Source organism: Plantibacter cousiniae (nom. nud.) (assembly GCF_977070315.1).
In genome coordinates, this window is record NZ_CDRVEU010000017.1 from 1 (window position 1) to 57,505 (window position 57,505).

At 59.0% G+C, this 57,505-nt stretch carries 54 protein-coding genes and 1 tRNA gene (1 of these 55 cut by a window edge); 21 read left to right on the plus strand and 34 right to left on the minus strand.

All coding sequences use genetic code 11. The features are described 5' to 3' along the window. Positions 1-2 precede the first annotated feature (2 nt). Positions 3-75: transfer RNA gene (locus ACW55A_RS25585), tRNA-Glu, on the minus strand. 304 nt (positions 76-379) lie between these two features. On the opposite strand from ACW55A_RS25585, the gene ACW55A_RS25590 reads away from it, so the two are divergent. Beyond that, entirely contained in the window at positions 380-1,138 is a 759-nt protein-coding gene (locus tag ACW55A_RS25590) for a hypothetical protein (RefSeq protein ID WP_054081671.1), read from the plus strand. A 53-nt stretch (positions 1,139-1,191) separates the two neighbouring features. Here ACW55A_RS25590 and ACW55A_RS25595 read toward each other — a convergent pair whose 3' ends face one another. Then, a complete protein-coding gene (locus ACW55A_RS25595; RefSeq protein WP_003369796.1) occupies positions 1,192-1,674 on the minus strand; it encodes a free L-methionine (R)-S-oxide reductase MsrC in 483 nt (160 codons plus the stop codon). Continuing rightward, entirely contained in the window at positions 1,671-2,561 is an 891-nt protein-coding gene (locus ACW55A_RS25600; protein ID WP_003418057.1) for an ATP-binding protein, read from the minus strand. Before ACW55A_RS25600 ends, ACW55A_RS25595 begins: the two co-directional genes overlap by 4 nt. Before the next feature lie 85 nt (positions 2,562-2,646). Between ACW55A_RS25600 and ACW55A_RS25605 the strand changes: the two genes are divergently transcribed. Next, positions 2,647-4,998: a hybrid sensor histidine kinase/response regulator gene (locus ACW55A_RS25605; RefSeq protein ID WP_003369790.1), complete on the plus strand. Its 2,352-nt coding sequence runs from the start codon at positions 2,647-2,649 to the stop codon at positions 4,996-4,998. 4 nt (positions 4,999-5,002) lie between these two features. Here ACW55A_RS25605 and ACW55A_RS25610 read toward each other — a convergent pair whose 3' ends face one another. Both ACW55A_RS25610 and msrB read right to left on the minus strand, forming a co-directional pair. Beyond that, entirely contained in the window at positions 5,003-5,488 is a 486-nt protein-coding gene (locus ACW55A_RS25610; RefSeq protein WP_003369788.1) for a glutathione peroxidase, read from the minus strand. A 57-nt stretch (positions 5,489-5,545) separates the two neighbouring features. Beyond that, on the minus strand, positions 5,546-5,941 hold the full coding sequence (gene msrB / locus ACW55A_RS25615; protein WP_003434456.1) for a peptide-methionine (R)-S-oxide reductase MsrB: 396 nt from the start codon (positions 5,939-5,941) through the stop codon (positions 5,546-5,548). A gap of 188 nt (positions 5,942-6,129) precedes the next feature. Between msrB and ACW55A_RS25620 the strand changes: the two genes are divergently transcribed. Together ACW55A_RS25620 and htpX are read left to right on the plus strand one after the other, a co-directional pair. Beyond that, entirely contained in the window at positions 6,130-7,341 is a 1,212-nt protein-coding gene (locus ACW55A_RS25620; protein WP_003314686.1) for a pyridoxal phosphate-dependent aminotransferase, read from the plus strand. A gap of 265 nt (positions 7,342-7,606) precedes the next feature. After that, positions 7,607-8,494, plus strand: a complete 888-nt coding sequence (gene htpX, locus ACW55A_RS25625) for a protease HtpX (RefSeq protein WP_003369784.1) — start codon at positions 7,607-7,609, stop codon at positions 8,492-8,494. Positions 8,495-8,924: 430 nt separating this feature from the next. On the opposite strand, the gene ACW55A_RS25630 is transcribed toward htpX, so the two are convergent. Next, positions 8,925-9,581 (minus strand): thiopurine S-methyltransferase, encoded by a 657-nt coding sequence (locus tag ACW55A_RS25630; RefSeq protein WP_455809441.1) that lies wholly within the window; start codon positions 9,579-9,581, stop codon positions 8,925-8,927. A 101-nt stretch (positions 9,582-9,682) separates the two neighbouring features. Between ACW55A_RS25630 and ACW55A_RS25635 the strand changes: the two genes are divergently transcribed. Then, positions 9,683-10,450: a DODA-type extradiol aromatic ring-opening family dioxygenase gene (locus ACW55A_RS25635; RefSeq protein ID WP_455809443.1), complete on the plus strand. Its 768-nt coding sequence runs from the start codon at positions 9,683-9,685 to the stop codon at positions 10,448-10,450. 90 nt (positions 10,451-10,540) lie between these two features. Here ACW55A_RS25635 and ACW55A_RS25640 read toward each other — a convergent pair whose 3' ends face one another. Both ACW55A_RS25640 and ACW55A_RS25645 read right to left on the minus strand, forming a co-directional pair. Further along, the gene (locus ACW55A_RS25640; protein ID WP_003434450.1) at positions 10,541-12,214 is read right to left on the minus strand and encodes a DEAD/DEAH box helicase; all 1,674 of its coding nucleotides are present in this window, start codon (positions 12,212-12,214) and stop codon (positions 10,541-10,543) included. Between the two features lie 452 nt (positions 12,215-12,666). Continuing rightward, positions 12,667-13,428: a spermidine synthase gene (locus ACW55A_RS25645; protein ID WP_003369776.1), complete on the minus strand. Its 762-nt coding sequence runs from the start codon at positions 13,426-13,428 to the stop codon at positions 12,667-12,669. A gap of 169 nt (positions 13,429-13,597) precedes the next feature. On the opposite strand from ACW55A_RS25645, the gene ACW55A_RS25650 reads away from it, so the two are divergent. Then, positions 13,598-14,944 (plus strand): class II 3-deoxy-7-phosphoheptulonate synthase, encoded by a 1,347-nt coding sequence (locus tag ACW55A_RS25650; RefSeq protein WP_003434448.1) that lies wholly within the window; start codon positions 13,598-13,600, stop codon positions 14,942-14,944. 27 nt (positions 14,945-14,971) lie between these two features. Here the strand turns inward: ACW55A_RS25650 and ACW55A_RS25655 are convergent, their stop codons facing one another. Then, positions 14,972-15,130, minus strand: coding sequence for a DUF1127 domain-containing protein (locus tag ACW55A_RS25655; protein ID WP_498811797.1), 159 nt, complete (start codon positions 15,128-15,130; stop codon positions 14,972-14,974). A gap of 142 nt (positions 15,131-15,272) precedes the next feature. Here ACW55A_RS25655 and ACW55A_RS25660 point away from each other — a divergent pair, with 142 nt between their 5' ends. After that, complete coding sequence (locus ACW55A_RS25660) at positions 15,273-16,154, plus strand: LysR substrate-binding domain-containing protein (protein WP_498811795.1); 882 nt, start codon at positions 15,273-15,275, stop codon at positions 16,152-16,154. On the opposite strand, the gene ACW55A_RS25665 is transcribed toward ACW55A_RS25660, so the two are convergent. Further along, positions 16,144-16,875, minus strand: coding sequence for a sulfite exporter TauE/SafE family protein (locus ACW55A_RS25665; protein ID WP_003418077.1), 732 nt, complete (start codon positions 16,873-16,875; stop codon positions 16,144-16,146). The genes ACW55A_RS25660 and ACW55A_RS25665 overlap by 11 nt on opposite strands. A 202-nt stretch (positions 16,876-17,077) precedes the next feature. On the opposite strand from ACW55A_RS25665, the gene ACW55A_RS25670 reads away from it, so the two are divergent. Together ACW55A_RS25670 and ACW55A_RS25675 are read left to right on the plus strand one after the other, a co-directional pair. Beyond that, a complete protein-coding gene (locus ACW55A_RS25670; RefSeq protein WP_455809445.1) occupies positions 17,078-17,551 on the plus strand; it encodes a MarR family winged helix-turn-helix transcriptional regulator in 474 nt (157 codons plus the stop codon). A 214-nt stretch (positions 17,552-17,765) separates the two neighbouring features. Further along, a complete protein-coding gene (locus ACW55A_RS25675; RefSeq protein WP_003434440.1) occupies positions 17,766-18,185 on the plus strand; it encodes an organic hydroperoxide resistance protein in 420 nt (139 codons plus the stop codon). Between the two features lie 102 nt (positions 18,186-18,287). Here ACW55A_RS25675 and ACW55A_RS25680 read toward each other — a convergent pair whose 3' ends face one another. Both ACW55A_RS25680 and earP read right to left on the minus strand, forming a co-directional pair. Further along, entirely contained in the window at positions 18,288-18,857 is a 570-nt protein-coding gene (locus ACW55A_RS25680; RefSeq protein WP_002554550.1) for an elongation factor P, read from the minus strand. Between the two features lie 99 nt (positions 18,858-18,956). Further along, positions 18,957-20,093: an elongation factor P maturation arginine rhamnosyltransferase EarP gene (earP, locus tag ACW55A_RS25685; protein WP_455809446.1), complete on the minus strand. Its 1,137-nt coding sequence runs from the start codon at positions 20,091-20,093 to the stop codon at positions 18,957-18,959. Positions 20,094-20,252: 159 nt separating this feature from the next. Between earP and ACW55A_RS25690 the strand changes: the two genes are divergently transcribed. From ACW55A_RS25690 to ACW55A_RS25700, 3 genes are all read left to right on the plus strand, one after another. After that, positions 20,253-20,651 (plus strand): hypothetical protein, encoded by a 399-nt coding sequence (locus tag ACW55A_RS25690; RefSeq protein ID WP_455809447.1) that lies wholly within the window; start codon positions 20,253-20,255, stop codon positions 20,649-20,651. Between the two features lie 3 nt (positions 20,652-20,654). Further along, a complete protein-coding gene (locus tag ACW55A_RS25695; protein ID WP_455809449.1) occupies positions 20,655-21,137 on the plus strand; it encodes a GreA/GreB family elongation factor in 483 nt (160 codons plus the stop codon). A gap of 123 nt (positions 21,138-21,260) precedes the next feature. Then, on the plus strand, positions 21,261-21,467 hold the full coding sequence (locus tag ACW55A_RS25700; protein ID WP_002554553.1) for a hypothetical protein: 207 nt from the start codon (positions 21,261-21,263) through the stop codon (positions 21,465-21,467). A gap of 72 nt (positions 21,468-21,539) precedes the next feature. Here ACW55A_RS25700 and ACW55A_RS25705 read toward each other — a convergent pair whose 3' ends face one another. Further along, positions 21,540-22,817, minus strand: coding sequence for an aromatic amino acid transport family protein (locus ACW55A_RS25705; protein WP_455809451.1), 1,278 nt, complete (start codon positions 22,815-22,817; stop codon positions 21,540-21,542). A 415-nt stretch (positions 22,818-23,232) separates the two neighbouring features. On the opposite strand from ACW55A_RS25705, the gene ACW55A_RS25710 reads away from it, so the two are divergent. Then, a complete protein-coding gene (locus tag ACW55A_RS25710) occupies positions 23,233-24,024 on the plus strand; it encodes a prolipoprotein diacylglyceryl transferase family protein (RefSeq protein WP_498811789.1) in 792 nt (263 codons plus the stop codon). A gap of 120 nt (positions 24,025-24,144) precedes the next feature. After that, positions 24,145-24,714 (plus strand): TetR/AcrR family transcriptional regulator, encoded by a 570-nt coding sequence (locus ACW55A_RS25715; RefSeq protein ID WP_003369744.1) that lies wholly within the window; start codon positions 24,145-24,147, stop codon positions 24,712-24,714. Between the two features lie 102 nt (positions 24,715-24,816). Here ACW55A_RS25715 and ACW55A_RS25720 read toward each other — a convergent pair whose 3' ends face one another. The 14 genes from ACW55A_RS25720 to mtnA all read right to left on the minus strand — a co-directional run bounded on the left by ACW55A_RS25720 (position 24,817) and on the right by mtnA (position 43,063). Continuing rightward, a complete protein-coding gene (locus tag ACW55A_RS25720; protein WP_044309744.1) occupies positions 24,817-25,179 on the minus strand; it encodes a ComEA family DNA-binding protein in 363 nt (120 codons plus the stop codon). 158 nt (positions 25,180-25,337) lie between these two features. Continuing rightward, positions 25,338-27,272, minus strand: coding sequence for a polysaccharide biosynthesis protein (locus ACW55A_RS25725; RefSeq protein WP_498811786.1), 1,935 nt, complete (start codon positions 27,270-27,272; stop codon positions 25,338-25,340). A 164-nt stretch (positions 27,273-27,436) separates the two neighbouring features. Beyond that, positions 27,437-28,447 (minus strand): MraY family glycosyltransferase, encoded by a 1,011-nt coding sequence (locus ACW55A_RS25730; protein ID WP_003369738.1) that lies wholly within the window; start codon positions 28,445-28,447, stop codon positions 27,437-27,439. Then, the gene (locus tag ACW55A_RS25735; protein WP_455809457.1) at positions 28,440-29,420 is read right to left on the minus strand and encodes a UDP-glucose 4-epimerase family protein; all 981 of its coding nucleotides are present in this window, start codon (positions 29,418-29,420) and stop codon (positions 28,440-28,442) included. Before ACW55A_RS25735 ends, ACW55A_RS25730 begins: the two co-directional genes overlap by 8 nt. Before the next feature lie 198 nt (positions 29,421-29,618). After that, positions 29,619-31,052, minus strand: coding sequence for an MBL fold metallo-hydrolase RNA specificity domain-containing protein (locus tag ACW55A_RS25740; protein WP_455809459.1), 1,434 nt, complete (start codon positions 31,050-31,052; stop codon positions 29,619-29,621). A gap of 413 nt (positions 31,053-31,465) precedes the next feature. Then, the gene (locus ACW55A_RS25745) at positions 31,466-31,708 is read right to left on the minus strand and encodes a lipopolysaccharide assembly protein LapA domain-containing protein (protein WP_003369732.1); all 243 of its coding nucleotides are present in this window, start codon (positions 31,706-31,708) and stop codon (positions 31,466-31,468) included. Between the two features lie 24 nt (positions 31,709-31,732). Further along, complete coding sequence (ihfB, locus tag ACW55A_RS25750; RefSeq protein WP_003369729.1) at positions 31,733-32,029, minus strand: integration host factor subunit beta; 297 nt, start codon at positions 32,027-32,029, stop codon at positions 31,733-31,735. Positions 32,030-32,350: 321 nt separating this feature from the next. Next, complete coding sequence (rpsA, locus tag ACW55A_RS25755; RefSeq protein ID WP_002554562.1) at positions 32,351-34,042, minus strand: 30S ribosomal protein S1; 1,692 nt, start codon at positions 34,040-34,042, stop codon at positions 32,351-32,353. A gap of 121 nt (positions 34,043-34,163) precedes the next feature. Beyond that, a complete protein-coding gene (cmk, locus tag ACW55A_RS25760) occupies positions 34,164-34,853 on the minus strand; it encodes a (d)CMP kinase (protein WP_002554563.1) in 690 nt (229 codons plus the stop codon). Further along, on the minus strand, positions 34,850-36,454 hold the full coding sequence (locus tag ACW55A_RS25765; protein ID WP_498811780.1) for a prephenate dehydrogenase/arogenate dehydrogenase family protein: 1,605 nt from the start codon (positions 36,452-36,454) through the stop codon (positions 34,850-34,852). The genes cmk and ACW55A_RS25765 overlap by 4 nt, the downstream gene beginning before the upstream one ends. 57 nt (positions 36,455-36,511) lie before the next feature. Next, positions 36,512-37,606 carry a prephenate dehydratase gene (gene pheA / locus ACW55A_RS25770; protein WP_003369723.1) on the minus strand — a complete coding sequence of 365 codons (1,095 nt, stop codon included), beginning with the start codon at positions 37,604-37,606 and terminating at the stop codon, positions 36,512-36,514. After that, a complete protein-coding gene (gene serC / locus ACW55A_RS25775) occupies positions 37,606-38,691 on the minus strand; it encodes a 3-phosphoserine/phosphohydroxythreonine transaminase (protein ID WP_003369720.1) in 1,086 nt (361 codons plus the stop codon). The genes pheA and serC overlap by 1 nt, the downstream gene beginning before the upstream one ends. Before the next feature lie 204 nt (positions 38,692-38,895). After that, a complete protein-coding gene (gyrA, locus tag ACW55A_RS25780; RefSeq protein ID WP_003434401.1) occupies positions 38,896-41,682 on the minus strand; it encodes a DNA gyrase subunit A in 2,787 nt (928 codons plus the stop codon). A 304-nt stretch (positions 41,683-41,986) separates the two neighbouring features. Then, a complete protein-coding gene (gene mtnA / locus ACW55A_RS25785) occupies positions 41,987-43,063 on the minus strand; it encodes an S-methyl-5-thioribose-1-phosphate isomerase (RefSeq protein ID WP_003434400.1) in 1,077 nt (358 codons plus the stop codon). 120 nt (positions 43,064-43,183) lie between these two features. Here mtnA and ACW55A_RS25790 point away from each other — a divergent pair, with 120 nt between their 5' ends. The 5 genes from ACW55A_RS25790 to ACW55A_RS25810 all read left to right on the plus strand — a co-directional run bounded on the left by ACW55A_RS25790 (position 43,184) and on the right by ACW55A_RS25810 (position 47,861). Then, positions 43,184-44,515, plus strand: a complete 1,332-nt coding sequence (locus ACW55A_RS25790; protein WP_455809461.1) for a TRZ/ATZ family hydrolase — start codon at positions 43,184-43,186, stop codon at positions 44,513-44,515. An 85-nt stretch (positions 44,516-44,600) separates the two neighbouring features. Further along, on the plus strand, positions 44,601-45,299 hold the full coding sequence (ubiG, locus tag ACW55A_RS25795; RefSeq protein ID WP_003434397.1) for a bifunctional 2-polyprenyl-6-hydroxyphenol methylase/3-demethylubiquinol 3-O-methyltransferase UbiG: 699 nt from the start codon (positions 44,601-44,603) through the stop codon (positions 45,297-45,299). A 3-nt stretch (positions 45,300-45,302) separates the two neighbouring features. Next, positions 45,303-45,974, plus strand: coding sequence for an N-acetylmuramic acid 6-phosphate phosphatase MupP (gene mupP, locus ACW55A_RS25800; RefSeq protein ID WP_455809462.1), 672 nt, complete (start codon positions 45,303-45,305; stop codon positions 45,972-45,974). A gap of 12 nt (positions 45,975-45,986) precedes the next feature. Then, the gene (locus ACW55A_RS25805) at positions 45,987-46,727 is read left to right on the plus strand and encodes a YciK family oxidoreductase (RefSeq protein ID WP_003434395.1); all 741 of its coding nucleotides are present in this window, start codon (positions 45,987-45,989) and stop codon (positions 46,725-46,727) included. A 207-nt stretch (positions 46,728-46,934) separates the two neighbouring features. Further along, positions 46,935-47,861: a GGDEF domain-containing protein gene (locus tag ACW55A_RS25810; protein WP_003369702.1), complete on the plus strand. Its 927-nt coding sequence runs from the start codon at positions 46,935-46,937 to the stop codon at positions 47,859-47,861. A 26-nt stretch (positions 47,862-47,887) separates the two neighbouring features. Here ACW55A_RS25810 and ACW55A_RS25815 read toward each other — a convergent pair whose 3' ends face one another. The 7 genes from ACW55A_RS25815 to ACW55A_RS25845 all read right to left on the minus strand — a co-directional run bounded on the left by ACW55A_RS25815 (position 47,888) and on the right by ACW55A_RS25845 (position 55,705). Then, complete coding sequence (locus ACW55A_RS25815; RefSeq protein WP_003369700.1) at positions 47,888-48,670, minus strand: iron-containing redox enzyme family protein; 783 nt, start codon at positions 48,668-48,670, stop codon at positions 47,888-47,890. 30 nt (positions 48,671-48,700) lie between these two features. After that, a complete protein-coding gene (locus ACW55A_RS25820) occupies positions 48,701-51,163 on the minus strand; it encodes an EAL domain-containing protein (protein WP_003369698.1) in 2,463 nt (820 codons plus the stop codon). A gap of 123 nt (positions 51,164-51,286) precedes the next feature. Continuing rightward, positions 51,287-53,113, minus strand: a complete 1,827-nt coding sequence (locus tag ACW55A_RS25825) for an ABC transporter ATP-binding protein (RefSeq protein WP_128774996.1) — start codon at positions 53,111-53,113, stop codon at positions 51,287-51,289. Next, complete coding sequence (locus ACW55A_RS25830) at positions 53,106-53,738, minus strand: DsbA family protein (protein WP_003434392.1); 633 nt, start codon at positions 53,736-53,738, stop codon at positions 53,106-53,108. Before ACW55A_RS25830 ends, ACW55A_RS25825 begins: the two co-directional genes overlap by 8 nt. Positions 53,739-53,741: 3 nt before the next feature. After that, entirely contained in the window at positions 53,742-54,695 is a 954-nt protein-coding gene (gene trhO / locus ACW55A_RS25835; RefSeq protein WP_498811776.1) for an oxygen-dependent tRNA uridine(34) hydroxylase TrhO, read from the minus strand. Between the two features lie 173 nt (positions 54,696-54,868). After that, positions 54,869-55,162: a BolA family protein gene (locus tag ACW55A_RS25840; protein ID WP_003369688.1), complete on the minus strand. Its 294-nt coding sequence runs from the start codon at positions 55,160-55,162 to the stop codon at positions 54,869-54,871. Positions 55,163-55,177: 15 nt separating this feature from the next. Beyond that, complete coding sequence (locus tag ACW55A_RS25845; RefSeq protein WP_498811774.1) at positions 55,178-55,705, minus strand: DUF2059 domain-containing protein; 528 nt, start codon at positions 55,703-55,705, stop codon at positions 55,178-55,180. Between the two features lie 169 nt (positions 55,706-55,874). Between ACW55A_RS25845 and ACW55A_RS25850 the strand changes: the two genes are divergently transcribed. Together ACW55A_RS25850 and ACW55A_RS25855 are read left to right on the plus strand one after the other, a co-directional pair. Continuing rightward, positions 55,875-57,269, plus strand: coding sequence for a class II fumarate hydratase (locus ACW55A_RS25850; RefSeq protein ID WP_003434389.1), 1,395 nt, complete (start codon positions 55,875-55,877; stop codon positions 57,267-57,269). Further along, a protein-coding gene (locus ACW55A_RS25855) for an NAD(P)H-dependent oxidoreductase (RefSeq protein ID WP_455809467.1) crosses the window boundary here: on the plus strand, positions 57,262-57,505 show its start. The gene runs 371 nt beyond the window's last position; only the first 244 of its 615 coding nucleotides appear in the window; the start codon lies at positions 57,262-57,264; its stop codon lies beyond the right edge, outside the window. Before ACW55A_RS25850 ends, ACW55A_RS25855 begins: the two co-directional genes overlap by 8 nt.

Sequence of the window (57,505 nt, forward strand, 5' to 3'; positions counted from 1 at the left end):
GGCGTCCCCTAGGGGACTCGAACCCCTGTTACCGCCGTGAAAGGGCGGTGTCCTAGGCCACTAGACGAAGGGGACACACGTACAACATTCACTACTTATTTGCGCTACGCTGTGTGCTTTACGCTGTAAGTGGCGCGCATTCTATGGATGGATTGAGGGGTCGTCAACCCCCATGTGAAAATTTATTGAAATCAATAACTTCGATGCCGTTCTGACGCTGACCGGCTGTCGCCAGGCGCCCGGCTGATCAATCTCCCCTAATCTATATAGAAGAGATGCCGACAAACTCCGAGAGGGACATCTATGCGCAGTAGTGCTTAGCCACTACACTCGCACTAAAACTAATTGAACGAATGAGGTTTGCACAGTGACTCCACTCATGATCACGCTGATGGTAGTAGCAGGTATCGCACTGCTCATCGCGATCGGCTACCTGAATCACGTCGCTGAAAACGGCAAACTGGAGAAGGCTCGCACCAAGGTCGAACTCGGGGATCGCCTGCGTCGCTGCAGCGAGATCACCGAAGTGTTCCCGGGTCAGCTGATGTCACCCGCCTTGAAGCTGTTGCTGACGCGGCTGGAGCTGAACGTTGTACAGCGCATGCTGAACATGGAGAAAGGCAACGCTCAGCTCAAGCACCGCATCGGCGAACTGGAACAGCAGATTGCCAAGGGCGAAGGCATCGACATACCCAACCCGGTCACACCGATCCAGACCGAAGCCAAGGCCAAGGACGTGCGTTTTCTGCTGGAAGCCCTGCATGGTCAGGTGACGCGCGCTGCACATGACGGTTTCCTGCAGACCAGCGAAGCGAAACACTGGATCCGTGAAATCCGCACGATTCTGGTCAATCTGCACATCGAGTTCTTCAACAACCTTGGCCAGACCGCACTTTCTCAGGATCAGCCAGGCCAGGCACGTCTGGCGTTCGAGCGCGGCGTACAGTATTTGCGCAACCAGCCGGACCCGGTTACTTATCAACAGCAGCTGCTGGCGATGGAAAAACAACTGGCCCGTGCCAACTCGGTAGTGCTGACCAACACCGCACCGACCGAAGACGACGACAACGCACTGACCGAAGGCCTGAAGCAGGACGACACCGAGTCGGAATGGAAGAAGAAAGTCATCTACGATTGATGACTGACCCGCCGCTGCCGGAACTGTGCTCCGGCAGCGGCAGGCCGACTGGCTCAGCAGTCGGTCGATGCCAGAAAGATAGCCGCGAGACGCTCGATCCCTGCCTGATCCCCCTCCTTGAAACGCCCCACGCTTGGACTGTCCAGGTCCAGAACGCCGATCAGACGCCCGTCCTTGATCAATGGCACCACCAACTCGCTGTTCGATGCGCTGTCGCAGGCAATGTGTCCGGGAAACTCGTGAACGTCCTCAACGCGCTGGGTTTGCCGACTCTGCGCGGCCGCCCCGCAAACGCCGCGACCGAAAGGAATGCGCACGCAGGCGATCTGCCCCTGAAACGGCCCCAGTACCAGTTCTTCATTGCGATTGAGGTAAAAGCCCGCCCAGTTCAGATCGTCGAGCTGGGTATAGAGAAACGCCGAGAACTGCGCCGCATTGGCGATGAAATCGCGCTCGTCGGCCAGCAGGGCTTCGAGCTGGGCGGCCAACAGACCGTAGCCGTCCAGGCCCGCACCGGTGTTTTGCAAATCAATCATGTGTGTTGCTCCAACAATTCAAGTCCTACCCAGTAACGTGCAAATTGATAGGCGCAGCGGCCGTTGCGATTGCCGCGCGCGGTTGCCCAGCGAATCGCGGCTTTTTCCAGGTTTTCGTCACGCTGCCACTGCAATCCGGCTTTTTGCGCCAATTGCGTGATCCAGTGTTCGACCACGTTCAGATAATGTTCCTGAGTGAACGGATAAAACGACAGCCACAGCCCGAACCGGTCAGACAAGGCGATCTTGTCTTCGACGGCCTCACTGGGGTGCAGTTCGCCGTCAACGTGCTTCCAGTCAACGTTGTCACTTTCCTTCTCGGGCACCAGGTGACGACGGTTGGAGGTCGCGTACAGCAGCACGTTGTCCGGTGCCTGCTCCAGCGAGCCGTCGAGCACACTTTTCAGTACGCGATAATCGCCCTCGCCCGACTCGAACGACAGGTCATCGCAGAACAGTACAAAGCGCTGCGGCAGCTTGTGCAGTTGTTCGACCACACGCGGCAAGTCGCCCAGATGATCACGCTCGATCTCGATCAGACGCAGGCCGGCCGGGGCGTACTCGGCCAGCAGCGCGCGGATCAAGGACGACTTGCCGGTACCGCGCGAACCCCACAGCAAGGCATGGTTGGCAGGCAGCCCATCGATAAACTGACGGGTATTGCGCCCCAACTGATCACGTTGCAGGTCGACGCCGATCAGATCGGTCAGGCGTGTATCCAGGCTCACCTGCAAAGGCATCAGGTAACCGCTGCGGCCTTCTCGCACCCAGCGCGCGGCCAGTGCCTGCGACCAGTCGACCGGCTCGCGCAGCGCTGGCAGCAAGGGTTCCAGTCGGGCCAGCACGGCGTCGGCGCGCTGCAGAAAAGCATCCAACCGAGAATCCACGGGATCTCCTTATATTTAACTGATTAGTCAGCGGTGCCGATCAGCTATGCTTGGCCGGCACCGGGCACCAGAAGTGGCAGTACTCATGGATATATCGCTCAAAAACAGGCTGTCGTTCAAGCAGGCGCGCCTGGCTGTATCGATCGGCTTCGTGCTGGGGACCTTGCTGAGCCTGTTTCAGATTGCAATCGATTATGCCAGCGAAGACGCTTCCATCAATCGTGAAATCAAGTCACTGCTGGAAATCATCCAGAACCCGGCGTCGCGCATCGCCTACAACATCGACTCCGAGCTGGCCCAGGAACTCACACTCGGCCTGCTGCGCTCCCCTGCCGTGGTCAGCGCCAGGCTTACCGATAACAACGACGCCGTGCTCTCCAGCGTCGAGCGTCCGATGGCCACCGGGCGTTATCGGGTGTTCAGCGACTGGCTGTTCGGCGAAAGCCGGCAGTTTCAGGAAAAGCTGCACCTCAATCACCTGCCCAATGAAACCATCGGCACACTGTACCTGACCGTGGACACCTTCGCGTTCGGCAGCCATTTTCTGCAACGCGCTGAAATCACCCTGCTCAACGGCTTTGTCCGCAGCCTGGCGCTGGCCGGGATTCTGACCATTCTGTTTTACGCGACCCTGACCAAGCCACTGGTGAGGGTGATCCGCGAATTGAGCAGTCGCGATCCGCGCAACCCTGACCAGGGGAAAATAACCTGCCCGCCCTACCATGCCCAGGATGAAATCGGCGTGCTGGTCGAGACGTTCAACCGTCAGTTTGAAACCATGAGCAGCGAGTTTTCCAGGCGACGCGCGGCCGAGGACCGGCTGACCGACCACCTCAACGAACTGGAAAACATCGTCTCGGCGCGCACCAACGAGCTCAAGGCCAGCAACCTGCGCCTGCGCGAGTCCAATGAAGAACTGCAGATAGCGCGCAGTACCGCACTGGACATGGCTCACGCGCGCTCTGCGTTTCTGGCGCACATGAGCCATGAGATTCGCACCCCGCTCAACGGCCTGCTGGGCATGCTGGCACTGTCGCTGGACAGTCCGCTGAGTGCCGAACAGCGCCAGCAACTGATGATCGCCCACGACTCCGGCAAGGTACTGGTCGAGCTGCTCAACGATATTCTCGACATGTCCAAGTTCGATGCCGGTCATCTGGAGATCGAACGCATTCCTTTCGACCTGGGGATGTTGATCGAGGACACCGCCAACCTGCTGTCGCAGAACGCAGCGCCCAGCGTGGAACTGACCTGTCTGATCGCGCCGGACTTCCCGGCCATGGTCACCGGCGATCCGACCAGGGTGCGACAAATCGTCAGCAACCTGCTGTCCAATGCCCTCAAATTCACCCGTTTCGGGCGTGTGGATGTGCGTCTGACTCACCATCGGGACGCCAGCTCCGGTGAAAACCGGGTGCGCATCGAAGTCCGCGACACCGGCATTGGCATTGCGCAAGACGCGCAGACCCGAATCTTCCAGCCGTTCACCCAGGCTGAAACCGCCATCACCCGCCAGTACGGCGGCACCGGACTCGGCCTGGCGCTGACCAATAACCTCTGCGAGGCCATGAATGGCACGCTGAGCATCCAGTCACAGTCCGGCTTCGGCAGCCAGTTCTGCGCCGAACTGCCGCTGCCGGTGCACGTGGCCGCGGTCACTCAGACCCCGCTCAAAGGCCGGGTGACCGTGGTCAGTTCGGCAGGCAGCGGCCTGGTGGAGCTGCTTGGCAGTCTGCTGCCGTTCTGGGGCGTCGACCTCAAGCGACGCAGCATCGACGATCGCCCGGAAGCCGTGGATCTCGACAGCAGCCCGGACCTGGTGATTACCGACTGCCCCGAGTGCCTGTTCGCGATTCGCCCCACCACGCCCGTGCCGATCCTGCTGGTAACCGCCTATGGCAACTTCATGCCTGGCGAACAGGTCGCCGCCCTGGCCCCGCTGCAACAGCAGGCCCGGCCATTGGCGCGCAACGCGCTTTACCACACACTGCGGCGCATACTGGGTCAGGAAGAAACGGGCCTCAAGGACACACAGGCGCTCGAACACACTGCGCCACGTCTGGCGCGGGTGTTACTGGTGGAGGACAACCCGGTCAATCAACTGGTCGCCAAGGGCATCCTCGGCAAGCTGGGTTGCGAAGTGATCATCAGCAGCCATGGCGGCGAAGCCCTGGAACAGCTGGAGCAGGGCCATTTCGATCTGGTATTGATGGACTGCAACATGCCGGTCATGGACGGCTATGAAGCCAGCCGCCAGATCCGCAGCAGTGGCCGCTGGCCGAACCTGCCGATCGTCGCCCTTACCGCCAATGCCATGCCCGATGAACGCGAGCGCTGCAAGGCGGCGGGCATGAATGACTATCTGGCCAAGCCGTTCCGGCGTGCCGAACTGGTCAGCATTCTGGATCAGTGGATACCCATTACCGGCATCGACTGAAGGCTCAACGCAACAGCGCCTCGATGTCTCCCGTCAGTTCCTCGGGCTTGGTCAGTGGCGCAAAACGTTTGACCAGCCGGCCATCCTGGCCAATCAGGAACTTGGTGAAATTCCACTTGATGCGCTCCGTACCCAGCAAACCGGGAGCCTGCTGCTTGAGCTGCACGAACAATGGATGGGCCTGCTCGCCGTTCACATCAATCTTCTTGAACAGCGGGAAGCTGACGCCGTAGTTCAGCTCGCAAAAGCCGGAAATTGCTCCCTCGTCGCCTGGCTCCTGCTTGCCGAACTGGTTGCAGGGAAAGCCCAGCACCACCAGCCCCTGATCCCGATAGTCCTGCCAGAGCTTCTCCAGCCCCTTGTATTGAGGGGTAAAGCCACATTTGCTGGCGGTATTGACCACCAGCAACGCCTTGCCGGAAAAATCAGCGAGGGTTTTCTGTTCGCCCTTGATCGTCGTGACCGGGATGCTCAGCAGGTTTTCACTCATCAAAGGAGGCCTCGATACTGAAATTGGAACAGGGCGGTGACTGAATCTAAAAGGCGTCTAGGTGCGTGGCACCAGATCCAGGCATACCGAATTGATGCAATAACGCAGGCCGGTGGGTGGCGGTCCATCCGGAAACACGTGGCCCAGGTGCGCATCACATTTGGCGCAGACCACTTCGGTACGAATCATGCCGTGGCTCATATCGCGAACCTCGACCACCGCACTGCCCTCGAGCGGCGCATAGAAGCTGGGCCAGCCGCAGCCTGAATCGAACTTGGTGGTGGAATCAAACAGCGGCTCATTGCAGCAAATGCAGTGATAGATGCCGTCGGTCTTTGTCTCGTTGTACTTGCCGGAGAACGGCCGCTCGGTGCCTTTCAGACGGCAGACGTTGTACTGCTCCGGGTCGAGCATCTGTTTCCACTCTTCCAGCGTTTTCTGCAACTTTTCCACAGGTACACCTCCGAATTCGAAAAACCCTGATCTGTACCTTTTCCGCAGATCAGGTGGCACGTATCATTGCGCCAGGTCAGACGTCAGTCTGGCACCCGCGTTTGTCGTACACAAACCCATTTTCATGGCGAATGTAGCGACCTTCATTGCAAGCCGGCGACAGCTCGTCCATTTTCGGGATCATCACCATGCAGTTCAACAAATCGAACAAGCTCGCAAACGTCTGCTATGACATTCGCGGGCCAGTGCTCAAGCACGCCAAACGCCTGGAAGAGGAAGGCCATCGCATCCTCAAGCTGAACATCGGCAACCCGGCACCGTTTGGTTTCGAGGCGCCGGACGAAATCCTGCAGGACGTGATCCGCAACTTGCCGACTGCGCAGGGCTACAGCGACTCCAAGGGCCTGTTCAGCGCCCGCAAGGCGGTGATGCAGTATTACCAGCAGAAGCAGGTCGAAGGCGTCGGCATCGAAGACATCTACCTGGGCAACGGCGTGTCCGAGCTGATCGTGATGTCGATGCAGGCGCTGCTCAACAATGGCGACGAAGTGCTGGTTCCGGCCCCCGACTATCCGCTGTGGACCGCTGCTGTCGCCTTGTCCGGTGGCAGCCCGGTGCATTATCTGTGCGACGAGCAGGCCAACTGGTGGCCGGATCTTGAAGACATCAAGGCCAAGATCACCCCGAACACCAAGGCGATGGTCATCATCAACCCGAACAACCCGACAGGTGCGGTGTACTCGCGCGAAGTACTGCTGGGCATGCTGGAGCTGGCTCGTCAGCATAATCTGGTGGTGTTCTCCGACGAAATCTACGACAAGATCCTCTATGACGACGCAGTGCACATCTGCACCGCCTCGCTGGCACCGGACCTGCTGTGTCTGACCTTCAACGGTCTGTCCAAGTCGTATCGGGTTGCGGGCTTCCGTTCCGGCTGGATCGCCATTTCCGGGCCGAAACACAACGCGCAGAGCTACATCGAAGGCATCGACATTCTGGCCAACATGCGCCTGTGTGCCAACGTACCGAGCCAGCACGCCATTCAGACTGCACTGGGCGGCTATCAGAGTATCAACGACCTGATTCTTCCTCCTGGCCGCCTGCTGGAACAGCGCAACCGCACCTGGGAACTGCTCAACGACATTCCCGGTGTCAGCTGCGTGAAGCCGATGGGCGCGCTGTATGCGTTCCCGCGCATTGACCCGAAGGTCTGCCCGATCCTCAACGACGAGAAATTCGTCCTCGACCTGCTGCTTTCCGAGAAGCTGCTGGTGGTTCAGGGTACTGCGTTCAATTGGCCGTACCCTGACCACTTCCGCGTCGTGACCCTGCCCCGCGTCGATGAGCTGGAGCAGGCCATTGGTCGCATCGGCAATTTCCTGAAGGGTTATCGGCAGTAAACAGCCAGAGCCCTCTCGCCTGACCTCTCTGCCCCGACCCGCTCGGGGCAGTTTATTTCTGTCTGCCCGAAACAGCATGAACCTCCTGCCGTAAACGCTTCAGGCATCGACCACTCTGGCTCAGGCGCCGTTCAGCCTTGCGGGATTAGCATTGATTGCGACCAGAGGACACAGTTTGAAATAGTCCCTCTGTTGAATAGCAGCAAGCATCACCTTATATACCCGGCATCGAGTTACATATTTACCTGAGGAGAACGTTTCGACCATGATGCGCATTTTGCTGTTTTTGGCCACTAACCTTGCGGTCGTGCTGATTGCCAGCATCACCCTGAGCCTTTTTGGCTTCAATGGGTTCATGGCGGCCAACGGGGTTGATCTGAACCTCAATCAGCTGCTGGTTTTCTGCGCTGTGTTCGGTTTCGCCGGCTCGCTGTTCTCGCTGTTCATCTCCAAGTGGATGGCGAAGATGAGCACCGGTACTCAGATCATCAGCCAGCCTCGCACCCGCCATGAGCAATGGTTGCTGCAGACCGTGGAACAACTGTCCCGCGACGCGGGCATCAAGATGCCGGAAGTCGGTATTTTCCCGGCGTACGAAGCCAATGCGTTCGCCACGGGCTGGAACAAGAACGATGCACTGGTCGCGGTCAGCCAGGGCCTGCTCGAGCGCTTTTCGCCGGATGAGGTGAAAGCCGTACTGGCGCACGAAATCGGCCATGTCGCCAACGGCGACATGGTGACGCTGGCGCTGGTGCAGGGTGTGGTGAACACCTTCGTGATGTTCTTCGCCCGCATCATCGGTAATTTCGTCGACAAGGTGATCTTCAAGACTGAAAACGGTCAGGGCATCGCTTACTACATCACGACGATCTTTGCCGAGCTGGTACTGGGCTTTCTGGCCAGCGCCATCGTCATGTGGTTCTCGCGCAAACGCGAATTCCGCGCTGACGATGCCGGTGCGCGACTGGCGGGTACGGGTGCCATGATCGGTGCGCTGCAACGCCTGCGCTCCGAACAGGGCGTACCGGTGAACATGCCCGACAGCCTGACTGCCTTCGGTATCAACGCCGGCCTCAAGAAAGGCCTCGCCGGCCTGTTCATGAGCCACCCGCCGCTGGAGCAACGCATCGAGGCCCTGCGCCGCCGCGGTTGAATCAGATGGTCGCACCCACGCTCCGCGTGAGACGCTGGTTTTTCTTTGTCAGGGGAAATGAGGTTCGACTCAGGTCACCTTTTCGCCCCTCGGCGACCTACTTTGATGGGGCCAAAGTAGGCAAATCCCCTCGCTCCTGTTTCCGGCCCGACTTCGTCGGGTTCCTTCGCCCTGTCACTGATCCGGGGGTCGCCGCAACGGGCCATCCATGGCCCGGTGCGGCTAACTCGGCGTCCTGCCGAGTTACCCCCGGATCAGCGCCAGGACTCAGCCGTCACTAACGTCGCAATTTGCGTCGTCAGTGCGATCGCGATAAAAAAGCGCTTTTGTGTGCAGTGACTATGGACAAGGCATGACGTTGTGCTGCCTCCAAGAATTGACTCAACGCACAGCAACGGAAGTGAGAGTCGGGAGGCCTGCGCTCTCAGGGTTACAGACGCTCCAACACATAAACATGCTCATCCATACGCTCCAATCCGGCCCTCAACCCCTTGGCACTGCTGTGCAGCGTATCCTGCCCACCAACCTTGGTGACCTCCCAGCTCCCTGACATGACCCTGTGCAGCCATGTGTGCGGCACGGAGAAGGGCGGGCCTTCAAGCAGGGTCTGATCGTATTCCAGGGTGATCAGCAAACCACTGCACGTCTGCGGCATCAGCGCTTCAAGCTGCAGCACGTAGCGTTCACGCATGTCCGCTGGCAAAGCGATCATCGCGGCGCGGTCGTAAAACGCCGCGCAGTGACCGATATCGCGCACAGTCAGCGCGAAGAAATCACCGCACCAGATTTCGATACCCGGCGCAGCGTAGACCTTGAAGTCGCCATGTGACGTAATGTGCGGCCGCTCACTACGCTCAGTGAAATAGCTCTCTACCGCCGCCTCGGAGAGCTCGGCGCCCACCACGTGATACCCCTGCCCCCTCAGCCAGCTCATGTCCTGGCTCTTGCCACATAACGGCACCAGAACCCGCGCTCCTGGCGCAACATTCAAAGAGGACCAATATTGTTGCAGGTCCTTATTGACCTCTGACTGGTGAAAGCCGATCTGCCCGGCACCCCAGCGCTGCAGCCAAAAATCCGCCTGCATGAAACCTCCTGAAAATTCGATAAAAAAACGCCAGAACTTATATTAGATTTAGATCATAAAAATGACCGACTATGAGTCATCCCTCTATTCTGGAGCTTTAAATGTTCCCCAGCCTGTTTATTTCCCATGGCTCCCCCATGCTGGCGCTGGAACCCGGCGAAAGCGGCCCGGCCCTGAAGCGACTGGCTGCCAGCCTGCCGCGGCCTCGCGCCATCGTGATGGTGTCTGCACACTGGGAAAGTCATGAACTGATCGTCAACGGCAATCCACAACCCGAGACATGGCATGACTTCGGTGGCTTTCCGCCCGAATTGTTTGCAGTTCAGTACCCGGCGCAAGGGCTGCCGGAGCTGACGCGCGAGGTGGTTGAACTGCTTGCCGCCAGTGACCTGCCTGCAAGCATCGACAGCAGACGTCCCTTCGACCATGGCGTCTGGGTGCCGTTGTCGCTTATGTACCCGGACGCCGATATTCCGGTGGTGCAGGTTTCGCTGCCCAGCCGCCAGGGGCCGCAATTGCAGACCCGCGTGGGCCGTGCACTGGCCAGCCTGCGTGAACAGGGTGTGCTGATCATCGGTTCAGGCAGCATCACGCATAACCTGCGCGACCTTGACTGGAACGCCGGCCCCGAAAGTATCGAGCCCTGGGCTGCAGCCTTTCGTGACTGGATGATCGACAAGCTGCAAGACGACGATGAAGCCGCACTGCACGACTACCGCAGCCTGGCTCCTCATGCGGCCAGAGCGCACCCCAGTGACGAACACCTGCTACCGCTGTATTTCGCACGCGGCGCTGGCGGTGCCTTCGGCATTGCCTATCAGGGCTTCACCATGGGCGCGCTAGGGATGGATATCTACCGCTTCGATTGATCCCGAAAGCATCCGATCGCCCGAATTCGAAGCAAAAAAATCCCCGAACCAGTCGGGGATTTTTTATTGGCCGATCAGCTCAAGAGCCGATCAGTCTTCGCGATAGCGACGCAGCTTGAGCTGCTTGCCAGCAACGCGGGTGTCCTTGAGTTTGGTCAGCAGACGCTCAAGACCATCTTCCGGCAGTTCGACCAGGCTGAAGCTGTCACGAACCTGGATACGGCCGATCGCTTCGCGGGCCAGGCCGCCTTCGTTGAGAATGGCACCCAGCAGGTTCTTGGCAGCGATACCATCACGCGCACCCAGCGCGGTACGGCAACGAGCACGGCCTTCGGCCAATGGAACCGGCGCACGACGCTCACGCTCAGGACGATCACCACGGTCGCTGCTGCGCTCTGGACGATCACCGCGTGGGGCGTTGTTCGGAACCAGTGGACGCTCGCGCTCGATGGCTGCCAGGGTCAGTGCCTGACCGTTGGTAGCCTTGCGCAGCAGTGCAGCGGCAAGGGCACGAGGGCTGCAGCCGATGTCGGCAGTCAGACGATCGAGCAGATCACCGTGAGTCGATTCGGCATCAGCGACCAGTGGCGACAGGCTGTTGGTCAGTTTCTTGATGCGTGCATCCAGAACGGCCTGGGCATCCGGCAGGCGGACTTCCGCAACCTTCTGACCGGTAACACGCTCGATCACTTGCAGCATGCGGCGCTCACGAGGCGTCACCAGCAGCAGTGCGCGACCTTCGCGACCGGCACGACCGGTACGGCCGATACGGTGAACGTAGGACTCTGGATCGTACGGCATGTCCACGTTGAACACGTGGGTAATACGCGGAACGTCAAGGCCACGGGCAGCAACGTCGGTCGCCACAACGATGTCCAGACGGCCATCCTTGAGGGATTCGATAACGCGCTCGCGCTGGTTCTGGGCGATGTCGCCGTTCAGTGCGGCAGCCTTGTAGCCTTTGGCTTCAAGGGCGCTGGCCAGATCCAGGGTCGCCTGCTTGGTGCGGACGAACATGATCAGGGCGTCAAAGTCTTCGACTTCCAGCAGGCTCAGTACGGCCGAGGTCTTCTGGTCAGCGTGAACCAGCAGGTGAGCCTGCTCGATCGCGGTAACGGTCTGGGTCTTGGTCTGGATCTTGACGTGCTTCGGATCGCGCAGATGGCGTTCGGCGATGGCACGGATCGACTGTGGCAGCGTGGCCGAGAACAGTACGGTCTGACGGGACTCAGGCATGGCCTTGAAGATGACTTCGAGGTCGTCCATGAAGCCCAGTTTGAGCATTTCGTCCGCTTCGTCGAGAACCAGATGGTTCACGGTCGCCAGGACTTTCTCGTCACGACGCAGGTGGTCGCAGAGACGGCCCGGGGTAGCGACGACGATTTGTGCGCCGTTGCGGATAGCCTTGAGCTGAGGGCCCATCGGCGCGCCGCCGTAGACCGCTACAACGGTCACGCCCGGCATTTGTTTTGCGTAGGTCTCGAACGCGGTGGCAACCTGAAGTGCCAGTTCGCGGGTCGGGGCCAGGATCAGTGCTTGCGGCTCGCGCTTGCTCGGGTCGATACGATGCAGGATAGGCAGTGCGAACGCGGCGGTTTTACCCGTACCGGTTTGCGCCTGACCAATCATGTCGTGACCGGCGAGAATAATCGGGATCGATTGCTGCTGAATGGCCGAAGGCTCTTCGTAGCCAGTGGCGACGACTGCTGCAACGATATTGGGATGAAGTTCGAGAGCGGCGAAGCCGCCGATTTCCTGGGTCATGGGTCTGCCTCTAGTGCATCCGCAAAGACCCATGCTTCAAAGCTGCGCGTGCCGTGTACGACCTTGAGGTCACCCTGGCTGCTTTGTCGGCGGGGATTTGCGAAAACGTTTGATGAATGGATCGTCCAGGCTAGTCCGTTGTGCGAACAAGCAACCGAAGCTGGCTTCGGGGAACTGCAATACCTTGACGAGGGCCGTGTTAAGGCCGGCGCGCACTATACCGGAAATACGCACCTTAGTGAGTCTTTTTTTACGAAACGTTGCGCCATTCTTGAGCGGCGGCAGGCCCTGAGGCCGGGTAGAAGGCCGCCTGATCGGGGCGCGGGCCCGAGATTGCGGGCATTACTGCTTAAACGTTTAACCTTTTCTGCGCATCGCCAGCATCCCGGCCTTCGAGGTGTGGCGAATTGTCCCACCCCGTTTTCGGCACAATCGCCTCACTTTTCGCCTGCTCAGGTCGCGGAACGAATCGCCCCGATCAACGACGCCAGCGAGTAACCCAGATGCGCCGCAAGTGCCTCGGCCCGCCCGCTCAACGCGTCGATATCCAGCGTCTGATCCAGGTCGGCCGGCACGAGCAGAATGACGTTGCCCTCCTTCACCGGCAGCTCCCAGTAATGACGGTGGTACAAGCCGCGCAGCAGGGCCGCTCCCAGCGGCTTGCCGTCGTCGGTGGCCCACTGATTGATGATCAGCCAGCCGCCCGGATTGAGCCGCTGCTGACAGCTCTGCAGGAAATTCCAGGCCAGGTGCCCGACCCCCGGCCCTACATCGGTGTACAGGTCGACAAAGATCAGGTCGGCAGGCTCTGTACTGTCGAGCAGGTCCAGCGCATCGCCGATGCGGATATACAGACGCGGATCGTCGTCGAGCCCCATGAACTCCATGGCCAGACGTGGCACATCCGGGCGCAGCTCGATGACCTCCACGTCTTCAAGCGGCAGGAACTTCATGCAGGCCTGGGTCAGCGTGCCGGCACCCAACCCCAGAAACAGCGCGCTTTCCGGCGCATCATGGCACAGCGCGCCGATCAGCATCGCCCGGGTGTAGTCGTACTCCAGCCAGCTCGGATCGGCTGTAAAGGTGCAGCTTTGCTCGATGGCATCGCCAAACTCCAGAAAGCGGTAGTCCTCCACTTCCAGCACGCGAATCATGCCGAAGTCGTCGTGGACCTCGGCCAGGATCCGCTCTACGCGCTCACGCTCTTCCGTCATCACCGTTCCTGGTTGTCTGCGCTGAGCGCAAAATACGAATTGTCGGGCAAGTGCGCGGCTTTGTCACACGTTGTGGCGTGCGGCGCCGCTCCAATGGTCCGCCCCAGACTGGCAGAGCAACGACGAACTGCTAACATGCCGATCCGATTGCACAACCCTAGAGCCAATAATGAGCCAACCCTGGAGCCCCGACAGCTGGCGGGCACTGCCGATTCAGCAGCAACCTCACTACCCTGATGCCGAGCACCTGCACAGGGTCGAACAGACGCTGGCCAGTTATCCGCCGCTGGTATTCGCCGGCGAGGCCCGGGAGTTGCGCCGTCAGTTTGCCGAAGTAACCCAGGGGCGTGCGTTCTTGCTGCAGGGCGGCGACTGCGCGGAAAGCTTCATGGAGTTTTCCGCCGCCAAGATTCGCGATACGTTCAAGGTTCTGCTGCAGATGGCAATCGTGATGACGTTTGCCGCCGGCTGCCCGGTGGTGAAAGTCGGACGCATGGCCGGGCAATTTGCCAAGCCACGCTCGGCCAACGACGAAATCATCGACGGCGTGACGCTCCCGGCGTACCGCGGCGATATCGTCAACGGTATCGGGTTCGACGAAAAGAGCCGTGTACCGGACCCGGAGCGCCTGTTGCAGGCCTATAACCAGTCCACCGCCACCCTGAACCTGCTGCGCGCCTTCGCTCAGGGCGGTTTCGCCGACTTGCATCAGGTCCATAAATGGAACCTGGACTTCATCGCCAACTCGGCGCTGGCCGAGAAATACAGCCAACTGGCGGGGCGTATCGATGAAACCCTGGCGTTCATGCGCGCCTGCGGCATGGACAGCTCGCCGCAACTGCGCGAAACCAGCTTCTTCACCGCTCACGAGGCGCTGCTGCTCAATTACGAAGAAGCCTTCGTGCGACGCGACAGCCTGACTAACGATTACTACGACTGCTCGGCGCACATGCTGTGGATAGGCGACCGTACCCGCCAACTGGACGGCGCGCATGTCGAGTTCCTGCGTGGGGTCAACAACCCGATCGGCGTCAAGGTCGGCCCGAGCATGAACACCGACGACCTGGTTCGCCTGATCGACATCCTCAACCCGGACAACGACCCGGGCCGCCTGAACCTGATCGCGCGCATGGGTGCCAACAAGGTGGGTGATCACTTGCCGCAGCTGATCCGCGCCGTCGAGCGCGAAGGCCGAAAGGTGCTGTGGAGCTCGGACCCGATGCACGGCAACACGATCAAGGCCAGCAGTGGCTACAAGACCCGTGACTTTGCGCAGATCCTTGGCGAAGTGAAGCAGTTCTTTCAGGTGCATCAGGCCGAGGGCACTTACGCCGGCGGCATCCACATCGAAATGACCGGACAGAACGTCACCGAATGCATCGGTGGCGCCCGTCCGATCACTGAAGACGGCCTTTCGGATCGCTATCACACGCATTGTGACCCACGCATGAACGCCGATCAGTCACTGGAACTGGCCTTCCTGATTGCCGAGACCCTCAAGCAGGTCAGGCGCTAAACAAAAAACCTCGGTGCAACGGCCCGCTCAATGCTTGAGCGGGTCGTCCCAGAAAGGACGCTCGGCTTCCTGCTGAATGTCGGCACGGCTCAAACCCAGGTCCTTCAGTGTTCCGTCACTCATCTGCGCCAGCAAGTGACGCTGGCGGTGCAGTTCAAGCCAGCGTTGCAGATGACGCTTAAGCACTGAGAACACTGCGCCTGACCGCGCCCTTCCATTGACCCCATCCACCAACACGCATTGTTTCTGACCTTTCATCATCCTGCCCTCCATTTGGGATGACGAAAGTCTCTCGCCGGGCGTAGGATCAATCCAACGAATGTTTCTTATGCCTTCCATCCGGGAGATTGATGTATTGGCCAACTACCCGAGCATTGATACCGAACTGTTGCGCACCTTCGTGGCGATTGCCGATCACGGCGGTTTTACCCGTGCAGGCGAAGCCGTCAATCGCACGCAGTCGGCGGTCAGCATGCAGATGAAGCGTCTTGAGGAAGACGTCGTGCAGCGCCCGCTGTTTCAGCGTGAAGGCCGGGTTCTGAACCTGACTGCCGAGGGCCAGGTACTGCTCGGTTACGCACGACGGATCCTCAAGCTGCACAGCGAGGTGTTCAACACCTTGCGCGAGCCGCACATGATCGGCGTAGTAAAAATCGGCTCGCCGGACGATTACGTGATGCGCTTCCTGCCCGGCATTCTGGCGCAGTTCGCCCAGGCCTATCCGCTGGTTCAGGTGGAAGTGCATTGCGAGCCATCGGACCTTCTGCTGCAACGCCGCGACCTTGATCTGACCATCGTCACGCGCAAGCCCGGCACTGAGATCGGCACACTGCTGCGTCAGGAGCGTCTGATGTGGATGGAAGCCATCGGCTTTGCCCCACATGAGCAAACGCCCATTCCGCTGGCGATGTTCAACACCCACTGCTTCTGTCGTGACTGGGCCTGCAATGCGCTGGACGGCGCGGGGCGCGATTACCGCATCGCCTACAGCAGCTCGAGCATGGCAGCGATCACCGCAGTGGTCAGCGCGGGCCTGGCAGTCACCGCACAGTTCCAGAGCCTGGCCACAGCGGATTTGCGTATCCTCGGCGAGGCGGAACAATTGCCACAGTTGCCGACCGCCAGCATCGTCCTGCTGCGCAACCCTGAAAATCCCTCGCCCATCACCGAATGCATGGCCGATTACATCATCGCCGGTTTCAAACCTTGAGCGCGAGAATGACCGCACAGAGCACCAGAAACACGCAGAACATCAGGCGCAGGGTTCGCTCGGGTAACGAATGCGCCAGTTTCACGCCCCAACTGATGCTGGCCAGGCCGCCGATGGCCAGCGGAATGCCCATCGACCAGTTGACGTGATCGTGCAGCGCGTAGGTGACCAGCGTGATGCCGGTGCTCGGCGCCGCCAGGGACAGCGCCAGCCCCTGGGCCACGACCTGGGTCGTGCCGAAGACGCTGGTAAGGATCGGCGTCGCCACTACCCCGCCGCCAACGCCAAACAGGCCACCGGTCACGCCGGACCCGACGCCCAGGAGCCATAACCACTTCTCATGACGCAACCCGCCAGCGGCCTGCTTGCTGCGCCAATACATCTGCGCAACGTTGAACACGGTCAGCACCACCAGAAAACCGACGAAGCCCAGGCGCATGCCCTGCGGGTCGACGCGGACCGCCAGCAGTGAGGTCAGCCAGGCAAAAATGAAACTGGGGATGATCAACATCAGCGCATTACGCAGCAGAATCCGGTTGCGCTGGTTGTAACGCCACAAGGCAAGCAACACATTGGGCAGGACCATCAACAAGGCGGTCCCTTGAGCGAGTTGCTGATCCAGACCGAACAGCACCCCGAGCGCGGGAATTGCCACCAGACCACCACCGATGCCGAACAACCCTCCCAGGGTGCCCATCGCTGCACCCAGCAATACAAACATCACAATTTCAATCACACTGCGTCCCCACCCGGTCAATGACCAAATGCTACGCAGTCCTGCTCTGGACCGACACCCGATGACGCCGTTTTTTCACGCGTCACGCACAATGCCAGCGATTCGAGCATGCACGAGCGAAATTATCTGGCGCATTAAAGAGTGCAACACTAAGTTAAACTCATTCGACTGAGTTTGAGGACCTGATATGAGTGCCGACGAAAGCCCGACCCGCTCCGCACCTGCCGATTGCGATTCGCTGCTGCTGGATAACCAATTGTGTTTTGCCCTGTATTCCACCTCGTTGATGATGACCAAGGTTTACAAGCCGCTGCTGCAGGCGCTCGGGCTGACCTATCCACAGTATCTGGCGATGATGGTGCTGTGGGAAAAGGACGGGCTTACTGTAGGGGACGTCAGCACGCGTCTGCTTACCGATCCGGGCTCATTGACGCCGCTGCTCAAACGCCTCGAAGGCGAAGGCCTCATCAGCCGTACGCGCAGCAAGGAAGACGAGCGGGTGGTGTTGCTTCACCTCACCGCACAGGGACGCGAATTGCAACAAAAGGCCTTGAGCGTACCTGGTTGCATTCTCTCGTCGAGCGGGCTGACCATGGAAAAGCTTCGCGACCTGCAGGCCCAGTTGCTGGAGCTGCGCGAGCACCTGCACCATAGTCTCTAGAAAAAAAGCGTTACCCGGCTCTCGTCATGCCCGACCACCAAGCGTGAGGTCTGGCAGGCCCTTCAAGCCTGTTGCCTCGCCCGCCAACGACCAGCCTCGAACTTTTTTGCAAAATTAGCTTGCGCGCAAACTATCCTTGGACTACCTTTGCCCTGCGATTAGTTAGCGCGCAAGTATTTAGCGCAATCAAACCTTCATCGAACGAGGAAAGATCATGGACACTCTTTACACCGCAGTTGCAACCGCCACCGGCGGCCGTGATGGTCGTGCTGTCTCCAACGACAAGATTCTCGACGTCAAGCTGGCGACCCCGAAAGAGCTCGGCGGTGCTGGCGGCGCAGCCACCAACCCTGAGCAGCTGTTTGCTGCCGGTTATTCGGCCTGTTTCATCGGTGCATTGAAGTTCGTGGCCGGCCAGAGCAAACGCAGCATTCCGGCAGACACCTCGATCACCGCCCATGTAGGCATCGGCCAGATCCCGGGCGGTTTCGGTCTGGACATCGATCTGCATGTCAGCCTGCCAGGTCTGGAACAAGCCGACGCTCAGCAACTGGTCGATGCCGCTCACGTGGTCTGCCCTTACTCCAACGCCACTCGCGGTAACGTCGATGTGCGCCTGCATGTAACGGTCTGATCCTGTCGGACGCCTGAGTGACCGCTGTCCGGCAGGAATCCCAGGCACAAAAAAACCCGCAGTGATGCGGGTTTTTTGCATAACGGGGTTACAAAACCATGCTTACTTCGCACGGCCTTTGTAGGAACCGCCTTCACGGGTATCGATCTCGATCATGTCGCCGATTTCGATGAAGTCAGCAACGCTCAGCTCGGTGCCGTTTTTCAGTTTGGCAGGCTTCATGACCTTGCCCGACGTGTCTCCACGAGCGGAGCCTTCGGTGTAGTCGACCTGACGCACGATAGTGGTCGGCAGTTCTACGGAAACCAGACGGTCTTCGAAGAACACGGCTTCGCAGACGTCGGTCATGCCTTCTTCGACGAAAGGCAGAACGCTTTCGATGTCTTCGGCGTTCAGCTCGTACATGGTGTAGTCAGTGGTGTCCATGAACGTGTAGGTGTCACCGCTGATGAACGACAGGGTGGCTTCCTTGCGATCCAGGATCACGTCGTCCAGCTTGTCGTCAGCGCTGTAAACGATCTCGGTCTTGTAACCGGTCAGCAGGTTTTTCAGCTTGGTCTTCATGATCGCGCTGTTACGACCGGACTTGGTGAATTCAGCTTTCTGAACCAGCCAAGGATCGTTTTCGAGACGGATCACGGTACCGGGTTTCAGCTCTTTACCAGTTTTCATTGCATATATCCGAATTTGGATGGAATTAACCAAAGGCTCTGTACGAGAAACAACCTGCGCAGGCCTTTTTCGTACAGAGCCTTGTATCAAGGCCGCGTATCATAGCGAATTTACATAAAACTGCACCAGCGCCGTGGCAAGATCAGTCTGTGCGGCTTGTTGCTGGCACCAGCGTTCGGCATGTCGCTCGATCTGCGGCCAGTGTTCTGCCAGCGCCGTCCAACACTCGCCAAGGTCGCCGCCGACATTCCAGCGCTGCCAGAACTGATTCACCGCTTGAGCGGCCGCCGGGGAAAGACCCGCGAGGTAGAGCGTTAAAAACGCATCGAGCTTGGGCAGATGCGCGTCTTCTTCCTGCTGATAGATGTGCCAGAGCATCGGCCGCCCCGCCCACTGCGCACGCACGAACGAGTCCTCGCCGCGCACAATGTTGAAATCACAGCTCCAGAGCAGTTGGTCGTAAAGCTCCTGACGGATGAACGGCAGGACCTGAACCGTCAGCCCCCCGCGGACCTGAATGAACCCGGCGTACAGCGGATCGTCGATACCCAGCCAGCGCTGCAGGTCGCCGAGAATGCGCCCCTCCGGCACCAGAAGATGCGTCGGCCGGCTGTCGCTGGCCAGGACGTCGAGCCAACTGCCGAGCGCGGGGTTTTCATAGGCAAATACCGAGATCAACCGCGCCTCGGCCAACGCTTCGATATCCAATCCCGTCAGAAAGCCTTGTTTCGCGACCATGTCTCGCTGAAACACCTGACGCTGCTCGATCAGGTTTGCTTCGCGCAGCAACCCACCCGTGGCCTCGGAAAAGCCCGGGAAGAAAAAGAACTTCTTCAAACCGTTCGACTGTGGCGAAGGCAGGCCGTGGCAGCCGGACACCCAGTCTTCGGCGCTGAGATAATCGAGATTCAGCCACAGCGGCCTTGGCGAACGCTGCAGCATCGATTCGGTATAGCGCGTCGGCAAGCGGCAGGCGAAGGCTTCGATGACCACGTCAGGAATATCGGTGCTCACCCAGTCGGTCGGCCACTGGCAGACGCTCACGCCCTCTTGCCACTGTTGCCGGGCCTGTGGATCTGCACCGGGGCACAAGCGAACGAAAGCCGACAGGTCATCGATCCATAAACGCACCTGCAGGCCGTGCTCGGCAGCCAGCTGGCGCGCCAGCCGCCAGGTCACGCCCGCATCACCGTAGTTGTCGACTACGCTGCAAAAAATATCCCACGAGGCTTTCATCCTGACTCCCTGAGGCTGGATGGCAAAAAACGCTGATTGTCGTTCAGAACGGCACGTTGTCACCAGCCTGGTGCTGCCAGGCAAACATGCTGCACAGTTTTCATGCCTGGGCATCAGGCATGGCACAATCACATCTGTTGGCCTGCAAGGAGTTCAGCCATGTCATTTCCCACCCGCCGTCGCGACCTGTACGTGTCGTTGAAATTGATCGTGTGCATCGCGCTGGGCATCTGGCTGGGCGCCCTGGCGGTGTTTCTGACCGCCCTGCTCTACTACAAAAGCCTGCCACCGACCCAGGCCCAGGCGCTGGACAATGCCGCCGCGCAGTTGACCGCACCGCCCGCGCAAAAGGCCGCCTCCCCGTCTGCGCCGGAGACCGAGATGTTTCGCAAATATGAGCAAAGCCTGCGTGAAAGCGAGGCCCGCCAGGCGCGTGAACAGGCTCAGGAGCAACAACAGCGTACCTTCAACCGTTCGAAGTGTGATTTCTGGATACAGCAGGATCGCACCGCATCAAGCGAGAAAAGCCGTGCCAGCATCGATCAGTACTGCGGATGAACCATGAATAAACGGGATGTACTGCAACTGATCATCGATAAACTGAACATCGATCTGGACATCGCCGAACGAGCGGCGCAGACCGCCTACGAAACGGCAACCCACGAAGAGAACATCGCCGAGAACAAGTACGACACGCTAGGGCTGGAGGCCTCTTATCTGGCAGCCGGACAGGCACGCCGCGTCGAGGAAATTCGTCAGTCGCTGGCGCTTTATCGAAAATGGTCGCTCAAGCCATTCGATGAATCGCGCGGTATTCAGACCGGTGATCTGATAGTTGTCGAGGATGCGGGCGGGCAGACACACTATCTGTTCCTCGGCCCCGATGCTGCCGGGCTGAAGGTCAGCGCAGGCGATCAACTGGTCACCGTCATTACTGCCAGAGCCCCCCTCGGGCAGAACCTGCCGGGCAAATTCGAAGACGATGCTGTACAGATTGTCATCAACGGCAGCCGACAATCCTACGAGATCACACAAACGTTGTGACACACCCGGCATCTACAGGGTTGATCGCATCAAGTTTTTGTAGGTAAGGTGAACCGTCGGCATCACCACCGCAACCGGGGCAACATCAAAGCAAACAAGGACTAAAACCCAAGGAGATTTTTCATGACGAACGTCATCGCATTCCCTGACGCCCATGAACGTGATCGCCTGAAGTCCAGCCAAGATCCGGCGTTGAGATACTTGAACAAGAAAGAACGACAACTGATCGACCAACTGCGTTCGACCAGCCATGCGGGACGGCAGTACGTTTACGACTATGCGAGCATCATGCACTTGTCCAGGCCGCTGTATCCCGAGCCAGTGGATTGATCACGATCGCATAACCTGATCAAAGTCTGCGCCGTTGAATCGGCGCAGACCTGGAGGTTTCGCTTGCCGGATTCAGCGGGCCAGCGAGAAGATCAGTGCTGAAATCGCCACCACACCGGCGGCAACCACAAAGTAGTTGGACCATGCGCCAGCGTATTTGCGCATGGCCGGGACTTTGTGGATAGCGTACATCGGCATCAGGAACAGCAGAGCCGAAATCACCGGCCCGCCCAGGGTTTCGATCATGCCCAGAATGCTTGGGTTAAGCGTTGCCACCAGCCAGCACACCACCAGCATGAACGCCGCGGTCATACGGTCCAGCGCCTTGGGTGCAGGACGACGACCCGCTTTCAGAACCAGGCCTTTCAAGCCCTCGCTTGCACCGATGTAATGACCCAGAAACGACTTGGAAATAGCCACGAACGCAATCAGCGGTGCGACAAAGGCGATGGTCGGGTTATTGAAGTGGTTGGCCAGGTAGGACAGGATCGAAATGTTCTGCGCCTTGGCCTCGGCCAGTTGAGCAGGTGACAGTGTCAACACGCAACTGAACACGAAGAACAGCACCATCACCACCATCAGACCGTGGGCGCGGGCCAGAATCTGCGAGCTGCGTACCTCTGCGTTTTCACCATACTGGCGTTTCTGATCAACGGCAAAGGCCGAGATGATCGGTGTGTGGTTGAAAGAGAACACCATCACCGGGATGGCCAGCCACAGCGTAGGTACGAACGCCGATAGCTCGGGGAACGTCGTAGCGGTACTCAGAATGCCGCCGGTCCAGTGCGGGATGAGGAATACCGCGAGAAACAACAGAGCGACGATGAACGGGTAAACCATCAGGCTCATGGCCTTGACGATGAACCGCTCGCCGCAACGCACCACGGCCAGCAGGCCCATGATCAGCACGAAAGCCAGTGCGGCGCGTGGCGGTGGCGTGATGTGCAACTGATGCTCAAGAAAACTGCCAACGGTGTTGGTGAGGGCCACGCTGTAGATCAGCAGGATCGGGAAGATTGCGAAGAAGTACAACAAGGTGATCATCGCACCGGCACTCTTGCCGAAATGCTGTTCGACCACATCGGTGATGTCGGCACCTTCACGCCCTGACAGCACAAAGCGCGTCAACCCGCGGTGGGCGTAGAAGGTCATGGGAAACGCCAGCAGCGCCAGCGCCATCAATGGCCAGAAACCGCCGATACCTGCGTTAATTGGCAAAAACAGGGTACCCGCACCGATGGCGGTACCGAACAATCCGAGCATCCAGGTGGTGTCATTACGATTCCATGACGCGATGCTCTCGGGAGCTACATCCAGACGTTCTACGACGCCATTAGCCTGATCATTCATCCGGTCGACTCTCCGTGGCCGGTTTATCAAAAAGGGAAACGCGTCGAAAAAACCGGCAGTTCAGCGCCCCCCTCGAAAACAGCGGGCGAGATTCTCCGGGATTGACGCCAGAAGTCAAAGGCTTGTAGGACAATAGTTTCCTCCACAACAAGTCGGCATTCGAGCGCACGCCTTTTGTACAAAAGGCTGGAGGACGGTCGACCTCTTGTCGAGGAATTAGTGTTTCAACAGCTTACAGGCTCAATCAAGCCGCCCACGCGGCCTAACATCCGGGAACAGTTCTGCGTTTTCCTGGAGGGACCGGCAGCGATACCATGCCGCGCCTGTACAGTGCGCAATGGATGGTCGTCAGGCAGATAAGCGCACCGGCAGCTGAATATGATCCCGGCAAAAACCCCTTCAAGGACCCAAAACGATGTTGAGCATCAACGCCGGGCCGTTCGCCCTCGCGATACCCCACCTGTTGTTGTTGGGCGCCTTGATGACGGCCACCTGGATAGTGGCGCGGCTTGTCCGGCATACCCTGTCCAGAAAGACCGCCGTGTTCGGACTCTTCATTCTGGGTGTCGCCAGCGCACGTATCGCGTTCGTCCTGACCTATTTCGCACAGTACAGCGACACTCCCTGGAAGGCACTGGACATCCGTGATGGCGGCTTTCTGGTCTGGCCCGGGGTTATCTGCGCCCTGCTGGGCGGCTTGATCATCGGCTGGCGCCGTCCCGAACAGCGTCGCGTCCTGACGTTCGGGATGGGCGTCGGACTGGCGATCTGGGTATCGGGCGGCTTGATTCTGGATCATTATCAAAAGCGTATTTCACTGCCTGATACAACACTTCGGACGCTGACTGGCGAGCCGGTCAGGGCGTCCGACTACCGGGGCAAATCGGTGGTCATCAACCTGTGGGCCACCTGGTGCCCTCCGTGTCGCCGCGAAATGCCGGTGCTGCGCGACATGCAACGGGAACGCAAGGACATTACATTTCTGTTCGTCAATCAGGCCGAAAGCGCCGGGACAGTCAGCGACTATCTGTCCAAACAGCAACTGGTGCTGAGCAACAGTTTTCTGGATCCGGACGGCGAGTTCGCCCGCCAGGTCGGTTCGGCGGCGCTGCCCACCACTCTCTTCTATTCGCCGGGCGGACGCCTGATCGGTAGCCATCTGGGCGAATTGTCCAGAGCCAGCCTCACTCATTATCTTGATAAATAGTCAGGTATTCACCTGACTGATTGAGCTGAAGTTCTCATTGCGAGCGAAAGCCTGCTGCAACGTTTCATCTATCCATGTATAAATGCGCTGACACATTGGCCCTCTCTGGAGACTCAGCGCATGCGTTACGCGCTCGATCATAAGGCCCAAACGCACCAACGCATTGTCAAGGAAGCGTCCATGCGCTTCCGTCGTGACGGCATTGGTGCTACGGGCTTGCAACCTTTGATGAAGGCACTTGGCTTGACCCATGGCGGGTTCTACGCGCATTTCAAATCCAAGGATGATCTTGTTGAACAGGCATTGAGTCACGCCCTCGACAATGTAAAAGGAATCACCAGCGACGTTTTCGCCAGACAGGACTCGCTCAGTGAATTCATTGATCTCTACCTATCGATAGCCAGCCGCGATGCGGAGGACGGGGGGTGCCCGTTACCGACCATGTGCCTGGAACTGGGCCAGCGCGATCAGCCCAGCATGACGACGGATAAAATCATCCTTCACCTGCTGGAGCAGTTCGACAAGCCCCTCGCGGAGAATGGAATGGAGTCCAAAAGCCTGCCGGTGCTGTCCGCACTGGTGGGTGGTCTGGCACTCGCCCGCAGCGCTTTTGACGAGGAGCTGTCACAGCGCATTCTGGACACGACCCGCGACTATCTCAAACAGGAGATAAAAAAGAGCACCAACTGACCCTCTGGTACAGACACTTTCGCGGGGAGCGTCTCAGCGAGAGTTTATAAAAACACAGGCCAATCATTGATCGGCCTGTGTTTTTACTGGCTGAAACGCTGTTCAGTCGATCGCAAGTTTTTCGCGATTCCTCTCCAGAATGGCCTTGCCGATCCCCTTGACCTCTATCAACTCATCAATCGACGTGAACTCACCGTTGGCTTCCCGGTAAGCCACAATGGCATCGGCCTTGTTCTTCCCGATACCCGCCAGTTCTTTCTGCAGTGTTTGCGCATCGGCAGTATTGAGATTGACCCTGTCCTTGCGTTGCTCAGGCGCCGCAGTGGGCGCGGTGTCCTCCATCATCGGCGAATGGGATACCGAGGGCGCCGATGTGGCGGGCTGAGACACAGGGGCGGCATTGACCGCAACCGAGGCACTGGTGAGCAAGGCAAAGATCAGGGCACTGAAAATAGGGGTTCGCATAGATAAGGCTCCATAGCAGTTCAAGGCAGCATCCACATGCTGTGCCTGAAACTTAGACCAGCGTCCCCTCCTGGAAAAGCACTCGAGCGTTGCTGCCTGTTGCCGGATCGTTCAACGTATTTCCGCCTCTGCCCAGAGCCCCGGCGGTGCTGATGAAATCACGTTTCGCCGCTGCGTTCCTGATACATCCAGTCAACGATTTCGCCCTCTGGCGTATAACCGTTTACCGTTTCGCGCAGCAACTGACGCACACTGGTGTAATCGTCGCGGTCGACCGCGTCCAGCAGTTTTGTCAGGCGGCCTTTCAATACATCCCACGGCAGGCAATCTTCGTTTGCACTCATGATCATCGGGTGCTCGGTGGCAACCACGTTGTCGCCGATCAACAGTTCTTCATAGAGTTTTTCGCCTGGACGCAGCCCGGTGAACTCAATGGAGATATCACCGTGCGGATTTTTCTCCGAGCGAATGGCCAGACCGGACAGGTGGATCATCTTCTCGGCCAGTTCGACAATCTTGACCGGCTCACCCATATCGAGAACGAAAACGTCGCCGCCATGCCCCATGGAGCCCGCCTGAATGACCAACTGAGCGGCTTCGGGGATGGTCATGAAGTAGCGGGTGATTTTGGGATGCGTCACCGTCAGCGGCCCGCCTGACTGGATCTGCTTGTGGAACAGCGGGATCACCGAACCGGACGAGCCAAGCACGTTGCCAAAGCGAACCATGGTAAAGCGGGTCTTGTTGACCTGATAGACATTGGCCTTGTCGCCGAAGATCACTGGTGCGGTTTCACGGCTCAGTGCCTGCAATATCAATTCGGCGAGACGCTTGGTACTGCCCATTACATTGGTCGGGCGGACCGCCTTGTCGGTAGAGATCAGGACAAAGTTGGACACGCCTGCCTGCAACGCCGCCTGGGCGGTATTGAGCGTGCCCACAACGTTGTTGATGACGCCTTCGGCAATATTGTGCTCGACCATGGGCACATGCTTGTAGGCCGCAGCGTGATAGACCGTGTCGACCTTCCAGGTTTTCATGATCGACAGCAATTTGGGGTGGTTGCGCACCGAACCGAGTATGGGCAGCAATTTCACCGCAAGTGACTCACGGGCCGAGCGCTGTTCAAGCTCGGAAAGAATGCTGTAGAGATTGAATTCGCTGTGGTCCAGCAACAGTAACTGGGTAGGCTGCAGCAACAATATCTGTCGGCACAGCTCGGAGCCGATGGAGCCGCCAGCGCCGGTCACCAGCACCGTTTTGCCCTTGATGCAGTGCTCAAGCAGGTTATCGCGGGCCGGGACTGCATCGCGCCCCAGAAGGTCTGCAATGTCGACTTCCTGAAGGTCATCGACCTTGACCCTGCCAGCGGCCAGATCCATGAAGCCCGGAACGCTTCGTACGTGCAGCGGAAAGCCTTCCAGAAAACCGAGTATTTCCCGACGACGTCCACGCGACGATGAAGGGATTGCCAGAAGGATTTCCTGAGCCCCCGTGGAATCGATCATTCGCTGGATGTTTCGCGGTTTGTAGACCTGAAGACCGGAAATAACCCGGTTGGAAATCGATTCATCATCATCGATGAACGCCACCGGATGCATCAGACGGCCCATGCGCAATGCGGCGACCAACTGGTTTCCCGCAGCGCCAGCGCCGTAGATGGCAACCTTCTGCAAACCGTTGTCGCTCTTGGCGAAAGGTACGTGCTGCGCCGCAGCGAACCAGTCGCCGAGAAAATACTGCCGCATGGCCAGTCGCAGACCGCCGATCATGACCATGCTCAGCCACCAGTAATTGAAGATCACCGAACGCGGGACCAATTGCTGGTGGTTACTGTAAACGTAGACCATGCACCCAAGGATCAGCGACGACATCGTCACGGCCTTGATGATGGCAATCAGCGCATCATTGCCGAAATAGCGCATCACTGCGCGATACATGCCGAACCGGATGAACAGCGGGATAGCCGCAACGGGCGCACTGATGAACAGCCACGTGTGCTTCTCGAGCGGATTGATCAGCTCATCGATACCCAGTCGTACGACAAACGCCATCCATAGAGCCAACCAGACCAACAGGACGTCGGCAGCCACCTGAATTATTCGTTTTTTGCGGCGTGGTAGAGCCAGTAATCTGGTCCGCAACCTGCTCATCAATTTTTTAATGCTCCGTTATGCTACCGGTTGCAACATGATCTGAAATCGGTACCTGTGAAACAGCTACGTGTCTGAGACAACCAGAAAAACACTTCGTTACCTTATTCTGCCTTGCCGGCGCGGAACCTCAGCGCCAGTAGAATCAGCGGGCAGTAAGCAACTACCGCCCATATAAGCCCTTCTCCATCGCCCAGCGCAACCCATAGTGCAATCGGCAGCAACCAGACAAGATTGATCAGCCCCACTGCAAGCGTAACCGGCACATGCCGGCCGTAATGACGCGACGCAAACTGATACGCGTGGCTGCGATGTGCCTCGTAGAGCTTTTCCTTGCGTAACAGGCGTCGCACGAGGGTCACGGTCGCGTCGACGATAAACACTCCCAGCAGAATCAACCAGGACCAGAATAACTGAGGTGAGGCCCAGGAACCCTGAATGGATAGCACACCGAGCACTATCCCGAGGAAGCCGCTGCCCGCGTCGCCCATGAATATCTTCGCCGGCGGGAAGTTCCAGTAGAGGAAACCTGCTGCGGCAGCGCCCAGCATGAGCACTTCCCAGGACAGCCCGGCGTGGCCATCCAAGGCATAGATGATGCTCATGCCCAGGCATACAGTGACCGCCTCGATACCGGCGATACCGTCTATTCCGTCCATGAAGTTGTAAAGGTTCAGCATCCACACCAGATAGAACGCCGCGAGTACTTGCCAGAATGGCCCCAGGTCGACCGTCCAGCCCATGACGTCAAGCGGGGCAAGACCGTCCAGCCAGAACAAGGCCCATGCAGCCGCAGCAAAATGCCCCAGCAGGCGCCATCGTGCGGCGATATGCCCGTGATCGTCCATGAAACCGATCACCGCCACCAAGCCGCCCGAACCGACGATGGCAACAAGCGCAGAGCAAGGCAGATAGCCGGCCCACCCCAGCAAAGCCATCGCCATGACGAAAGTGATGACGATGGCAACGCCGCCACCTCTGGGCGTGGGTATGGAATGCGAACTTCGAGCGTTTGGAATGTCGATCAGACTTTTGGCGAGCGCATACTTGCGCAACAACGCCGTTAGAATCAGAGACAGAAAGGCAATAGCGATGACCGACAGCCACTCAATCATGCTTGTCGTGTTCCAGATAATATCGAGCGGTGTCCTGCATGGCGTGTTCAATACTCACAGGTGGAAGCCAATCCAGCATCGTACAGGTTTTACTGATATCGACCTGCAGCGAGTTGCACAGCCGTTGTGAAAAAGCCTTCTTGCCCAACAGTACTGCAGCCGCGTTCAACAGCACAGTCGGCACCGGCAGCAGCCGGGCAGGTTTGCCCAGGGCCTTGCCCATTTCGCGCAGCAGCCTGGCCGTGGACAGATCATCACCGTCACTGACCAGAAACGTCTGGTCAGCCGCAGCAGGATGATCGACACAGACGGTCACCAGGTCTGCCAGGTTATCCACCGCCACCAGGCTTCTACGATTATCGATGGCCCCGAGCGGCAACGGCAGCCCTTTGTCCAGCCAGCGCATCATGCTTCTGAAGTTCGCCTTGACCCCCGGACCATAGACCAATACCGGTCGAATGATCACCACCTGCATACCGGTGCGGGCAGATAACTCGCGCAAGCCCTCTTCGGCCCTGTGCTTTGACACGCCATAGGCATCCAGCGGATTGCACGGGTCGCTCGCACTGAATGGCGCGCCCGGAAGCGTAGACTCGCCATTGGCCTTGATGGAACTGATAAAGATAAAGCGTCTGACGCCTGCCGCTGCGGCCTGCTCGGCCAGATTCAGCGTTGCGGTGACATTGGCGCGGAAGTATTCCTGGTCCGGTGCGTCAGCGGTCTCGTTGAGTACATGCACCCGGGCAGCACAATGAATCACCACGTCCGCGCCGGTTACAAAACTTGCCCATTGATTGTCCGGCGCCAATGATTGCGCACTGACAACATCGATGCGCGAGTCGGAAGCAGCATAGGCGCCCCGGACCGCAACCCGCACAGAGCAGCCTGTGCGTTCGATCAGTCGGCGAACCACAGCACTGCCCACGAAACCTGTCGCACCTGTTATTGCAACCAATGCAACATCACCGCTCATGCAAACACGCCCTTCCAAATCGGCCAAATATTGCTTAAGTAACGCGTTTTGACAACTGAAATATGTTCAAGCCATTTTATAACTTTCACGATGACGTTCAACGTACCCCAGGGACAATGCACGATAATCATGCATTGGCACTCACTTGCAAGAATTCGATTACCGCATCAGCCGACAACTAACGTGCTCATCGCGCCTTCAAGGGATAAACAGTTCCAACGGGCGTTTCTTGAGCGAGTACTTGCGACTCAGAATATTGCCCAGAACCTTTTTCGCGGCCGCCTCGCCATGCACCAGCCTGATCTGCGTCGGCCACTCTTTCATCCCCGTCACGAACTCGACCAGTTCGACCTGATCAGCGTGGGCAGAATAGCCTTTTGCGGTGTGGACCCCGGCATTTATATCGAAGCGCTCGCGGTCCAGCTCTACATAGCCGCCCGACGGGCCGTGCAACTGAATGGCCTCGCCCGGCGTTCCCTTGCCCTGATAGCCGACAAATACCACGTTATGCCGTGTGTCACCGAGCATGGCTTTCAGGTAATTAACGATCCTGCCTCCGGCACACATACCGTTACCGGCAATCACGATGGCCGGACGCGCCGTACTGGCCAGGTAATTGACAGTGCGCAGATGTTCCTCATGGGTGTCGACGGTAACCAGTTGTTCGAAGCCCAACGGCTTTCTGCCGACGTCGAGCCTTAACCGCGCGCCCTCATCCCAATAGTCTTCAAACGACTGATAGACCTTGGTAAAGCGACTCGCCAGAGGCGAATCAAGGATGATCGGCAACCTCGACCAGTCCGGATCACCGTCACCCGGCTGCCTACCGTTTTCGACGGCATGATTCGATGGCATCTTGCGTCGCAGTGTGTCTTCCAGCTCGTAGAGCAATTCCTGGGTTCGGCCGATGCTGAATGCCGGTATCAGGACGGTGCCGTTATCCTCCAGCGCCTTGTCTATGATGCGCTCAAGCCCTTGCTGACGAATGCTGCGATCTTCGTGAACACGATTGCCATAGGTGCTTTCCAGCACCAGCACATCCGCGCGCTCGGGCGGCTTCGGCGCAGGCAGAAACGGCGTATGACTCGCCCCCAAATCACCGGAAAACACCACGCGCACAGAACGCGTTTGTGCAGGGTATTGAAGATCGCATTCTATATAGGCAGATCCCAGTATGTGCCCGGCACGCTGCAAACGGACCCGGCAATGCAGGGATTCGTTGTCGACCAGGCTGAACCATTCATCAAATGGCAGAGCGATGATTCTCTTGTTGATGACATCCAGGTAGCGTCCGACTTGCCCGGGGTCGTGTGCAAATTCGATTTTCAGAAGATCTTCCATGACCAGTGGCAACAGGTGGGCACTGGGCTCACTGCACAGTATCGGCCCCTTGTAACCGGATGCCAGCAACTCGGGAATACGCCCGACATGGTCATTGTGCACATGGCTGATCAATAACGCTCTGACAGCCTCCGGGTCGAATCCGAATGAAGCGGTCCCGGACTGCCTGCCGCGCTCCTGCACCGACCCGCAGTCAATCAGCAGGCTGCTCGATGCATCCATGTGCAATTGATGACACGAGCCCGTGACTGTATCGACAGCGCCGTGATGAATGATTTGCGGATAAGACATGCAGTCACCTTTTCTTGCCAGCCTGCTCTGAATACGCGGTACATCCGGCAGCAGGTCTGAACATTAAGTTTCGGCGCATTCTGCACTTGAACGATTCATTTTCAAGCCTTGACACAAGGCAGTCAGGGCAGCAGTAATCAACACTGAAAATGAATATAACCCGCACCCCCTTTAAAATGGGTACACGAATTAAAAAAGCGAATATTCCTACACGCCTGAGCAACTATTCTCTATATAAGCGAAGAATAAACTGACAAAACTATAAGGCTCTTTTTTCGATAAAAACGCGCGAAGGCACAACGAAGCACGCCAGCCCCGAAGCATCGCATGCGGCTTTATTGAACAGAAAGGGGTAAAAAACGCGCGCTATCGTGTCGCCAGATCAATCTCCGACGACGCATGATCGACGCTGCTCAGACAGAGCGAGGGGAAGGTGTGCGCTTTTTACGAAGACTGGCTATCCAGGCCAGTATCGGGCCGATGACCATGCCCAAGAGCAACGCAAGGACAACAGGCAATGCCAGAGGAAGCTGAGGCGCCGACCAACCGAAAAACGTCACGGCAACAGACTGCCGGTTCTCAAGCACAAACACGGTTGTTGCCAAAACAGCGAGCAACACGGCGACGATCAGAATGACTCGTTTGAAGATACGCATCTGGTAATCCTGTGGTGGATGGCTTTAAAGGCCCTCTTCTTCATCCTCGTTGACCCGATCCCGCAGCTCCTTGCCCGGCTTGAAATGCGGGACAAACTTGCCATCGAGACTGACCGATTGTCCGGTCTTCGGGTTGCGCCCTACCCGTGGTGCACGGTAATGCAGCGAAAAGCTGCCAAAGCCCCGAATCTCGATTCGGTCACCGGTTGCCAGGCACTGGGACATTTGTTCAAGCATGGTCTTGATGGCCAGCTCGACATCCTTGGATGAGAGCAGCCCTTGATGGGTGACAATTCGTTCGATCAACTCCGACTTCGTCATATTTTTCCCTTCTTTTTCAAGCAGCTAGATCAGCGCTTGGAAGGTTTTAGCATGACCGGATGAATTTGAACAGCCCATCTATTGACTTATGTTCAATACCGTCTAACCAGGCATGAACAGATTACAGCGACATGACAGGAGACAGATACGGGAAGGGAGCTTGAGCAATAGGCGAAACGAGACGGCCTGAGAGGCTACTGGAGACGTTTAGCGACTCACACTGTGCGTGAGAGCAAGCCAGGCGCATCCGAACCTGTAGGGCCTGAACGGCAGAAACGAAAAAGGACGACCGAAGTCGTCCTTTTTTTGGTCAAGCAGAACTTAGTTCTGTTTTTCCATTTGCGCGCGCAGCAGGTCACCAATAGTGGTAGGACCAGTGCTTTCAGCGACTTCAGGCTTGCTACGCAGGCTCTGGATCGCCTCTTTCTCGTCTTCAACGTCTTTCGACTTGATGGACAAGCTGATTACGCGGCTCTTGCGGTCAACGCTGATGATCTTGGCTTCGATCTCTTCGCCTTCCTTCAGAACGTTACGCGCGTCTTCAACGCGGTCACGGCTGATTTCGGAAGCCTTGAGGGTCGCTTCGATGTCGTCGGCCAGAGTGATGATGGCGCCTTTGGCGTCAACTTCCTTAACGATACCGCGAACGATCGCGCCCTTGTCATTGACAGTGACGTACTCGGAGAACGGATCGCTTTCCAGCTGCTTGATACCCAGCGAGATACGCTCACGCTCAGGATCAACCGACAGGATCACAGTGTCGAGCTCGTCGCCCTTCTTGAAGCGACGTACGGCTTCTTCGCCCACTTCGTTCCAGGAGATGTCGGACAGGTGAACCAGACCGTCGATGCCGCCGTCCAGACCAATGAAGATACCGAAATCGGTGATCGACTTGATGGTGCCGGAGATTTTATCGCCCTTGTTGAACTGGCCAGAGAAATCTTCCCATGGGTTGGATTTGCACTGCTTGATGCCGAGGGAGATACGACGACGCTCTTCGTCGATGTCCAGAACCATGACTTCCACTTCGTCGCCAACCTGAACGACTTTCGAAGGGTGGATGTTCTTGTTGGTCCAGTCCATTTCGGAAACGTGTACCAGGCCTTCCACGCCTTCTTCCAGCTCTGCGAAGCAGCCGTAGTCGGTCAGGTTGGTAACACGCGCGGTAACACGGGTGCTTTCCGGGTAGCGAGCCTTGATAGCAACCCATGGATCTTCACCCAGTTGCTTCAGACCCAGGGAAACACGATTGCGCTCGCGATCGTACTTCAGGACCTTGACATCGATCTCGTCGCCAACGTTGACGATTTCCGATGGATGCTTGATACGCTTCCAGGCCATGTCGGTGATGTGCAGCAAGCCATCGACGCCACCCAGATCGACGAATGCGCCGTAATCGGTGAGGTTCTTGACGATACCCTTGACTTGCTGACCTTCCTGCAGGGACTCGAGCAGAGCTTCGCGCTCGGCACTGTTCTCGGCTTCCAGGACACTGCGACGGGAAACGACAACGTTGTTGCGCTTCTGGTCCAGCTTGATGACCTTGAACTCGAGCTCTTTGCCTTCCAGGTGAGTCGTGTCACGCACAGGGCGGACGTCAACCAGAGAACCAGGCAGGAACGCACGGATGCCGTTAACGTCGACAGTGAAGCCGCCTTTAACCTTACCGTTGATAACGCCCTTGACCACTTCTTCAGCTGCGAAAGCCGCTTCCAGAACGATCCAGCACTCGGCACGCTTGGCTTTTTCGCGGGACAGCTTGGTTTCGCCAAAGCCATCTTCGACCGCGTCCAGCGCAACGTGAACTTCATCACCGATCTTGATGGTCAGCTCGCCAGCGTCGTTGTGGAACTGTTCCAGCGGGATGAGGCCTTCAGATTTCAGACCGGCGTGAACCGTAACCCAACCTGCCTGGTAATCGATATCAACGATGATCGCGGTGATGATCGAACCGGCCTGAAGGTTGAGGGTCTTTAGGCTTTCTTCAAAAAGTTCTGCAAAGCTTTCGCTCATTTTAATTCCTGTTGATCAAGGGCGAAGGATACGCCCATCTGCCACGCTCCAGACAACGTGGGTTTCGTTCAAGTAAAAGAAAGCCTGCGGGACTATGACTGGTCTCCCACACGCTTCTTCGTCATCCGGCAATACCGCGAAGCGCGATTTCACTCAGAATGCGTTCCAGCACCTGTTCGATGGACAATTCAGTGGAATCCAGCTGTATGGCGTCATGCGCCGGCTTCAGCGGGGCTACCGCTCGCTGGGTGTCACGCTCGTCGCGTGCACATATCTCATCTAGCAGACTCGACAGACTAACATCATCGCCCTTGGCCTTCAACTGCAAGTAACGTCGACGCGCACGCTCCTCGGCACTGGCGGTAAGGAATATCTTCAGCGGTGCATCCGGGAAGACCACGGTGCCCATGTCGCGACCGTCCGCGACCAGACCCGGCTCTTCCTGAAACGCGCGCTGGCGCAACAGCAACGCATCGCGCACCGCCGGCAGCGAGGCCACCTGCGATGCGCCGCTGCCGACCTGCTCGTTGCGAATGGCGTGAGTGACGTCCTCGCCTTCAAGAATGATGCGCTGCCCCTGCCCTGCCGCAGTCGCCTCGAACTGAACATCCAGATGAGCGGCCAGGAGCTTGAGCGCTTCTTCATTGGTCAGGTCGACACCGTGATTGCGCGCCGCGAAAGCCAGCAGGCGATACAGCGCACCGGAGTCGAGCAGGCACCAACCGAGTTTCCTGGCCAGCAATCCGGCGACCGTGCCCTTTCCGGAACCGCTGGGTCCGTCGATGGTAATAACAGGAGCTTTGATTTTCACTTTTTGTCCTCTTGCGCTACACGCATGCCAACTTGAGCGCACAGCGCCAGAAAATGGGGAAACAATGCGGCGGCATCCGCGCACGCCTGAATACGGATGGGCGCCGAAGCCCTCAACGATGCAACGCGAAACGCCATGACGATACGCTGATCACCGCGAGCATCAACCTCGCCGCCACCCGGCACACCGCCTTCGATAATGATGCCATCCAGCACAGGCTCGGCCTCGATGCCGAGAGCCAGCAAACCGTCAGCCATCAGCCTGACGCACTCCGACTCATCGGCTTGCAGGGCCTGCGCGCCGCGCAGAATGGTACGCCCTTCTGCGCAGGCTGCGGCAACCAGAAGCACCGGAAATGCATTCAGTGCCAGCGGCACCAGCGCTTCGGGGATGTCAGCGCCTTTGAGCCGGGTCGAGCGAACGTGCAGGTCTGCGACCGTTTCACCCGCCAGTTTGCGGACGTTCTGCAGCACGATATCGCCGCCCATCAGGCGCAAAATATCGATCGCACCCTCGCACGATGAACTCACGGGAACGTCCTCCAGCAACAGGTCGCAGCCTTCACTGATCGACGTCGCGACCATGAACAGCACCGCAGACGTCACATCCACCGGCCCCTTGATGCGATGACTGACACCCTCCGCAGACCCGCTGTGAATGGCACGAGGCTCGCCGGGTGCGGTGTCGACACGGGCACGGCTGGCGAGGATTCTGCCGAAGTGCTCCCTCGCTGCGCGCGCGCGGGTAAATACGTCCATCAACTGCGCGCCGTCGCCAGCATCCACAGCGTCGCGCAAGGCGTCGAGATCGGTGCGAAAGCTGTCCAGAGTGCGCAGTACGGCATCACGATTGGCCATGAAAATGTCATGCCACATGGTCGGATCGCTGCCTGCGATGCGCGTGAAGTCACGAAACCCGCCTGCTGCATACCTGAATATGTCCAGGTTTTCATTGCGCTTGGCCAGCGAATCGACCAGACCGAATGCCAGCAGGTGCGGCAGATGGCTGGTGGCAGCCAGCACCTCGTCGTGGCGCTCGACCTGCATGTGCTCGACATCGGCCCCCAGGGCTGACCACAACTGGTCGACAATCGCCACCGCGTGAGGATCGGTTTCAGCCAGCGGCGTGAGAATGACCTTATGGCGACGAAACAGCGCCGCATTGGAGGCTTCGACGCCGCTCTGCTCGGAACCGGCAATCGGATGGCCGGGCACGAAGCGCGACGGCATGTGCCCGAACGCCTGACGCGCAGCCCTCACCACATTGCCTTTGGCGCTGCCGACATCGGTCAGAATGGCATGACCCAGATCGATCGGTGCCAGCAGGGCAAGCAGCTTTTCCATTGCCAGTATCGGCACCGCCAGCTGAATCACATCAGCGCCACGGCAAGCGGTGGCAAGGTCTGCCTCGCAACGGTCCACAACCCCCAGCTCGACCGCCAGGTGTCGCGACTGCGGGTCAAGGTCGACGCCGACGACCTCGCGGCACAGGCCGCTTTCGCGCACACCCTTGGCAAAGGAACCGCCGATCAGCCCGAGCCCGACAACCGCCAGACGACCGATCACAGGCCGTACCGACTGTTCTGCAATCACATCAACCACGCGAACACACCTGACAGCCTGCCAAGGTAAAAAACAAACGAATCATGGACCGCACCTTCAGAGAACCGCCTTCGGGTAGGAACCCAACACCTTCAAGGCCACGGCTTCGCTGCTGATTTGCTCCAGCACGGCCTTGACCAGCGGATCCTTGTGATGGCCGACGAAGTCGATGAAGAACACGTAGGTCCACTTGCCACTGCGCGAAGGACGGGTCTCGATACGCGTCAGGTCCAGGCCATTCTCGTGGAACGGCACCAGCAACTCGTGCAGCGCGCCCGGCTTGTTGCTCATCGACACAATGATCGAGGTCTTGTCATCGCCGGTCGGCGGGACTTCCTGATTGCCGATAATGAGAAAGCGTGTGGAGTTGTCCGGACGATCTTCGATCTTTTCCGCCAGACGGGTCAGGCCATACAGACCTGCCGCCATATCGCCAGCGATGGCCGCCGAGTTCCACTCGCCCTTGACCCGCTTGGCGGCTTCGGCGTTGCTGGCAACGGCGACGCGCTCGACATTCGGGTAATGGGCATCCAGCCATTTACGGCACTGGGCCAGTGACTGGGCATGGGAATAAATGCGCGTGATGCTTTCCGTCTTGGTGCTTTCGCCCACCAGCAGATGGTGGTGAATGCGCAGTTCGACTTCGCCGCAGATCACCATGTCGTGTTCGAGAAAGCTGTCGAGGGTGTGATTGACCGCGCCTTCGGTGGAGTTTTCCACCGGAACCACACCGAAATTCACGGCACCGGCGACCACTTCGCGGAACACTTCGTCAATTGCAGCCATCGGCAGACTGATGACGGCGTGACCGAAATGCTTCATCGCCGCGGCCTGGGTGAACGTCCCCTCAGGCCCGAGATAGGCGACCTTGAGCGGCTGCTCCAATGCGAGGCAGGAAGACATGATTTCGCGGAACAGACGCGCCATCTCTTCGTTGCTCAACGGACCACGATTGCGGTCCATGACTCGCCTGAGCACCGCAGCTTCGCGCTCCGGACGGTAGAACACAGGCACTTCGCCTTCCGCCAGCGAGGACATCTTGACCCTGGCCACTTCCTGGGCACAGCGGGCACGCTCGCTGATCAGTTCCAGAACCTTTTCATCGAGGCTGTCGATACGGACGCGAAGCGCCTTGAGTTCTTGCTCGGACATCAGCCGTGCTCCTTCTCGAAGTCTTTCATGTAGGCCACCAGCGCGTTGATGGCGTTGATATCGATCGCGTTGTAGATGGATGCACGCATGCCGCCTACCGAGCGATGGCCCTTGAGGTTGAGCAGGCCGTTTGCATCGGCACCGGCCAGAAACGGCTTATCGAGACGATCGTCAGCCAGACGGAACGGTACGTTCATCCACGAACGATCAGGCTTGTTGATCGGGTTGCTGTACAGCTCGCTGGCGTCGATGAAGTCGTAGAGCGCGCGCTGTTTGATTTCGTTGCGCTTGCCGATCGCTTCGACACCGCCCTGCTCTTTCAGCCATTCGAAGACCAGCCCGGACAGGTACCAGGCCAGGGTCGGCGGCGTGTTGTACATCGAGCCATTGTCGGCAGCGACCTTGTAGTCGAGCATGGTCGGGCACAGCGAGCGCGCGCGGCCCAGCAGGTCTTCGCGAATGATCACCACCACGATGCCGCTGGGGCCGATGTTCTTCTGGGCGCCAGCGTAGATCATGCCGAAACGCGAGATATCCACTGGACGCGAGAGGATGTCCGAAGACATGTCGGCAACCAGCGGAACGTCGCCGGTGTCCGGAATCCAGTTGAATTCCAGACCGCCAATGGTTTCGTTCGGCGCGTAGTGGACGTAAGCCGCGTCCTTGGACAGCTTCCACTCGTTCTGGCCGGGAATGGCAAAGTAATCGTAGGCCTTGGCGCTGGCCGCGACGTTGATTGCGCCGTAGCGTGACGCCTCGTCGATAGCCTTCTGCGACCAGATGCCGGTGTCGATGTAATCGGCCTTGCCGTTTTCAGGCAGCAGGTTCAGCGCAATCTGGGCGAACTGCTGGCTGGCACCGCCTTGCAGGAACAACACCTTGTAATTCGAAGGAATGGATAGCAGGTCACGCAGATCCTGCTCGGCCTTGGTGGCAATGGAGACGAACTCATCACTGCGGTGGCTCATTTCCATGACGGAAAGGCCTTTGCCGTGCCAGTCGAGGAGTTCCGCCTGGGCACGCAGCAGAACAGCTTCAGGAAGCGCAGCAGGACCTGCGCAGAAGTTAAAGGCTCGCTTGCTCATATCCACTCTCGTCAAATACGTTGGGTCTGTACGCGCTTGTTTCTGGTTGCTTGCCACGAGCAGACAGACGCCGCAGCGACTGGCAGCTCCTTGCGGGAATCTTGCTCCGGCCGCAGGGCTGGCCGAATACCGCAAGGGCTGGACTTGCCTGGAATGCAGATGCATGCACAGACGAGCCAGCCCTTACCTGATTTACGTTACCGCTTAGTTCTGTGGTTCGTCTTCGTCTGACGCAGCATCTGCCTGCAGGTCTTCACCGGCATCGTCCACTTCAGCTTCAGCGGCATCGACGATCACGCCATCGATAACTTCTTCGCCTTCAAGCTCTTCGCCTTCGACTTCCGACGGCTCCTGAACACGCTCCAGACCGACCAGCTTCTCGTCGCTGGCCAGCTTGATCAGGGTAACGCCCTGGGTGTTACGACCCAGACTGGAGACTTCGCCGACGCGGGTACGAACCAGCGTGCCCTGGTCGGAAATCAGCATGATTTCTTCGCCGTCGAGCACTTGAACCGCACCGACCAGACGGCCGTTACGCTCGTTGCTGACCATGGCGATGACGCCCTGACCACCACGCTTGTACTCGGGGAACTCGGAGATGGCCGTACGCTTGCCGTAGCCGCGCTCGGAAGCGGTCAGAATCTGGCTGCCCTCTTCCGGGATCAGCATCGAAATCAGCTTTTGCCCTTCTGGCAGACGCATGCCACGAACACCGCGAGCGGTACGGCCCATGGCGCGCACGTCGGATTCCTTGAAGCGGGTCACCTTGCCACCGTCGGAGAACAGCATGATTTCCTGCTCGCCATCGGTAATGGCCGCAGAGATCAGGATGTCGCCCTCGTCCAGCTCAAGGGCGATGAGGCCCGAGCTGCGCTGACGGCTGAATGCAACCAGTGGGGTCTTCTTGACAGTACCGTTGGCGGTGGACATGAAGATGAACGGAGCCTTCTTCTTATCGGCAGCCTTGATACGGGCCTTGCGCTCCTCTTCGGTCTCGCTGCTGTTCTCCGCGTCGTCCAGCTCGCCTTCCAGGGCCTCGCCTTCTTCATCGGCACGCTTGCGCATGGCTTCGAGATCGACCGGCAGCATGGTGGTGATGTATTCGCCGTCGCTCAACGGCAACAGGTTGACCAGCGGACGACCACGGGCAGCGCGCGACGCTTCCGGAATCTCGTAGGTCTTGAGCCAGTAGACTTTACCCTTGCTGGAGAACATCAGCAGCGTGGTGTGGCTGTTGGCGACCAGCAGGTGAGCGATGTAGTCCTCATCCTTGATGCCGGTGGCCGACTTGCCCTTGCCGCCACGACGCTGAGCCTGATAGACCGCCAGTGGCTGAGTCTTGGCATAACCGCCGTGGGAAATGGTGACCACGCGCTCTTCTTCGGTGATCAGGTCACCCAGCGTCAGGTCCAGACGCGCATCGAGAATTTCGGTGCGACGGGCATCGCCGTATTCGGAGCGGATCAGTTCCAGCTCTTCGCGGATCACTTCCATCAGGCGCGTCGCGCTGTTGAGGATGCGGATCAGCTCGCCGATCTGATTGAGGATTTCCTGGTACTCGCCCAGCAGCTTCTCGTGTTCCAGACCGGTCAGGCGGTGCAGACGCAGTTCCAGAATGGCCTGAGCCTGTTCCGGCGACAGGAAATACTTGCCTTCACGCAGGCCGTATTGCGGATCGAGGTTCTCGGGGCGGCACGAATCGGCACCGGCACGCTCGACCATCTCGACCACTGCGCTCGACTCCCAAGGCGTCTTGATCAGCGCTTCCTTGGCTTCGGCAGGTGTCGGTGATGCCTTGATGAGGGCGATGACCGGGTCGATGTTGGACAGCGCAACCGCCTGACCTTCAAGGATGTGGCCACGTTCGCGCGCCTTGCGCAGTTCGAACACGGTACGACGGGTCACCACTTCGCGGCGGTGACGAACGAAGGCTTCCAGCAGGTCCTTGAGGTTCAGGATGCGCGGGCGACCGTCGATCAGGGCAACGATGTTGATGCCGAAAACGCTTTGCAGCTGGGTCTGGGCATACAGGTTGTTGAGGATAACCTCAGGCACTTCGCCACGACGCAGCTCGATGACCACGCGCATACCGTCCTTGTCGGACTCGTCGCGCAGTTCAGTGATGCCTTCGAGTTTCTTTTCCTTGACCAGCTCGGCGATCTTCTCGATCAGACGCGCCTTGTTCAGCTGGTAAGGCAGCTCGGTGATAACGATCTGCTGGCGACCGCCAACCTTGTCGATGTCTTCGACGATGGAGCGGGCACGCATGTAAATGCGTCCGCGGCCTGTGCGATAGGCCTCGATGATGCCGGCGCGACCGTTGATGATCGCCGCCGTCGGGAAATCCGGGCCGGGGATGTATTGCATCAACTCGTCGACCGTCAACTCGGGGTTGTCGATCAGCGCCAGGCAGCCGTCGATGACTTCACCGAGGTTGTGCGGCGGAATGTTGGTCGCCATGCCCACGGCGATACCGCTGGAACCGTTGACCAGCAGGTTGGGAATACGGGTCGGCATGACCGCCGGGATCATCTCGGTGCCGTCGTAGTTCGGCACCCAGTCCACGGTTTCCTTGTGCAGGTCGGCCAGCAGCTCGTGCGCCAGCTTGGTCATGCGCACTTCGGTGTATCGCATGGCGGCGGCGTTGTCGCCGTCGACCGAACCGAAGTTGCCCTGACCGTCTACCAGCAGGTAGCGCAGCGAGAATGGCTGAGCCATACGAACGATGGTGTCGTACACCGCCGTGTCGCCGTGCGGGTGATACTTACCGATCACGTCACCAACCACACGGGCGGATTTCTTGTACGGCTTGTTCCAGTCGTTACCCAGCTCGCTCATTGCGAACAACACGCGCCGGTGCACGGGCTTCAAGCCATCGCGTGCATCGGGCAGTGCGCGACCGACGATTACGCTCATTGCGTAGTCGAGGTAGGACTGCTTCAGCTCGTCTTCGATATTGACCGGGAGGATTTCTTTGGCCAGTTCGCCCATGAGAAGCCTGATTCCTTTTTCTGGTGAAACCTCGCAAACCCATTCGGGGTATACGAAGCTCGCCGCTGCCAGCATGTGCAGGGCAGCGACTTACGACAAATCAACGAGTTATGCCATGAATCTACGCAGCATGGGCGACCACAATCAGTGTCCCCGATAACCGCCGGATATTACCACAATCGCCGAGGCGCTCACATCCTTTGCAGGCGCTGAAAGCGAGCCGCACACGCATAACACGCCTGAGAAACGCTTACAGGCCCGTCCAGCCGCATTGCACAGCGGCGACGGGTCGGGCCTGTCGGCCTCAGTGAAGGTGTTTACGGCTCATCAATTGAGCCATGCGCGCGGTATCGGGACGTTCGACAATGCCCTTTTCGGTCACGATAGCGTCGATCAGGTCTGCCGGCGTCACATCGAATACCGGGTTGAAAGCCTCGACCTCGGCGCCGACCCGCTGGCCGCCCACTTCGAGCAATTCGCGGCCGTCGCGCTCTTCAATGATGATGTCGTCGCCACTGGCCATTTCCATGTCGATGGTCGAGCTCGGCGCGACCACCATGAAGCGCACCCCGTGATGCATGGCGGCAACGGCGAGCTGATAGGTGCCGATCTTGTTCGCCACGTCGCCGTTGGCCGTGATGCGGTCGGCGCCGACGATGACCCAGGTGATGCCCTTGGTGCGCATAAGGTGCGCGGCGGCGGAATCTGCGTTCAGCGTCACCGGGATGCCCTCGTTGGCCAGCTCCCATGCGGTAAGCCGCGAGCCCTGCAGCCAGGGCCGGGTTTCGTCGGCGTAGACCCGTTCGATCATGCCTTCCAGATGCGCCGCACGAATCACGCCCAGCGCCGTGCCGAAGCCGCCCGTGGCCAGCGCCCCGGTATTGCAGTGGGTGAGCACCGTCTGCAGATTGCCCTGGTGCTTGCGGATCAGGTCGGCGCCCAGCTGCGCCATGGTCAGATTGGCCTCGCGGTCGCTCAGGTGAATCGCCACGGCTTCGGCCTCGAGGGCCGCCAGCGGGTCATCGCCGTCCTTCACGCGCATCAGACGATCACGCATTCGGTTCAGCGCCCAGAACAGGTTCACTGCAGTCGGGCGCGAATCGGCCAGCAACTGCATGTCCTCTTCCAGCGCCGGATACCAGTCTCCACCTTGCGCAATACGCGCACGTGCGCCCAGCACCGCACCATAGGCGGCACTGATGCCGATAGCCGGTGCCCCGCGCACGACCATCGTGCGAATCGCTTCGGCGACTCCCTCGGCGGTGGTATAGCGGTGCCAGACTTCCTCGAACGGCAGTACCCGCTGGTCCAGCAGGTACAGAGCGTCGTCCCGCCAATCGATGGCCTTAACCTTCTCCGCAGCCAACAGTCGATCGCGCATCGCCAACTCCATCTTGAACATCCGAAACCCAGCATCAAAAGCCGCTGATTATAGCGAGCCGCCTGCGAAGACGCTCGGGTATACTTCGTCATCAACGTAATAAACGATGGAAACCTTCTCATGCCGAACGCTACAGCACCGCTCGACCTTTTGCTCCTGCCCGCCTGGCTGGTGCCGGTCGAGCCCGCAGGCGTCGTGCTCAAGGACCACGGCATCGGCATCCGCGATGGCTGTATCGTCTATATCGGTCCACGCGCCGAAGCGCTGCGGCAAAACGCAGTGCAGGTGCAGGAACTGCCCGGCATGCTGCTCAGCCCCGGCCTGATCAACGCCCACGGCCATGCGGCGATGACGCTGTTTCGCGGGCTGGCCGACGACCTGCCACTGATGACCTGGCTGCAGGACCACATCTGGCCCGCCGAAGGCAAGTGGGTCGATGAAAACTTCGTGCGTGACGGTACAGACCTGGCCATCGCCGAGCAGCTCAAGGGCGGCATCACCTGTTTCTCCGACATGTATTTCTACCCCAAGGTGGCCGCCGAACGTGTCCACGCCAGCGGCATGCGCGCGCAGATCACCGTCCCGGTGCTGGATTTTCCGATTCCAGGTGCCCACACCACGGCTGAAGCCCTGCACAACGGCATCGAACTGTTCAACGACCTCGCTCATCATCCACGCATCAAGATCGCCTTTGGCCCGCATGCGCCCTACACCGTGGGCGACGAAAACCTGGAGAAGGTCCGGGTGATCGCCGACGAACTGGACGCCATGATCCAGATGCACGTCCACGAGACCGCATTTGAAGTCGAGCAGGCTGTCGAACAGCGTCAGGAACGCCCCCTCGCCCGCCTCAACCGGCTGGGTATGCTCGGGCCGCGCTTCCAGGCCGTGCACATGACGCAGATCAGCGACGACGATCTGGCCCTGCTGGTGGAAAGCAATACCAACGTCATTCATTGCCCCGAATCCAATCTCAAGCTGGCCAGCGGTTTCTGCCCGGTCGAACGATTGTGGCAGGCCGGTGTGAACGTTGCGGTAGGCACCGACGGTGCCGCCAGCAACAATGACCTGGACCTGCTCGGCGAAACCCGCACCGCCGCCTTGCTGGCCAAGGCTGTTGCCGGCTCGGCCACGGCGCTGGACGCACACCGCGCGCTGCGCATGGCGACGCTGAACGGCGCTCGCGCCCTGGGTATTCAGGCCGAGACCGGCTCGCTGGAGATCGGCAAGGCGGCGGACATGGTCGCGTTCGACCTGTCGGGTCTGGCCCAGCAACCGATCTACGACCCGGTATCGCAGCTTATATATGCCAGTGGCCGCGATTGCGTGAGCCATGTCTGGGTGGCCGGCAAGCAATTGCTCGACGCTCGCCGGCTGACTCGCATGGATGAACCCGCACTGCGCGACACCGCGATTGCGTGGGGCCAGCGTATTTCCGGTAAAGCCGAATAATTCGATTCGGACCGAACACATGCCAGTCAGGCTTATCTATAAGCCTGACTGATGAAAAAGAATTTTGAGTTCAAGAGGGACACCCATGAGCAACGTCGACCGCGCAGAAATCGCTAAATTCGAGGCCCTGGCCCATCGCTGGTGGGACCGCGAAAGCGAATTCAAGCCGCTGCATGACATCAACCCGCTGCGCGTCAACTGGATCGACGAGCGTGTCGGCCTGGCAGGCAAGAAGGTGCTCGACGTCGGCTGCGGCGGCGGCATTCTCAGCGAGGCGATGGCCCTGCGCGGCGCAACGGTGACCGGCATCGACATGGGCGAAGCGCCGCTGGCCGTCGCACAACTGCATCAGCTCGAATCGGGTGTCAGCGTCGAGTATCGGCAGATCACCGCCGAGGACATGGCCGAAGAAATGCCCGAGCAGTACGATGTGGTGACCTGCCTGGAAATGCTCGAGCACGTGCCGGACCCCTCCTCTGTGATCCGCGCCTGCTACCGCATGGTCAAGCCAGGCGGCCAGGTGTTCTTCTCGACCATCAACCGCAACCCGAAAGCGTACCTGTTCGCCGTGGTCGGCGCCGAATACGTCCTCAATCTGCTGCCGCGCGGCACCCACGACTTCAAGAAATTCATCCGCCCTTCCGAGTTGGGCGCCTGGAGCCGTGACGCCGGTCTGCAAGTCAAGGACGTTATCGGCCTGACCTACAATCCGCTGACCAAGCATTACAAGCTGACCTCCGACGTCGGCGTCAACTACATGATCCAGACCCTGCGGGAGGCATGACAGATGCGCCTGAGAGCGGTTTTATTCGACATGGACGGCACCCTGCTCGACACCGCACCGGACTTCATCGCCATTACCCAGGCAATGCTTGCCGACCGCAACCTGCCTGCGGTACCGGACAAACTGATCCGTGACGAAGTTTCCGGCGGTGCCAGAGCCATGGTGGCGGCCACCTTTGCAATGTCCCCTGAAGATCCACAATTCGAGGCATTGCGCCTGGAGTTTCTGGAGCGCTATCAGCGTGACTGCGCCGTTCACAGCAAACTGTTCGACGGCATGGACGAACTGCTGACCGACATCGAGAAGGCGGGTCTGATCTGGGGCGTGGTCACCAACAAGCCGGTGCGATTCGCCCAGCCCATCATGGAGCGGCTCGGCCTGGCGGAACGCTCGGCGCTGCTGATCTGCCCTGACCATGTCACGCACAGCAAGCCACACCCGGAGCCGATGATTCTGGCCTGCCGGATGCTTGACCTCGACCCGGCCAGCGTTCTGTTCGTAGGCGACGACCTGCGCGACATCGAGTCCGGGCGCGACGCCGGCACAAAAACCGCCGCCGTGCGCTACGGCTATATTCACCCCGACGACAACCCCGATCATTGGGGTGCCGACGTGGTGGTCGATCATCCGCTGGAATTGCGCAAAGTGCTGGATAACGCTCTGTGCAGCTGCTGAACGAGGCTTTACATGTTTGATTACTCCGCGCACCCGGAACTCCTCGAGGGCCGGGTCATTCTGGTCACTGGCGCCGCTCGCGGCATCGGTGCCGCAGCCGCCAAAACCTACGCAGCGCATGGCGCCACTGTCCTGCTGCTGGGCAGGACCGAGGCCAGCCTGGCTCAGGTCCATGACGAGATAAAGGCAGCAGGTCACCTGCAGCCACTGGTCATACCCTTCGATCTGGAAAGCGCCGACCCAGCGCAGTATCACGACTTGGCGACCATGATCGAGCGCACAGTCGGCCATCTGGACGGACTGCTGCACAACGCCTCGATCATCGGACCGCGCACTTCAGTGGAACACCTGCCAGGCGAAGACTTCATGCAGGTCATGCACGTCAACGTCAATGCTACCTTCATGCTCACCCAGGCACTGCTGCCCCTGCTGCAGCGTTCGACGGATGCATCGATAGCCTTCACCTCCAGCAGCGTGGGCCGCAAGGGACGCGCACAGTGGGGAGCTTACGGGGTGTCGAAGTTTGCCACCGAAGGCTTGATGCAAACCCTCGCTGACGAGCTGGAAGGCGTCAGTACGGTCCGCGCCAACAGCATCAACCCCGGCGCAACCCGTACCGGCATGCGCGCACAGGCCTACCCGGATGAAAATCCGCAGAATAATCCGACGCCAGAAGCTATCATGCCGGTGTATCTGTACCTGATGGGGCCGGACAGCAAAGGCATCAACGGACAGGCGTTGAATGCCCAGTGAAGGGAGAAGGCCGTTGTGACGGAAAACCGTCAAAAAGGCTGTTTCGAGCGGCTTTCCAAGTCAAGGAATTGCCGATCCGGCGCCACTGTCAGAGAGATGGCGTCAGCTAAACCACTGATTTTAATAAGTCTGGCCAAAAATGAACCGAATGGCACCACGTCCCCTCTAACCCAGCCAAGCCAGCAATATGTGCTGAGGAGCGAAGAGATGAATTTTCCTACCCAGACCCATGCAATCGACTTCGATACGGCTGAACTGCAACGCCTCGGTTTTAGAAATCGACCTGACGCAGTACTTCCACCCCCGTCACTGCCCGAGCTGGTCTATCAGCTTGGGCGACAACTGCAGACCAGTCTGGAAGCCGAGCGGATACTGACCCTGTTTTTTCAGGGCGTACAACGCTTCCTGCCATTGAGCGGCTTGATGTATCGGCATATCGAGAGCGACTTGCATCTGCGTCTGGGCGAGATGTCATCCGACAGCGCCAGTTTTCATCTGCGTCATGAAGGCAAGTGCATCGGCGAACTGGAGTTTCAGGGCGCCAGGCCATTCGACACCCGACAACTGAGCGACCTTGAGTCGCTGCTGGTCTGCCTGGTGTACCCGCTGCTGAATGCGCTGCTGTACCGCATTGCCACACAGACTGCCCTGCGTGACCCACTGACCAGCACCGGCAACCGCATCGCCATGGATCAGGGCCTGGCCCGTGAAATCGAGATTTCACGTCGCCACAAACAGCCCCTGTCCTTGCTGATGCTGGATATCGACCACTTCAAGAAAGTGAATGATGAGTACGGTCATCACACCGGCGACGATGTACTAAAGACTGTCGCGCAGAGCCTGAAGGCGCAACTGCGCAATATTGATCGGGTATTCCGCTATGGCGGTGAAGAGTTCGTGGTGATTCTGTCCAACACTGGCGCAGAGTCCGCTGAACTGATTGGTCAGCGGCTGTGCCAAGCCGTGCGAAACCTCGAGTTTCGCGAGCTCAGCCCGGCCTTGACCATGACCGTCAGCCTGGGTTGCTCGACACTGCTGCCGACTGAAACAGCCGACAGCCTGCTGCGCCGTGCCGATAATGCCCTGTACGTCGCCAAACGCGAAGGCCGCAATCGTATCGCCATGGCCAGCTAGCACTCTTCCTGCCTTCTCGCCCGCCCCTACGCCTCCAGCGCGGCAACACGTCCTCGCGGCTTGACCCTGTCCAGCTGCATGCAACGCTCAAGAAACAGGTACATGTAGTCGTAGCTTTTGGTAACGGCCTGACGCAGCTCGGCCTGCAATTGCACACTCGGCTTGTTACCCACCAACGTACAAATGATCTCAAGCGCCTCCCAAGGGTGCGCGTCGTCATACTGTGCATGCATCTTGAGCCACTTCATGGCTTTCTTGCGGGTCTCTTCAGGAAACGCTTCGGCGTATACACCGCTGGAGCAGACCACGGCCGACCATTCGCCGGTCGCCCCTTCAATGGCATAGTTGGTAGCCGCCATCGCCACGGCCAGCGAATCCGACGAGCTGGTCTGCCAGCACCAATGGCTCAGCGCATGCAACTCGGGCGCTACCCGCTGATCATGCAAGTCCTCAAGCGTCACGCCATGGGCCGCACACCAGTTGACCCAGTAGTCGGCGTGATTGAGTTCGACGCGGATATTGCGCATCAGCCAGCGGCGCGCCATGTCTTCACCAGGGTGACGACCGAAGCGGGTCTTGGTGAGGTTCTTGGCCATGTACACCGCGAATTGCTCGACCACTGGCCAGCCGCCGATCAGGTAGTGGCGCATGATCTGCGGACTCAACTTCGCGTCACGCATCTGCTGGTACAACTCGTGCTCGACCACGCGTGCCTTTGCAGCGCTGCAATCCTTGATCAACTGCTGCGCCCAGGCCGGATAACTGCTGGCTTCCATGAGCGGACCGGTTCTATCGAAAGCGTCGATCACTGGGTATCTCCTTATGAGGGTTTCAACTGATTAACGTAGCGTTCCTGGCGCGCCGAACATCAGGGGGTCAGGCCGTACGGGCTGAATATAAAGACTCTCGCAAGTGAACAATTCAGGGCGGGAAATCAGATAGCCCTGTGCAAAATCCACGCCCATTTCCTGCAATGCAGATTCGATCTGCGGCGTTTCAACGTACTCTGCAATGGTGCGTTTGCCCATGACATGGCCGATGTTGTTGATCACCTCGACCATCGCCTTGTTGATCGGGTTGTCGAGCATGTCCTTTACAAAACTGCCATCAATCTTCAGGAAATCCACCGGCAGGTGCTTGAGATAGGCGAAAGACGACATACCCGAGCAGAAATCATCAAGGGAAAACTGACACCCCAATCCCTTCAACTCGTTGATGAATCTGATCGCACTTTGCAGGTCGGCAATCGCACTGGTCTCGGTGATCTCGAAGCAGATCATCCCGGGCGACACGGCAAACGTGCTGAATTGCTGTTTTAAATATTCGAGGAACGTATCATCACCGATACTCGATCCAGACAAATTTATAGCACATAGTGCCTGCGGTACCTGATGCCGATCATCACTCTGGCACTGGGCTATGACTTTGAACACATTGTGTACCACCCAGCGATCCAGCGTGGTCATGAGTCCGTAGCGCTCGGCGGCCGGGATGAAATTGTCCGGTACGACCATTCGCCCAGACTCATCGCGCAGACGCAGGAGGATTTCAATGTGCCTCACCTCGCCCACTTCGCCCTTTATCGACGCGATTTCCTGCGCGTAAAGACAAAAGCGATTCTCGTCCATTGCCATGTGCAGCCGCTGTATCCAGGCCATTTCGCCGAAACGCATCGACAGCGTGAGATCATCCACACTGTAGGCCTGAACCCGATTGCGCCCCCTTTCCTTGGCCATATAACAGGCCATGTCAGCGGCAGACAATGACCCCTCCAGAGACGCAGGCGTGTCGCCGAGGTGCACCAGGCCAATACTGACGGTAGTCATGAATGGTCGACCTTTCCACATGAAATGCAGATGCTGCACCACCTCGCGCAACGCCTCGGCAATATCCAGCGCTGTTTCGGCGGGACAATCGACCAGCAAAACACCGAACTCGTCACCTCCCAGCCGGGCCAGCGTATCCCCGTCACGCAAGCCCTGCGGCAAAGCCCGGCACAGCTGACGCAGCAGTTCATCACCCGCCGCATGGCCACCGGTATCATTGACCAGCTTGAACTGATCCAGATCGAGAAACATCAGGCAGTGGCTGCGGCCCTGACCGCAGTCTTCGTCGAGCACTCGCTGCAAGCGGCGTTCGAATTCACTGCGGTTGACCAGGCCCGTCAGCGGATCATGGGCAGCCTGCCACGACAGATCGGCGATGTACTGCTGCTCCTGGGTCATGTCATGCAACACCAGCACCGCGCCACTGATCACGCCTTCGGTGTAGATCGGCGTGCCGACCAGCGCGACCGGCACCGTGCTGCCATCAAGCCGCTGGATCAGCTTGCTGTTGGCGCTGCCGCCCTTGAGCTTGCCGGTGATGATCTGCTCGACCAGCGTTGACTGGTCCTTCTGATCGTTTTCATCCAGTAGATTGAACAGCGCAGCCAGCGGAAGCCCGCTGGCCTGAGTGCTTTTCCAGTGGGTAAGCCCCTCGGCGGCGGGGTTCATGTAGACGATGGCGCCGGCCACATCGATAGTGATCACGCCGTCGCCGATGGACTCCAGCGTGATCTGCGCGCGCTCCTTTTCGAGTTGCAGGGCATCGGCAAACACACGTCGCTGGACGATCAGACGACGCACACGCAGCAGCGCCAGAAGAATCAATACCACAGCGGTGACCAGGTTGACCGCTATCAACAGGTTGAGGATCAGCCTGGAGCCTTCGCCCAGCGCATCACTGAACGCTCGCGCAGCAGGCGTTACGCCTTCATTGATGACATTGATCTGCTCGCGCCATTGATCGACTTCGGCGGCGCTCACAGCGCCCTGCCCGACCCGCTCATGGATGCGCCGGGCCAGTTCGTCGAGCTGCATGAGGTAGCCGTCACCCACTTCCCAGAAATGAATGACCTGCTTCATGAAACTGAAGTTATGGAAATTCAGGTACATCCAGATGATGCCGTTTACGTCATCCGGGTGATTGCCGCCCTGAATGATTCCACTTCTGGCCTCGGCCAGGGACGGATTGGGCTGATCGAGAGCCTTGCGCAGAGCATGGCCGCCCTGGGGGACGGAAAAGGCTTTTTGATACTTGAGGTAGTCACGCTCATCATGCCGATTGGCGTACAGGCTCAAGTAGTGAATGGCGTCCTTCTGCCCCTTGGACCAGAGACTCTCCCCCGCCACATAGCTGCGCACGGCAGACATGGTGTAGAGACTGACGCATCCCAGCAACGCCTGAAACAGCGCGACGGCAATGAAAGGCCATACGATGCCCAACAGACGGGGCTTGGAGAAGATCCATGGTTGCTTCATGGGTTTCACGTCACCACATGCCTGAATAAACGTCTAGCGCAGAGACTAGGCTAAATTCGCCCATGATGGCAGGTGATTCTCCCGCAATCGAGCCAACCTGTGCGCTGATAGAGGCTTCGCGCATCAGATTTGTTGCAAATGTCCGTACAGTTTGGCGTACAGACCTCCATCGGCAATCAACTGCTGATGGTCACCATCTTCCACAATACGCCCGCCATCGAACACCAGTACCCGGTCGGCCTGCTTCACGGCCGAGAGGCGGTGGGCAATGATCAGCGTCGTGCGACTGCGCAGAAAACGTGCGAGCGCCTGATGCAGGTTGTATTCGGTGGCAGCGTCCAGCGCCGAGGTGGCCTCATCGAGGATCACTACTTTGGGGTCGGACAGCACCATGCGCGCGATGGCCATGCGCTGGCGCTGGCCACCCGACATTCTGACCCCGGAGCGTCCGACCACGCTGTCCAGACCTTGTGGCAGATCGCGGATCGCAGAATCGAGTTGCGCAACTTCCAGCGCACGCCAGCAGGCTTCATCGCTGCAGTCGCGGCCCATGGTCAGGTTGGCGCGCACGGTGTCGTTGAACAGCGCCGGATGCTGCAGTACCACGGCGACGTTCTCGCGCACGGTTTCCAGGCCGATATCCTGCTGGCTGACACCGCCAAAACGGATCACCCCGGTGCGCGCTGTATAGAGCCCCAGCAGCAACTGCACCAACGTGCTCTTGCCGCCACCACTGGCACCGACAATGGCGACTTTTTCTCCCGGCGCGATGTTCAGGTTCAACTGGTCCAGGACCAGGTCTTCGCCATAACCGAAAGTCAGGCCACGCACTTCGACCCCGACGGTTTCCTTACCCTCGAACGGATCAGTACCGCCGGCATATTGCGGCTCGTCGGCGCGCGCCAGCAACTCATTGATGCGTGTCAGGGCACCGCCTGCGGCATAGTAGGCGTATTGCAGGTTCAGCAATTGCTCGACTGGCGTCATCATGAACCACAGGTAGCTGAACACCGCGAGCATCTGCCCGATGGACAGGTCCGAGAACAGCACGGTAAGCATTGCTGCGGCGCGAAAGATATCGATACCGAACTGGAACAGCAGACCGCTGGCACGGCCCGAGGCGTCGCTTTTCCATTGTGAATTGATTGCGTAATCACGCACTTCCTGCGCACGTACGCCCAGGCGTCCCAGAAAGAAGCCTTGTCTGTTACCCGCCCGAACTTCCTGAATCGCATCCAGCGTCTCGCTCAGTGCCTGGGTGAACCGCGACGTGCTGTCGTTCTCCAGCTTCTTGAGGTGCTTGACACGCTTGCCCAGTTTTACCGTGAGCAGGATGACCAGCGGGTTGAACAGCATGATCAGCAGCGCCAGCTTCCAGTGCATCCACATCAGAATGCCCGCAGTGCCTGCCAGCGTCAGCGTGGCCACCAGCAGACGACTGAGGGTTTCACCGACGAACTTGTCCAGCGTATCCAGATCGGTGACCAGGTGTGTGGTCACCGTGCCACTGCCCAGGCTTTCGTATTCACGCAGGGAAATACGCTTGAGCCGTTCAATCAGCCGCAGCCGGATACGATAGACGATGTCCTTGGCCAGCCCGGCGAACAGCCGCGCCTGCAGCACGTTGAACACCAGCGCTCCGACCCGCAGCACCAGTGTCAACGACAGCATCAGACCAATGTAGCCCGCCGCCTTTTGCCAGTTGCCAGGCAGCAAGTGATCCATGACCTTGAGCGCAGCATCGCCACGGCCCAGCAACACCTCGTCGACCAGCAACGGCAGCAGCAATGGGATAGGCACGCTGCACAGCGTGGCCAGCACTGCGACACCATTGGCCAGCCACAGAGCTTTTTTATGCCGCAGGGCGAGACGACGGATCTCGGCCCAGCTCAGCGCATCGCTGCGCGTGGTGTGCGACTGTCGGGCAGCCTCAGGCACTTCATCATGCACTGGCTGCACGCTCCAGCCATCGACCCAGCAAGGGCGAAAGGCTGCTCAGTGGCTGATAACCGTTGGTCAGCAGCGCCAACTGACCGTTGCGCTCGGCCAGCAGGGTGGGGAAGCCGGCGATGCCCAGATCCTGCGCCCAAGCGAAATCGGCGGCGGTGGCCGCCTGCCGCTGCGGACTTTCGAACTCATCGGCAAATGCCTGACGCGACAGCCCCGTCTGCTCGGCGAGTTCGGCCAGCACTGACGGACGCGTCACGTCCCGGGCCTCGCTGTAGAACGCACGCTGAATGAGCCCGACCAGTGCCCAGGCGCGGTCAGGGTCCAGCTGCCTTGCTGCAGTGACGGCCAGACAAGCGGGTGTGGTGTCATAGACAAACCCTTCCGGCAGCGCACCTTCACGAAGAAACGGCTGGCCGGTGGCCTCTTCGACCGCCTGCCAGTGCTCAAGAATGTAACGACGCTTGGCCGGCTCCAGCGCAGCACCTTCGGAGCGCAGACCGCCCATGACCAGATGCAGCGGCACACCCGCCGCCCGAGCCTGTTGCACCAACGCGTCGGCAACCGGGGCGAAGCCCCAGCACCAGGAGCACATCGGGTCCATGACATAGATCAGGCGGGCAGACATGGCTCAGGCCTCGGAGGGTAAACGATAGTTGCGACCGATCGGATGAGGCTGGTTACGTGCCTTGGCCAGTTCGATCTGCTTTTGCCGGTCGATGGCGCTACGTCGCGTCTTCTCGCTCAGCGAATCCCAGCAATGCGGGCAACTGACGCCAGGCGAGTAATGCTCGCTGGCGCGGTCCTCGGCACTGATGGGCGTGCGGCACGCGTGGCACTGATCATAATCGCCTTCGGTCAGGTCATGACGCACCGTGACCCGATTGTCGAACACGAAACACTCGCCGCGCCAGTGACTTTCCTGCTCGGGGACCTCTTCCAGGTACTTGAGAATGCCGCCCTTGAGGTGATAGACCTCTTCGAAGCCCTCGCCAAGCATGTAACTTGAGGCTTTTTCGCAACGGATGCCGCCGGTACAGAACATGGCGACCTTCTTGTGTACTGCCGGGTCGAAATGCGCCTTGATGTATTCCGGAAACTCTCGAAACGACGTGGTCTTCGGATCGATGGCGCCCTCGAAGGTGCCGATCGAGACTTCGTAATCGTTGCGAGTATCGATCAGCAGCACTTCGGGATCGCTGATCAGGTCGTTCCAGTCCTTGGGCTCGACGTAAGTACCGACGCTCTTGTTCGGGTCGACGCCTTCGACACCAAGGGTCACGATCTCTTTCTTGAGTTTGACCTTGGTGCGATAGAACGGCTGCTCGTCGCAGTAGGATTCCTTGTGATCGATGTCGATCAGACGCGGGTCGTTCTTCAACCACGCCATCAGACCATCGATGCCTTCGCGGCTGCCGGACACGGTGCCGTTGATGCCCTCGTCGGCGATCAACAGCGTGCCCTTGATGCCATTGTCGACCATCGCCTGCAACAGCGGCTCGCGCAGCTGCACGTAATCGCTGAGGGTGACGAACTTGTACAGCGCGGCCACGACGATCGGCTGAGTCATCGACTCTTGAGTCATGTATCTCTCCAGTGGCGACCCTCGCAAAGGGCCTACCGGGTAAAAAATTGCGGACCAAAAAAACGCACCGGCCAGGCGGCGCGGTGCGGATTCTAGCAAAAACCGGAGTACAGCAGACAGCTCGGCGGGGCAATCGCCCCCGGCAAGGGGGCCGGATCAGTAAAAAGCCCTGATCAGTGCCCGCCGGCGCAGGTCGGCGAAGCAGGCGCTGCACCGACCTTCGACCATTCTTCAGGCGTGTAAGTGTGCAACGCCAGCGCATGAAACTCGCCCATGAGCGGTCCCAGCGTGGCGTAGACCTTCTGATGCCGCTTGACCGAGTTCAAGCCCTGAAACTGATCACTGACCAGAACAGCCTTGTAATGGGTCTGCTGACCACGACTGTGCATATGACTCTCGTCGAGCACTTGCAGATGATGCGGTTGCAGCAGCGCAAGCGCCGACTCGATTCGTTGTTGCATGGTCATGATGGAAACCGCCTGTCAGGGCTTTTTGGCCGGAGCCGGAGCAGCTGCCTTGGCAGGTTCCAGTTCGGCAGTCATGTCAGCCAGCAGCTTGTTGACGACCGGAACAGCGCTTTCCAGCTTGCTCTGGGTCAGCTGGGCCGACTGCTGAGCCAGCTCAGGCATCTTGGTCATCACTTTCTTGCCCAGTGGCGACTGGTAGAACGCAACCAGATCCTTCAGCTCGCTTTCGGTGAAGTTGGCGGTGTACAGCTTGACCATCTCGGGCTTGAGCTTGTTCCAGCCAATGGCTTGGTCCAGAGCGGTGTTGGCCTTGGCCTGATAGGTTTCAAGCAGGGCTTTTTTCGATGCAGGTGCCTTGGTTTCAGCAAAACGCTGAGCGAACATCTGCTGAACCTGAGCGTAGACCGGAGCGCCCAGGCGATCGGCGTTGGCAAGCTTCAGGAACGTTTCGGCGCTCTCGTTGTGACTGGCGGTGTCGGCGAAGACCTGGCCGCTGGCACAGACCAAGGCTACCGCGGTACAAATGGCACGAAGACGGGTCATCGAGTTTCCTTATCTAGCAAACGAGGCATTACCCCAGGGCCGACCATTCTGCGCTTATCTGGGCTTTTGGCTCAACCCCCGGTTCACCCAGCGGTTAAAAAGCACTGCGCGGGAACCCTGTGGGCATATGGACACCTAACCCTGCAACGCACTTAAAGGAGTAAGACCAGTGAGCCGCACCGAAACCGATAGCATTGGCCCGATCGAAGTCCCCGAAGATGCCTACTGGGGCGCGCAGACCCAACGCTCACTGATCAATTTTGCGATTGGCGACCAGCGAATGCCGTTGCCCGTCCTGCACGCGCTGACCCTGATCAAGAAAGCTGCTGCACGTGTCAATGATCGAAATGGCGACTTGCCTGCCGACATCGCCCGCCTGATCGAACAGGCCGCCGATGAAGTGCTCGATGGTCAGCATGACGCGCAATTTCCGCTGGTGGTCTGGCAGACCGGCAGTGGCACGCAAAGCAACATGAACGTCAACGAGGTGATCGCAGGCCGCGCCAACGAACTGGCTGGCCAGGGTCGTGGCGGCAAATCGCCGGTCCACCCCAACGATCATGTCAATCGCTCGCAAAGCTCCAATGACTGCTTCCCGACGGCCATGCACATCGCCACAGCTCAGGCGGTCAAGGCGCAGCTGCTGCCCGCCATCGCCGAATTGTCCAGCGGGCTGGCCGAACAGGCCGCGCGGCACATGAAGCTGGTCAAGACCGGGCGCACGCACATGATGGACGCAACGCCGATCACCTTCGGTCAGGAGCTGTCCGGGTTTGTCGCGCAACTCGATTACGCGGAAAAAGCCATTCGCGCCGCCCTGCCCGCCGTTTACGAGCTGGCTCAGGGCGGGACAGCAGTCGGCACCGGACTCAATGCGCCCAAGGGCTTTGCCGAGGCCATTGCAGCAGAACTCGCCGCCCTCTCCGGTCTGCCGTTCGTCACGGCGCCCAATAAGTTCGCCGCGCTGGCCGGTCATGAGCCGCTCGCAGCGCTGTCCGGCGCACTGAAGACGCTGGCCGGTACGTTGATGAAGATTGCCAACGACCTGCGTCTGCTGGGCTCAGGCCCGCGTGCAGGGCTGGCAGAAGTCAGACTGCCCGCCAACGAGCCCGGCAGTTCGATCATGCCCGGCAAGGTCAACCCGACCCAGTGCGAGGCCTTGTCGATGTTGGCCTGCCAGGTCATGGGCAACGACGTGACCATCGGTTTCGCCGCCAGTCAGGGTCACCTGCAACTCAACGTGTACAAACCGGTGATCATTCATAACATTCTGCAGTCGATTCGCCTGCTGGCCGATGGCTGCAGCAATTTCAACGAGCACTGCATCGCGGGCATGGAGCCGGATGGCGAAAAAATGGCTGAACACCTGGAGCGCGGCCTGATGCTGGTCACCGCACTCAATCCGCATATCGGCTATGACAAGTCGGCGCAGATTGCCAAGAAAGCCTACACCGAGGGGCTGACCCTGCGCGAAGCGGCATTGGCCCTCGGCTACCTGACCGATGAAGAGTTCGACGCCTGGGTGCGGCCGGACAAAATGCTCGAGGCAGGCAGTAATGGCTGATGCCAGAAGCGGCGCAACGCCTCTGGAGGGCAATGGCAAACGAATCCTGATGGTCTACGGCACGCCGAAGACCATCAGTTTCTGCCACGCGCTGGGTGACGCGTATGCGCAGACGGCACGGGGCGAAGGGCATGTAGTGCGGGTTATCAAGCTCGGCGAACTGGACTTCGATCCGATTCTGCACAACGGCTACGATCAGACTCAGACACTTGAGCCCGACCTGCTCGAAGCCCAGC

Coding starts and splice junctions, on each gene's coding strand:
- ACW55A_RS25660 (WP_498811795.1), top strand. CDS start 15,273: ATGCCTTCCATCCGGGAGATTGATGTATTGGCCAACTACCCGAGCATT.
- trhO (WP_498811776.1), bottom strand. CDS start 54,695: ATGACTCAAGAGTCGATGACTCAGCCGATCGTCGTGGCCGCGCTGTAC.
- ACW55A_RS25675 (WP_003434440.1), top strand. CDS start 17,766: ATGGACACTCTTTACACCGCAGTTGCAACCGCCACCGGCGGCCGTGAT.
- ACW55A_RS25715 (WP_003369744.1), top strand. CDS start 24,145: ATGCGTTACGCGCTCGATCATAAGGCCCAAACGCACCAACGCATTGTC.
- mupP (WP_455809462.1), top strand. CDS start 45,303: ATGCGCCTGAGAGCGGTTTTATTCGACATGGACGGCACCCTGCTCGAC.
- serC (WP_003369720.1), bottom strand. CDS start 38,691: ATGAGCAAGCGAGCCTTTAACTTCTGCGCAGGTCCTGCTGCGCTTCCT.
- ACW55A_RS25805 (WP_003434395.1), top strand. CDS start 45,987: ATGTTTGATTACTCCGCGCACCCGGAACTCCTCGAGGGCCGGGTCATT.
- earP (WP_455809446.1), bottom strand. CDS start 20,093: ATGAAAGCCTCGTGGGATATTTTTTGCAGCGTAGTCGACAACTACGGT.
- mtnA (WP_003434400.1), bottom strand. CDS start 43,063: ATGCGCGATCGACTGTTGGCTGCGGAGAAGGTTAAGGCCATCGATTGG.
- ACW55A_RS25705 (WP_455809451.1), bottom strand. CDS start 22,817: ATGAATGATCAGGCTAATGGCGTCGTAGAACGTCTGGATGTAGCTCCC.
- rpsA (WP_002554562.1), bottom strand. CDS start 34,042: ATGAGCGAAAGCTTTGCAGAACTTTTTGAAGAAAGCCTAAAGACCCTC.
- ACW55A_RS25735 (WP_455809457.1), bottom strand. CDS start 29,420: ATGAGCGGTGATGTTGCATTGGTTGCAATAACAGGTGCGACAGGTTTC.
- ACW55A_RS25740 (WP_455809459.1), bottom strand. CDS start 31,052: ATGTCTTATCCGCAAATCATTCATCACGGCGCTGTCGATACAGTCACG.
- ACW55A_RS25665 (WP_003418077.1), bottom strand. CDS start 16,875: ATGTTTGTATTGCTGGGTGCAGCGATGGGCACCCTGGGAGGGTTGTTC.
- ACW55A_RS25590 (WP_054081671.1), top strand. CDS start 380: ATGATCACGCTGATGGTAGTAGCAGGTATCGCACTGCTCATCGCGATC.
- ACW55A_RS25695 (WP_455809449.1), top strand. CDS start 20,655: ATGAATAAACGGGATGTACTGCAACTGATCATCGATAAACTGAACATC.
- ACW55A_RS25620 (WP_003314686.1), top strand. CDS start 6,130: ATGCAGTTCAACAAATCGAACAAGCTCGCAAACGTCTGCTATGACATT.
- ubiG (WP_003434397.1), top strand. CDS start 44,601: ATGAGCAACGTCGACCGCGCAGAAATCGCTAAATTCGAGGCCCTGGCC.
- ACW55A_RS25630 (WP_455809441.1), bottom strand. CDS start 9,581: ATGCAGGCGGATTTTTGGCTGCAGCGCTGGGGTGCCGGGCAGATCGGC.
- pheA (WP_003369723.1), bottom strand. CDS start 37,606: ATGTCCGAGCAAGAACTCAAGGCGCTTCGCGTCCGTATCGACAGCCTC.
- gyrA (WP_003434401.1), bottom strand. CDS start 41,682: ATGGGCGAACTGGCCAAAGAAATCCTCCCGGTCAATATCGAAGACGAG.
- ACW55A_RS25700 (WP_002554553.1), top strand. CDS start 21,261: ATGACGAACGTCATCGCATTCCCTGACGCCCATGAACGTGATCGCCTG.
- htpX (WP_003369784.1), top strand. CDS start 7,607: ATGATGCGCATTTTGCTGTTTTTGGCCACTAACCTTGCGGTCGTGCTG.
- ACW55A_RS25670 (WP_455809445.1), top strand. CDS start 17,078: ATGAGTGCCGACGAAAGCCCGACCCGCTCCGCACCTGCCGATTGCGAT.
- ihfB (WP_003369729.1), bottom strand. CDS start 32,029: ATGACGAAGTCGGAGTTGATCGAACGAATTGTCACCCATCAAGGGCTG.
- ACW55A_RS25745 (WP_003369732.1), bottom strand. CDS start 31,708: ATGCGTATCTTCAAACGAGTCATTCTGATCGTCGCCGTGTTGCTCGCT.
- ACW55A_RS25680 (WP_002554550.1), bottom strand. CDS start 18,857: ATGAAAACTGGTAAAGAGCTGAAACCCGGTACCGTGATCCGTCTCGAA.
- ACW55A_RS25720 (WP_044309744.1), bottom strand. CDS start 25,179: ATGCGAACCCCTATTTTCAGTGCCCTGATCTTTGCCTTGCTCACCAGT.
- ACW55A_RS25810 (WP_003369702.1), top strand. CDS start 46,935: ATGAATTTTCCTACCCAGACCCATGCAATCGACTTCGATACGGCTGAA.
- ACW55A_RS25645 (WP_003369776.1), bottom strand. CDS start 13,428: ATGACGGAAGAGCGTGAGCGCGTAGAGCGGATCCTGGCCGAGGTCCAC.
- ACW55A_RS25690 (WP_455809447.1), top strand. CDS start 20,253: ATGTCATTTCCCACCCGCCGTCGCGACCTGTACGTGTCGTTGAAATTG.
- ACW55A_RS25845 (WP_498811774.1), bottom strand. CDS start 55,705: ATGACCCGTCTTCGTGCCATTTGTACCGCGGTAGCCTTGGTCTGTGCC.
- ACW55A_RS25710 (WP_498811789.1), top strand. CDS start 23,233: ATGTTGAGCATCAACGCCGGGCCGTTCGCCCTCGCGATACCCCACCTG.
- ACW55A_RS25635 (WP_455809443.1), top strand. CDS start 9,683: ATGTTCCCCAGCCTGTTTATTTCCCATGGCTCCCCCATGCTGGCGCTG.
- ACW55A_RS25610 (WP_003369788.1), bottom strand. CDS start 5,488: ATGAGTGAAAACCTGCTGAGCATCCCGGTCACGACGATCAAGGGCGAA.
- ACW55A_RS25650 (WP_003434448.1), top strand. CDS start 13,598: ATGAGCCAACCCTGGAGCCCCGACAGCTGGCGGGCACTGCCGATTCAG.
- ACW55A_RS25820 (WP_003369698.1), bottom strand. CDS start 51,163: ATGAAGCAACCATGGATCTTCTCCAAGCCCCGTCTGTTGGGCATCGTA.
- ACW55A_RS25640 (WP_003434450.1), bottom strand. CDS start 12,214: ATGACCCAGGAAATCGGCGGCTTCGCCGCTCTCGAACTTCATCCCAAT.
- ACW55A_RS25840 (WP_003369688.1), bottom strand. CDS start 55,162: ATGACCATGCAACAACGAATCGAGTCGGCGCTTGCGCTGCTGCAACCG.
- ACW55A_RS25595 (WP_003369796.1), bottom strand. CDS start 1,674: ATGATTGATTTGCAAAACACCGGTGCGGGCCTGGACGGCTACGGTCTG.
- ACW55A_RS25605 (WP_003369790.1), top strand. CDS start 2,647: ATGGATATATCGCTCAAAAACAGGCTGTCGTTCAAGCAGGCGCGCCTG.
- ACW55A_RS25830 (WP_003434392.1), bottom strand. CDS start 53,738: ATGTCTGCCCGCCTGATCTATGTCATGGACCCGATGTGCTCCTGGTGC.
- ACW55A_RS25730 (WP_003369738.1), bottom strand. CDS start 28,447: ATGATTGAGTGGCTGTCGGTCATCGCTATTGCCTTTCTGTCTCTGATT.
- ACW55A_RS25790 (WP_455809461.1), top strand. CDS start 43,184: ATGCCGAACGCTACAGCACCGCTCGACCTTTTGCTCCTGCCCGCCTGG.